60 protein-coding genes, 1 tRNA gene and 1 pseudogene (1 of these 62 cut by a window edge) are annotated in these 53,720 nt (G+C 66.0%); 28 read left to right on the top strand and 34 right to left on the bottom strand.

Going from position 1 to position 53,720, the window contains the following annotated elements; all coding sequences use genetic code 11:
- Window positions 1–9 precede the first annotated feature (9 nt).
- Entirely contained in the window at window positions 10–687 is a 678-nt protein-coding gene (locus CP557_RS18620) for a helix-turn-helix domain-containing protein (protein ID WP_097381281.1), read from the bottom strand.
- 172 nt (window positions 688–859) lie between these two features.
- Here CP557_RS18620 and CP557_RS18615 point away from each other — a divergent pair, with 172 nt between their 5' ends.
- The 4 genes from CP557_RS18615 (at window position 860) to CP557_RS18600 (ending at window position 3,850) form a co-directional block, all read left to right on the top strand.
- Window positions 860–1,267 (top strand): hypothetical protein, encoded by a 408-nt coding sequence (locus tag CP557_RS18615; RefSeq protein WP_097381280.1) that lies wholly within the window; start codon window positions 860–862, stop codon window positions 1,265–1,267.
- A 79-nt stretch (window positions 1,268–1,346) separates the two neighbouring features.
- Complete coding sequence (locus tag CP557_RS18610) at window positions 1,347–2,711, top strand: TIGR00341 family protein (protein ID WP_097381279.1); 1,365 nt, start codon at window positions 1,347–1,349, stop codon at window positions 2,709–2,711.
- Between the two features lie 13 nt (window positions 2,712–2,724).
- Window positions 2,725–2,997, top strand: coding sequence for a hypothetical protein (locus tag CP557_RS18605; protein WP_097381278.1), 273 nt, complete (start codon window positions 2,725–2,727; stop codon window positions 2,995–2,997).
- 175 nt (window positions 2,998–3,172) lie between these two features.
- Complete coding sequence (locus CP557_RS18600; protein ID WP_097381719.1) at window positions 3,173–3,850, top strand: IS6 family transposase; 678 nt, start codon at window positions 3,173–3,175, stop codon at window positions 3,848–3,850.
- 23 nt (window positions 3,851–3,873) lie between these two features.
- Here the strand turns inward: CP557_RS18600 and CP557_RS23140 are convergent.
- The 4 genes and pseudogenes from CP557_RS23140 to CP557_RS22275 form a co-directional block, all read right to left on the bottom strand.
- Window positions 3,874–4,014, bottom strand: a pseudogene (locus tag CP557_RS23140) (dodecin domain-containing protein); the annotation flags it as partial.
- A gap of 148 nt (window positions 4,015–4,162) precedes the next feature.
- Window positions 4,163–5,599, bottom strand: a complete 1,437-nt coding sequence (locus CP557_RS18590) for an MATE family efflux transporter (RefSeq protein ID WP_097381277.1) — start codon at window positions 5,597–5,599, stop codon at window positions 4,163–4,165.
- Between the two features lie 93 nt (window positions 5,600–5,692).
- Complete coding sequence (locus CP557_RS18585) at window positions 5,693–6,784, bottom strand: geranylgeranyl reductase family protein (protein WP_097381718.1); 1,092 nt, start codon at window positions 6,782–6,784, stop codon at window positions 5,693–5,695.
- Window positions 6,785–6,875: 91 nt separating this feature from the next.
- Complete coding sequence (locus tag CP557_RS22275; protein ID WP_143825096.1) at window positions 6,876–7,055, bottom strand: hypothetical protein; 180 nt, start codon at window positions 7,053–7,055, stop codon at window positions 6,876–6,878.
- 139 nt (window positions 7,056–7,194) lie between these two features.
- On the opposite strand from CP557_RS22275, the gene CP557_RS18580 reads away from it, so the two are divergent.
- The 5 genes from CP557_RS18580 (at window position 7,195) to CP557_RS18560 (ending at window position 11,452) form a co-directional block, all read left to right on the top strand.
- The gene (locus tag CP557_RS18580; RefSeq protein ID WP_097381276.1) at window positions 7,195–8,022 is read left to right on the top strand and encodes a cyclase family protein; all 828 of its coding nucleotides are present in this window, start codon (window positions 7,195–7,197) and stop codon (window positions 8,020–8,022) included.
- The gene (locus CP557_RS18575; protein WP_097381275.1) at window positions 8,019–9,014 is read left to right on the top strand and encodes a fumarylacetoacetate hydrolase family protein; all 996 of its coding nucleotides are present in this window, start codon (window positions 8,019–8,021) and stop codon (window positions 9,012–9,014) included. The genes CP557_RS18580 and CP557_RS18575 overlap by 4 nt, the downstream gene beginning before the upstream one ends.
- Before the next feature lie 274 nt (window positions 9,015–9,288).
- Window positions 9,289–10,191, top strand: a complete 903-nt coding sequence (locus CP557_RS18570) for a hypothetical protein (RefSeq protein WP_097381274.1) — start codon at window positions 9,289–9,291, stop codon at window positions 10,189–10,191.
- A 213-nt stretch (window positions 10,192–10,404) separates the two neighbouring features.
- Window positions 10,405–11,004, top strand: a complete 600-nt coding sequence (locus tag CP557_RS18565; RefSeq protein ID WP_143825095.1) for a hypothetical protein — start codon at window positions 10,405–10,407, stop codon at window positions 11,002–11,004.
- A gap of 7 nt (window positions 11,005–11,011) precedes the next feature.
- Window positions 11,012–11,452, top strand: a complete 441-nt coding sequence (locus CP557_RS18560) for a DUF6114 domain-containing protein (RefSeq protein ID WP_211290226.1) — start codon at window positions 11,012–11,014, stop codon at window positions 11,450–11,452.
- On the opposite strand, the gene CP557_RS18555 is transcribed toward CP557_RS18560, so the two are convergent.
- The 7 genes from CP557_RS18555 to CP557_RS18525 form a co-directional block, all read right to left on the bottom strand.
- Window positions 11,444–12,097, bottom strand: coding sequence for a helix-turn-helix domain-containing protein (locus CP557_RS18555; protein ID WP_097381272.1), 654 nt, complete (start codon window positions 12,095–12,097; stop codon window positions 11,444–11,446). The two genes, CP557_RS18560 and CP557_RS18555, sit on opposite strands and share 9 nt — an antisense overlap.
- A 491-nt stretch (window positions 12,098–12,588) precedes the next feature.
- Window positions 12,589–13,164: a GTP-dependent dephospho-CoA kinase family protein gene (locus CP557_RS18550; RefSeq protein WP_097381271.1), complete on the bottom strand. Its 576-nt coding sequence runs from the start codon at window positions 13,162–13,164 to the stop codon at window positions 12,589–12,591.
- Between the two features lie 5 nt (window positions 13,165–13,169).
- A complete protein-coding gene (gene spt4, locus CP557_RS18545) occupies window positions 13,170–13,367 on the bottom strand; it encodes a transcription elongation factor subunit Spt4 (protein ID WP_076143095.1) in 198 nt (65 codons plus the stop codon).
- A gap of 2 nt (window positions 13,368–13,369) precedes the next feature.
- Window positions 13,370–13,939, bottom strand: a complete 570-nt coding sequence (locus CP557_RS18540) for a DNA-directed RNA polymerase (protein ID WP_097381270.1) — start codon at window positions 13,937–13,939, stop codon at window positions 13,370–13,372.
- Window positions 13,940–14,332, bottom strand: coding sequence for a PIN domain-containing protein (locus CP557_RS18535; protein ID WP_097381269.1), 393 nt, complete (start codon window positions 14,330–14,332; stop codon window positions 13,940–13,942). It abuts the gene before it with no gap.
- 4 nt (window positions 14,333–14,336) lie between these two features.
- Window positions 14,337–15,569 carry a translation initiation factor IF-2 subunit gamma gene (locus CP557_RS18530; protein ID WP_097381268.1) on the bottom strand — a complete coding sequence of 411 codons (1,233 nt, stop codon included), beginning with the start codon at window positions 15,567–15,569 and terminating at the stop codon, window positions 14,337–14,339.
- 237 nt (window positions 15,570–15,806) lie between these two features.
- Window positions 15,807–16,718, bottom strand: coding sequence for a winged helix-turn-helix domain-containing protein (locus tag CP557_RS18525; protein WP_097381717.1), 912 nt, complete (start codon window positions 16,716–16,718; stop codon window positions 15,807–15,809).
- Between the two features lie 159 nt (window positions 16,719–16,877).
- Between CP557_RS18525 and CP557_RS18520 the strand changes: the two genes are divergently transcribed.
- A complete protein-coding gene (locus tag CP557_RS18520; RefSeq protein WP_097381716.1) occupies window positions 16,878–17,882 on the top strand; it encodes a DUF5787 family protein in 1,005 nt (334 codons plus the stop codon).
- Window positions 17,883–18,003: 121 nt separating this feature from the next.
- On the opposite strand, the gene CP557_RS18515 is transcribed toward CP557_RS18520, so the two are convergent.
- The 4 genes from CP557_RS18515 to CP557_RS18500 form a co-directional block, all read right to left on the bottom strand.
- Window positions 18,004–18,828 carry an MBL fold metallo-hydrolase gene (locus CP557_RS18515; protein WP_097381267.1) on the bottom strand — a complete coding sequence of 275 codons (825 nt, stop codon included), beginning with the start codon at window positions 18,826–18,828 and terminating at the stop codon, window positions 18,004–18,006.
- Between the two features lie 81 nt (window positions 18,829–18,909).
- Complete coding sequence (locus CP557_RS18510) at window positions 18,910–19,239, bottom strand: hypothetical protein (RefSeq protein WP_097381266.1); 330 nt, start codon at window positions 19,237–19,239, stop codon at window positions 18,910–18,912.
- A 56-nt stretch (window positions 19,240–19,295) separates the two neighbouring features.
- Window positions 19,296–19,691, bottom strand: coding sequence for a DUF2237 family protein (locus tag CP557_RS18505; protein WP_097381265.1), 396 nt, complete (start codon window positions 19,689–19,691; stop codon window positions 19,296–19,298).
- Window positions 19,692–19,845: 154 nt separating this feature from the next.
- The gene (locus tag CP557_RS18500) at window positions 19,846–21,276 is read right to left on the bottom strand and encodes an ATP-binding protein (RefSeq protein ID WP_097381264.1); all 1,431 of its coding nucleotides are present in this window, start codon (window positions 21,274–21,276) and stop codon (window positions 19,846–19,848) included.
- Between the two features lie 144 nt (window positions 21,277–21,420).
- Between CP557_RS18500 and CP557_RS18495 the strand changes: the two genes are divergently transcribed.
- Together CP557_RS18495 and CP557_RS18490 are read left to right on the top strand one after the other, a co-directional pair.
- Entirely contained in the window at window positions 21,421–21,792 is a 372-nt protein-coding gene (locus CP557_RS18495; RefSeq protein ID WP_097381263.1) for a universal stress protein, read from the top strand.
- A 2-nt stretch (window positions 21,793–21,794) separates the two neighbouring features.
- A complete protein-coding gene (locus tag CP557_RS18490; protein WP_097381262.1) occupies window positions 21,795–22,367 on the top strand; it encodes a GNAT family N-acetyltransferase in 573 nt (190 codons plus the stop codon).
- Between the two features lie 22 nt (window positions 22,368–22,389).
- Here CP557_RS18490 and CP557_RS18485 read toward each other — a convergent pair whose 3' ends face one another.
- Complete coding sequence (locus tag CP557_RS18485; protein WP_097381261.1) at window positions 22,390–22,848, bottom strand: universal stress protein; 459 nt, start codon at window positions 22,846–22,848, stop codon at window positions 22,390–22,392.
- Between the two features lie 114 nt (window positions 22,849–22,962).
- Here CP557_RS18485 and CP557_RS18480 point away from each other — a divergent pair, with 114 nt between their 5' ends.
- Window positions 22,963–23,424: a universal stress protein gene (locus CP557_RS18480; RefSeq protein WP_097381260.1), complete on the top strand. Its 462-nt coding sequence runs from the start codon at window positions 22,963–22,965 to the stop codon at window positions 23,422–23,424.
- 147 nt (window positions 23,425–23,571) lie between these two features.
- Complete coding sequence (locus CP557_RS18475; RefSeq protein ID WP_097381259.1) at window positions 23,572–24,765, top strand: DHH family phosphoesterase; 1,194 nt, start codon at window positions 23,572–23,574, stop codon at window positions 24,763–24,765.
- A gap of 460 nt (window positions 24,766–25,225) precedes the next feature.
- Here CP557_RS18475 and CP557_RS18470 read toward each other — a convergent pair whose 3' ends face one another.
- From CP557_RS18470 to CP557_RS18455, 4 genes are all read right to left on the bottom strand, one after another.
- Window positions 25,226–25,921, bottom strand: a complete 696-nt coding sequence (locus CP557_RS18470; RefSeq protein WP_097381258.1) for a hypothetical protein — start codon at window positions 25,919–25,921, stop codon at window positions 25,226–25,228.
- 120 nt (window positions 25,922–26,041) lie between these two features.
- Window positions 26,042–26,479: a DUF5807 family protein gene (locus CP557_RS18465; protein ID WP_097381257.1), complete on the bottom strand. Its 438-nt coding sequence runs from the start codon at window positions 26,477–26,479 to the stop codon at window positions 26,042–26,044.
- 143 nt (window positions 26,480–26,622) lie between these two features.
- Window positions 26,623–27,060: a DUF7112 family protein gene (locus CP557_RS18460; RefSeq protein ID WP_097381256.1), complete on the bottom strand. Its 438-nt coding sequence runs from the start codon at window positions 27,058–27,060 to the stop codon at window positions 26,623–26,625.
- Between the two features lie 31 nt (window positions 27,061–27,091).
- Window positions 27,092–27,487: a 30S ribosomal protein S6e gene (locus tag CP557_RS18455; RefSeq protein WP_097381255.1), complete on the bottom strand. Its 396-nt coding sequence runs from the start codon at window positions 27,485–27,487 to the stop codon at window positions 27,092–27,094.
- A 172-nt stretch (window positions 27,488–27,659) separates the two neighbouring features.
- Between CP557_RS18455 and CP557_RS18450 the strand changes: the two genes are divergently transcribed.
- Window positions 27,660–29,039: a glycerate kinase type-2 family protein gene (locus tag CP557_RS18450; RefSeq protein WP_097381254.1), complete on the top strand. Its 1,380-nt coding sequence runs from the start codon at window positions 27,660–27,662 to the stop codon at window positions 29,037–29,039.
- A gap of 99 nt (window positions 29,040–29,138) precedes the next feature.
- Here CP557_RS18450 and CP557_RS18445 read toward each other — a convergent pair whose 3' ends face one another.
- Window positions 29,139–29,966: an amidohydrolase family protein gene (locus tag CP557_RS18445; protein ID WP_097381715.1), complete on the bottom strand. Its 828-nt coding sequence runs from the start codon at window positions 29,964–29,966 to the stop codon at window positions 29,139–29,141.
- 187 nt (window positions 29,967–30,153) lie between these two features.
- Between CP557_RS18445 and thsA the strand changes: the two genes are divergently transcribed.
- Window positions 30,154–31,698, top strand: coding sequence for a thermosome subunit alpha (gene thsA / locus CP557_RS18440; RefSeq protein WP_097381253.1), 1,545 nt, complete (start codon window positions 30,154–30,156; stop codon window positions 31,696–31,698).
- Window positions 31,699–31,823: 125 nt separating this feature from the next.
- Window positions 31,824–32,195, top strand: a complete 372-nt coding sequence (locus CP557_RS18435) for a HalOD1 output domain-containing protein (protein WP_097381252.1) — start codon at window positions 31,824–31,826, stop codon at window positions 32,193–32,195.
- A gap of 19 nt (window positions 32,196–32,214) precedes the next feature.
- On the opposite strand, the gene CP557_RS18430 is transcribed toward CP557_RS18435, so the two are convergent.
- Window positions 32,215–33,054, bottom strand: coding sequence for an SAM hydrolase/SAM-dependent halogenase family protein (locus CP557_RS18430; protein ID WP_097381251.1), 840 nt, complete (start codon window positions 33,052–33,054; stop codon window positions 32,215–32,217).
- 61 nt (window positions 33,055–33,115) lie between these two features.
- Window positions 33,116–33,634, bottom strand: a complete 519-nt coding sequence (locus CP557_RS18425) for a nicotinamide-nucleotide adenylyltransferase (RefSeq protein WP_097381250.1) — start codon at window positions 33,632–33,634, stop codon at window positions 33,116–33,118.
- A 300-nt stretch (window positions 33,635–33,934) separates the two neighbouring features.
- Here CP557_RS18425 and lonB point away from each other — a divergent pair, with 300 nt between their 5' ends.
- Genes lonB through CP557_RS18410 form a run of 3 tightly spaced genes read left to right on the top strand, consistent with a single transcriptional unit; the run spans window position 33,935 to window position 37,559 of the window.
- Complete coding sequence (gene lonB / locus CP557_RS18420; RefSeq protein WP_097381249.1) at window positions 33,935–36,121, top strand: ATP-dependent protease LonB; 2,187 nt, start codon at window positions 33,935–33,937, stop codon at window positions 36,119–36,121.
- Window positions 36,122–37,189 carry a CPBP family glutamic-type intramembrane protease gene (locus CP557_RS18415; protein WP_097381248.1) on the top strand — a complete coding sequence of 356 codons (1,068 nt, stop codon included), beginning with the start codon at window positions 36,122–36,124 and terminating at the stop codon, window positions 37,187–37,189.
- 25 nt (window positions 37,190–37,214) lie between these two features.
- Complete coding sequence (locus CP557_RS18410; protein ID WP_097381247.1) at window positions 37,215–37,559, top strand: hypothetical protein; 345 nt, start codon at window positions 37,215–37,217, stop codon at window positions 37,557–37,559.
- A 25-nt stretch (window positions 37,560–37,584) separates the two neighbouring features.
- Here CP557_RS18410 and CP557_RS18405 read toward each other — a convergent pair whose 3' ends face one another.
- Together CP557_RS18405 and rnhB are read right to left on the bottom strand one after the other, a co-directional pair.
- The gene (locus CP557_RS18405; RefSeq protein ID WP_097381246.1) at window positions 37,585–38,238 is read right to left on the bottom strand and encodes a trimeric intracellular cation channel family protein; all 654 of its coding nucleotides are present in this window, start codon (window positions 38,236–38,238) and stop codon (window positions 37,585–37,587) included.
- 83 nt (window positions 38,239–38,321) lie between these two features.
- Entirely contained in the window at window positions 38,322–38,993 is a 672-nt protein-coding gene (rnhB, locus tag CP557_RS18400; protein WP_097381245.1) for a ribonuclease HII, read from the bottom strand.
- A 93-nt stretch (window positions 38,994–39,086) separates the two neighbouring features.
- On the opposite strand from rnhB, the gene CP557_RS18395 reads away from it, so the two are divergent.
- Window positions 39,087–39,386, top strand: a complete 300-nt coding sequence (locus tag CP557_RS18395) for a hypothetical protein (protein ID WP_097381714.1) — start codon at window positions 39,087–39,089, stop codon at window positions 39,384–39,386.
- 123 nt (window positions 39,387–39,509) lie between these two features.
- Here CP557_RS18395 and CP557_RS18390 read toward each other — a convergent pair whose 3' ends face one another.
- On the bottom strand, window positions 39,510–40,883 hold the full coding sequence (locus CP557_RS18390) for a tRNA pseudouridine(54/55) synthase Pus10 (RefSeq protein ID WP_097381244.1): 1,374 nt from the start codon (window positions 40,881–40,883) through the stop codon (window positions 39,510–39,512).
- A 224-nt stretch (window positions 40,884–41,107) separates the two neighbouring features.
- Between CP557_RS18390 and CP557_RS18385 the strand changes: the two genes are divergently transcribed.
- The 4 genes from CP557_RS18385 to CP557_RS22710 all read left to right on the top strand — a co-directional run bounded on the left by CP557_RS18385 (window position 41,108) and on the right by CP557_RS22710 (window position 43,080).
- Window positions 41,108–42,223 (top strand): S1C family serine protease, encoded by a 1,116-nt coding sequence (locus tag CP557_RS18385; RefSeq protein WP_097381243.1) that lies wholly within the window; start codon window positions 41,108–41,110, stop codon window positions 42,221–42,223.
- 232 nt (window positions 42,224–42,455) lie between these two features.
- Window positions 42,456–42,647: a DUF7511 domain-containing protein gene (locus tag CP557_RS18380; protein ID WP_097381242.1), complete on the top strand. Its 192-nt coding sequence runs from the start codon at window positions 42,456–42,458 to the stop codon at window positions 42,645–42,647.
- A gap of 8 nt (window positions 42,648–42,655) precedes the next feature.
- On the top strand, window positions 42,656–42,844 hold the full coding sequence (locus CP557_RS18375) for a hypothetical protein (protein WP_097381241.1): 189 nt from the start codon (window positions 42,656–42,658) through the stop codon (window positions 42,842–42,844).
- A 77-nt stretch (window positions 42,845–42,921) separates the two neighbouring features.
- Entirely contained in the window at window positions 42,922–43,080 is a 159-nt protein-coding gene (locus CP557_RS22710) for a hypothetical protein (protein WP_169924409.1), read from the top strand.
- Here the strand turns inward: CP557_RS22710 and CP557_RS18370 are convergent.
- A complete protein-coding gene (locus CP557_RS18370) occupies window positions 43,077–43,262 on the bottom strand; it encodes an HVO_A0556 family zinc finger protein (protein ID WP_097381240.1) in 186 nt (61 codons plus the stop codon). The genes CP557_RS22710 and CP557_RS18370 overlap by 4 nt on opposite strands.
- 108 nt (window positions 43,263–43,370) lie before the next feature.
- Here CP557_RS18370 and CP557_RS18365 point away from each other — a divergent pair, with 108 nt between their 5' ends.
- A complete protein-coding gene (locus tag CP557_RS18365; RefSeq protein ID WP_097381239.1) occupies window positions 43,371–43,922 on the top strand; it encodes a metal-dependent hydrolase in 552 nt (183 codons plus the stop codon).
- On the opposite strand, the gene CP557_RS18360 is transcribed toward CP557_RS18365, so the two are convergent.
- A complete protein-coding gene (locus CP557_RS18360; protein ID WP_143825094.1) occupies window positions 43,884–44,165 on the bottom strand; it encodes a HalOD1 output domain-containing protein in 282 nt (93 codons plus the stop codon). The genes CP557_RS18365 and CP557_RS18360 overlap by 39 nt on opposite strands.
- A 102-nt stretch (window positions 44,166–44,267) precedes the next feature.
- Between CP557_RS18360 and trmY the strand changes: the two genes are divergently transcribed.
- Window positions 44,268–44,870 (top strand): tRNA (pseudouridine(54)-N(1))-methyltransferase TrmY, encoded by a 603-nt coding sequence (gene trmY / locus CP557_RS18355; RefSeq protein ID WP_097381237.1) that lies wholly within the window; start codon window positions 44,268–44,270, stop codon window positions 44,868–44,870.
- Window positions 44,871–44,973: 103 nt separating this feature from the next.
- Window positions 44,974–45,046 (top strand) — tRNA-Pro (locus CP557_RS18350).
- Window positions 45,047–45,351: 305 nt separating this feature from the next.
- Here CP557_RS18350 and CP557_RS18345 read toward each other — a convergent pair.
- The 5 genes from CP557_RS18345 to CP557_RS18325 all read right to left on the bottom strand — a co-directional run.
- Window positions 45,352–45,570 (bottom strand): hypothetical protein, encoded by a 219-nt coding sequence (locus CP557_RS18345; RefSeq protein WP_097381236.1) that lies wholly within the window; start codon window positions 45,568–45,570, stop codon window positions 45,352–45,354.
- Window positions 45,571–45,712: 142 nt separating this feature from the next.
- The gene (locus CP557_RS18340) at window positions 45,713–47,833 is read right to left on the bottom strand and encodes a hypothetical protein (RefSeq protein WP_097381235.1); all 2,121 of its coding nucleotides are present in this window, start codon (window positions 47,831–47,833) and stop codon (window positions 45,713–45,715) included.
- A gap of 143 nt (window positions 47,834–47,976) precedes the next feature.
- Window positions 47,977–51,834 (bottom strand): Eco57I restriction-modification methylase domain-containing protein, encoded by a 3,858-nt coding sequence (locus tag CP557_RS18335; protein ID WP_097381234.1) that lies wholly within the window; start codon window positions 51,832–51,834, stop codon window positions 47,977–47,979.
- 183 nt (window positions 51,835–52,017) lie between these two features.
- Window positions 52,018–53,598: an acetolactate synthase large subunit gene (locus CP557_RS18330; RefSeq protein ID WP_097381713.1), complete on the bottom strand. Its 1,581-nt coding sequence runs from the start codon at window positions 53,596–53,598 to the stop codon at window positions 52,018–52,020.
- Window positions 53,599–53,694: 96 nt separating this feature from the next.
- A protein-coding gene (locus CP557_RS18325) for a PPOX class F420-dependent oxidoreductase (RefSeq protein ID WP_097381712.1) crosses the window boundary here: on the bottom strand, window positions 53,695–53,720 show its end. The gene runs 364 nt beyond the window's last position; 26 of the gene's 390 nt are visible here — the last part of the coding sequence; its start codon lies off the right edge, out of view; its stop codon occupies window positions 53,695–53,697.

Genomic DNA, 53,720 nt, shown 5'->3' with positions numbered 1-53,720 from the left:
TGTGGGTGATTACTGGCCGATGCGTCCGTCAGTCCGCTCCGTGTCCTCTCCCGTGGGCTGTAGCTCGGCGTCGACCAGCGTCTCGTAGGCCCGGCGGAACCGCTCGGAGAGCGCCTGGTGAGAGATCCCCAGCTCCTCGGCCAGTTCCTCCATCGAAATCCCGCGTGGGATCTCGAAGTAGCCGTACTCCAGCGCCGCTTCGAGGGCTTCCTGCTGTTCGGGCGTCAGGCGCGTCTCGTGGCCCTCGACGTCGGTCACGTCCGTCACGCGTCGGAGGTCGGCGTTGATCCCGCGATCGACCAGCCGATCGTAGGCGTCACAGAGCCGGTCGCGGTCGCGGTACCGAACCGTCATCTGCCACCAGCCGTCGCTCGCCCGTGCCTCGAGCAGCGAGCCGCCGTCCGCGAGCAGGTCGTCCCAGAGTCGGTTCGTTCCGGCACCCTCCGCGAAGGTCACGTCGTAGAGCAGCCGCGATCCCGTTTCGACGAGGAGTTCGGCCTCCTCGACCGAGGGATCGGCCTCGAACGCCGTCCCGGCCGTCTCGGGATCGACACCGGAAACCCACAGCGAGGGGCGCGTCTTCGACACCGAGGACTCGAGTTCGAACGTGGCCGCGGGTGCGCGTTCGAACGCCGTCGCCAGGGCGGTCTCGGCCGCCGGCAGCCGGAGGTCGGCTATCGTCGACATCGGGCTTCGTACACCGGCGGTGCGTAAAAACCGCTGTTACACCGGGACTGACTGTCGGATTCGCTGATACCGCCTGCGGGCTGCTCGAGGATCCGTGCTCGGGGCCGCGGTGTCCTCGAACGCCGGAACTGGCCGGCCACAGTGTCAAGACGAACGGCGGCCGAGACGGCGTATGCCACCGCGTCTCGACCCCGAAACCGACTTCGCGGAGCTGACCGCTCGCGTCCGCACGCAGTCACAGCAAGCGCCGGGTTCGGACACCGAACGGGTGACGATCCGCTCGCTCGAGCGCGTCTCCTCGAATGCCCTCGCGACCCTGCTCGAGACCGCCGAAAGCGAACACCTCGAGCCGGGCGCGCTCGTCTTCGTCCTCTCGCGGGCCAACGCCGAACTGCTCTGCGAACGGGAGTTCGACATCGACGACGTCGACGAACTCGAGGACGTCCTCGGCCGGCGGATCCGAGTCGAAGCCGAGATGCCCGACGACACGATCCTCCTGTTGCATCCCGACGCCGTCGACGGGGAGGAACTGGTCGAGCCCGAGGCGATCGCCTGCGGAATACTCGGCACCGACGGCTGACGGACGCTCGTCCACTGCTGCCCCGCCACCCGTCCACTGCTGCCCCGACTACTAACCCCGACTCGAATGTGGCCCCAGTATGCGCTACCTGGAGATTGCGGTACAGGAGGGGAAGCGACGAGCCGTTCTCGACATCCTCGAGTCGGAAGGGATCGAGTACGTCGTCAGCGACGAAACCAGCGGGAGGGGGTACGCCGCGGTCGTCCGGTTTCCGGTCCCGACACAGGCGGTCGAACCGCTCCTCGATCGGCTAAAGCGGGCCGGGATCGGGGAGGAGGCCAGCGTCGTCGTCATCAACGCCGAGACGGTCATTTCCGAGGGGTTCGCGACGCTCCGAGAGCGATACAGTCGCGGCGGGCAGACGGAGTCGCGCACCTCGAGACAGGTGTTGCGCACGAAGGCCGACGAACTCACGCCCCCGTTCGCAATCTATACCGTCATGTTGCTGATCAGCGCCGTCGTGGCCACCGCCGGACTGCTGGCCGATTCCCCCGCGGTGGTGATCGGGGCGATGGTCATCGCGCCGCTTTTGGGACCCGCACTCGCCGCCAACATCGGCATCGTGACCGGCGACGACCGACTCAAACGGACCGGCTTCACCTACCAGATCGCCGGCGTGGCGATGGTCGTCGTCGCCTCGATCGTCCTCGCGATGCTCGCGCGGCTGGCCGGCCTCGAGCCCGCCGGGGTCGACATCGTCGCCGCCACCGAACTCGAGGAACGGGTCGCGCCGAACCTGTTCTCGCTCGCGGTCGCGCTGGGGGCGGGGATCGCCGGTATCCTGAGTCTCACGCGGGGCTTTTCGGAGGCCATCGTCGGCGTGATGATCGCCGCGGCACTGATTCCGCCCTCAGCCGCGGTCGGCATCACGGTCGCGTGGGGGATGTCCGGTGCGGCGATCGGTGCCGGCGTCCTCGTGATCGTCAACCTCCTGTCGATCAACCTCGCCGCGCTGGCGACGCTGTGGATCGCCGGCTACCGCCCGCAGGGGCTGTTCGAGGTGTCGCCGACCCGGACGCCGACGTACACGTACGCGGCAATCTTCGGGATCGGTCTGCTGGTGCTTACCGCGCCGCTGGCCGGCGTGACCCTGCTTGACTTCCACACCACCGAACTCCGGTCGGCCGCCGAAGACGAGGTCGAGACGGTACTCGCGGAGCCACAGTACGACGGCCTCGAGAGCGACGAGGTCGCGGTCGAACTCGACGGCGACTACCCGATCCAGTCGGTCGACCGGGTCGTCGTAACGGTCTCCGGACGGAATCCCGGTACGGAGCCGGGGCTGGCCGACCGCCTCTACGCGGAGATCAGACCCCACAGCAGCGAATCGCTGGTCGTCGAAGTCCAGTACGTCGTCGCCGAAGAGAGCGGCGGCGACGCCGAACGGGAGGAGACGAGTCGGTCCACGAGTACAGTGCTGGGAAAGAGTTATACTGTTAGATGAGTGACTATTTCGTATGGTTTACGCTCGAAAACGGGATCGGTACGTCTCTCGGTCGACATGGTTCGCGCTGAGTCAGTCGACGCTACAGTTGGTGACGACCATCACGCTCCTCTCGCTCACCACATCGCTGCTGGCGGTATCGATGGGAGCGCCCGATGACGTCGCAGTGATCGCGCTCGCGGCCGTCGGTGCGATCGCCCTCGGTCTCGCCTTCGTTCGACTGTTCGGCTTCCTCGAAGCGAACGGGATCCCGCTGCTCGAATCGGAGCCCGCCTCGACCACGTGACCCCCGTTTTACCGACTCCATCCGCCGTTCGGTCCGCGACGAGGACGACCGGGGACCGGAGTGACTCGCGTTTCGAACCGCCTGTAGTGGAAGAACGGCGATACGATCCGTCTCGAGGCACTGTCTAGTTGCGTCAGTTTGAGAAATGAGCAGGTCGTTGAGTGAATTGGCTAAGATGCTCGCAGACCTGCTCAGCGAGAGCTATGCGACGGATTTAGAAGAATCTTGGGAGAACGAGCGGACGGCGACGCCCGTCAGGGCGTTCGCCGTCCGCCTCCACCAGACTGGTTGTTCGCTTCGGGAGACAACAACGATTCTCGCTGAATTAGGCGTTGAACGTTCTCACGGAGCGGTTTGGAACTGGGTTCATCGGCTGTCTGACAGTGGATGCGACCCGCCGACGGCGACGCCGTCGCGGGTCGCTGTCGACGAAACTGCTGTCAAGATCAACGGCGAGTGGTCTTGGTTGTATGCTGCAATAGACATCGAGACAAAAGTAATTCTCGACGTTGCGTTGTTTAGTCGACATGGCACCGATTCGGCGGCTGCGTTTCTGCAGAAACTCCGCGAGAAACATGATCTCTCCGAGGCTGAGTTTCTCGTCGATCAATTTGGCTATCGGACTGCCCTTTCCCGAGTCGGACTGAGCGGTCGGGTCAACTATACCGACCGAAACCTCATCGAAAAGTGGTTTCATACCCTCAAAATGCGCATCGACCGGTTCCATAATTCATGGGTGGGCAGTCGGTCAAGCGTCCGAGAGTGGCTTGAACAGTTCGTGCATTACTACAACCACCAAAGACCGCATCAAGCTCTCGATGGAAAAGCGCCAGTCGAGGTGATCCAGAACTAGACAGTGCCCGTCTCGAGGTCCCGTCAGCGCTGGAGTCCGAACGAGACGTGGATCGTCGTCGTGTACGCCTCGATCTGCCCGTCCTGAACGTCCGCCGTCTGGGACTCGATTTCGATTCCGGTGATCCCCTCGAGCGTCTCGTCGGCGTCGTCGAGCGCGCTCTGTGCGGCGTCTTCTCAGGATTCGGTCGAGTTGCCGACCAGTTTGATGACTTTAGCAGTTTCGCTCATAATGCGCGGAAACGGACACCGGCGGAGGGTATAGTCCTTGGCCGGGGGTATGCCGGCTCGGATCCGCCCGGCTCGGGTGGAGTTAGCCCGGCTCCGTGGACGGCCGATACCGCCGACTCACGGCCTTCCATCGGCCGTTTCGGAACAGCCAGTAATTGATGCCGCCCGGCACGGCCGTCTCGAGGAAGAGCGCCAGATAGAGGCCGCCGACCCCGAGCGGCGTGACCAGCCCGAGCGCGGCTGCCGGGAGGGCGAAGGCGTAGCGACCGAGCAGGGAGGCGACGAACGGCCAGCGCGTGTCACCCGCGCCCAACAGGGCTCCCGCGGCGGCCCCGTCGATTCCGTACCCGATCGAACTGACGGCACCCACGGCGACGAAGACGGCGGCCTGTACGATCTCCGCGGAGCCGGCGACGAACACCCCCGCGATCGGCCGCGCGAAGACGACGACCAGAACGGTCACGCCCGTGTAGAGGACGGCCGAGAGCCGGATGATCGCCGCGCCGTACGCGCCCGCCTCGTCCTCATCGCCCGCACCGAGGTGCTGCCCGACGAGCGAACTCGAGGCCAGCGACAGCCCCCAGTTGACGCTGTTGATCAGAGCCCGCACCCGTCGGCCGACCTCGAGTGCGGTGACGACGACGGGGCCGAAGGAGGCAGCGATCCACAGCAGCGGGAAGACGACCGCTCCCTGTGCGAGCCGGCGACCGATCTCCGGCAGCGAAATCTCGATCAACTGATACAACAGCGTCGGCTCGAGCCACGGCCCGTCTCGGGCGATCGGGACGGGGCTCGGCTCCATGCCGAGCCGTCCGTACGTCCGGCCGAGCATCCCCCACGCGAGGACGAGCGTCACGAACCCGCTCGCGAGGGTCGTCCCGATCGCCGCCCCGGCAGCGCCCAGCCCGAAGCCGAAGATAAGCGCACCGCTGAGGACGACGTTGAGAGCCGCGCCGCCGGCGCGGGCGACCATTTCGGTGAACGTGTCGCCGACGCCGGTGTAGGTGCGACTGGCGATGAGATTGAGGAGTTCGAAGACTACGGCCGGTGCGACGTAGACGAGGTACACGCTGCCGTGACGGAGCGCGTCCGGACCGGCACCGAGCAGCCCGATCAAGGGGTCGGGGACGGCGAGAAAGAGACCCATGATCGGGAGCGCGAGTGCGGTCGCGAGTACGACGCTCTGGGTCACGGCCAGCGACGCGCGATCGGTCGCCTCGCCGCCGTAGTTCTGCGAGACGAGCGTGACCGTCCCGCCTGCCACCCCGAGGCCGAGCAGCGTCACGATCTGCCAGTACCCGAGCGCGAAGGCCAGCCCCGCCGTGCCGGCCGTCCCGACGGCGGCCCCGACCATCGCGAGGTCGGCCGTCTGCTCGGACATGATCGCAAAGCCGGTGACGATCCGGGGCCAGGCCAGTTCCATCGTCGGGCGAAAGCGCTCCCCGTCGATGATACCGATCCGCTCGAGCGCCCCGGCGACGAACGCGAGCGCTGTCGCCCGCCACTGCTGGCCCGTCATCGCTCCCCCGTTGCGTGACCGACGCCTTCGGTCTGTCGGCTCCGGCACTCGAGATTGGCATTCCGACTCCCCAGTGTGGAGCCTTCGAGGACCCTACCCGCGCAGCCGCGAGACCATCGCTTTCAGGTGGGTCGGCGAGACCAGCGACGTCGGTCGGTCCATGTGGACGCCGATTTCCCCCGACAGCGCTCGCAGCCCGATCCGCTGGATCGGCTCGGGCAGCGAGTAGGCGCGTCGAATCCACTGGCCGAGTTCCTGCTCGCGCGTCAGGTCGTCCCGCCAGGCGCGTTCGTAGGCCGCGAGCGTGGTCGGACGGTCCGGATCGATCTCGCGGGCTGCGTGGTCGGCGCTGGTCATCCCGTAGAGAATGCCGCCGCCGGTGAAGGGCTTGGTCTGGGCGGCCGCGTCGCCGATGAGGAAGGCCCGACGGGTCGTCACCCGGTCCGGCGGGCCGATCGGGATCGCCCCCGAGCAGCGGTGGGAGACGTCGATCTCGTAGCCGTCGATCAGTTCTTCGAAGTGTTTGGTCACCTGTACGCCGGGGGGAGCCGCGAGCCCGTACTCGACGCCGGCCTCGCCGCGGGGGATCCGCCACGCGAAGAACGTCGGCGGCGTGAGGTGAACGTCGACGAAATCCTCGTGGTCGTCCTCCTCGGAAAAGGCGAGCACGCCGTGGAGCAGTTCCTCGGGCTGGGGAAGCTCGAGTTCGTCCCGAACTCTCGAGCGCGGCCCGTCACAGCCGGCGAGCATCTTCGCCTCGAACTCGACGGTGCCGTCGGGACCGCTGGCGACGACGTCGACGCGGTCGCGGTGTTCAGTGACACCCGTGACCGTATGTTCCTCCCGGACGTCCGCGCCGGCCTCGCGAGCCAGCGCCGCGAGGTGGCGGTCCAGTCCCACGCGATCGATGACGTTCGAGGCGACCTCGCGCTTGTAGAAGCGATAGGCGTCGCTGTCGGGGCCGCCGACGTGGAATCGCGCGCCGTAGATCTCGTTCTGAAAGAGTTCCTCCCGGGCACCCTCGCCGGTGAAGTTCCAGATGTCCGTACTCACGTGGCCCGAACAGGCCAGCGGGTCCCCGATCTGCCCCTTCTCGAGGGCGAGCACGTCGTAGCCCTCCTCGGCGGCCCGGCGGGCGAAGCGCGCCCCCGGTGGGCCGACGCCGACGACGACGAAATCGTACATGCTCGTCACGTTCACGGCGGACGATAAATAGGTTCTCGAGACGCGTTCGAGAACGGTGTCGGATGCGGCCCGCCGTCGGTGGCGTCGGGGTTCAGTTGGACGGGAAACTCGCGGCCGCTCGAACCGCTGCGAAGATCGAGAGGAGAAGTCCCAGTCCAAGGACGGCGTACTGGACGAACCACGCGACCGAGTCCATTGCCAGCGTGCCGACGACGGTAAGCGCCATTCCCGCAGTTAGCAACACGACCCACGAATCAACCGGTTCGCTCATAGTTCAGAACGTTGCCACGAATCGGATACCGATTGCGTTTCTCGGTACCGGTTCGATATGGCCGACCGCTCGAAACGGCGCGAAATCGCGGACGGCCGGTGCAGTCACGCTTACATGGCTCCCTCGAATCGTGGCCACTATGCGAGGCTTGGTGACAGCCGACGATGCCACGCTGATCGACCTGAGTATCGGACTCGAGGACGGCGTCGCGAGCGAGCCCACGCCGCCGAAGATCGACGCGTTCGACCACGAGGCGGGGGCCGCGCGGCTCGCCGAGACCCTTCAGGAACAGGGGTACGACGTCGAGCCCGAGGACTTCCCCGACCGAATGGGGCTCGCGTGGGAGGACCTCGAGGTGATCCCCCACGCGGGTACCCACATGGACGCGCCCTGGCACTACGGGCCCGAGGTCGACGGCGAGCCGGCGAAGACGATCGACGAGATTCCCCTCGAGTGGTGTCGCGGGAACGCGGTCGTGCTCGATTTCCGGTGGATGGATCCCGGCGAGGAGATCTCGGCTGCCGACCTCGAGGACGCTCTCGACGAACTGGCTCACGAACTCTCGCCGGGCGAGATCGTCCTGATTCAGACCGGGGCGGACGAGTTGTGGGGCCAGCCCGACTATCTCACGCAGTTCCCCGGCATGAGCGCCGAGGGGACGAAATTCCTCGTCGAGCGAGGGGTGAAGGTGATCGGCACGGACGCCTACGGCTTCGACAAGCCCTTCGCCACGATGGCCGAACGCTACCTCGAGTCGGGCGAGGAAGACGAGTTGTGGCCGGCCCACGTCGCGGGCCGGGAGGTCGAGTACTGCCAGATCGAGAAGATGGCGAACCTCGACGCGCTGCCCCGCGAGACCGACATCCCGCTGGTCGCGTTCCCGATTTCGATCGAAGACGGGAGCGCGGGATGGGTGCGGCCGGTTGCCTTTATTGCTGGCGACGAAACAGGTGGGAGTAGCACATGAAACTCGCCACCTTCGAAGTCGACACCCCGATCGGTCCCGTCGAACGGATCGGAGCCGTCGACGAGTCGACCGAATCCGACGACGCTGGCGCGGGCGACGCGACCCTCGTGGACCTCACCGCCGCCTACGGCGCGGCTCTCGAGGCCGAGGGCGAACCCGCGCCGGCCGACCTCGCCCGGGCCCACGTCCCGCCGGAGATGATCGCTTTCCTCGAGCGGGGCGACCGGGCGATCGCGGATGCACGCGAGGCCCTCGAGTACGCGGCCGAGACGGACGCCGAACGCGGGCCCGGCGGCGCGAAGCTTCGGTACGAACCCGGCGAGTACCGGCTGTGCGCGCCGCTGCCACGGCCCAACTCCATGCGGGACTGTATGGCCATCGAGGAACACGTTCAGAACAGTATGGACGGCGAGATCGCGGACGTCTGGTACGACCTGCCGGTCTACTACAAGGGCAACGCCGACAGCGTGGTCGCGCCCGGCGAGACGATCCAGTGGCCCGACTACTCGGAGATCATGGACTACGAACTCGAGATCGCGGCCGTCATCGGGAGGCGCGGCCGGGACATCCCCGCCGAGGAGGCCGCGGAACACATCGCCGGCTACACCGTCTTCAACGACTTCAGCGCCCGCGACATCCAGGGCGAGGAGATGGAGGGGCGGCTCGGTCCCGCGAAGGGCAAGGACTTCGCGAACGGGCTCGGACCCTACGTCGTCCCCCGCGAGGACATCGACGTCCTCGCCGCACCGATGACCGCCCGGATCGACGGCGAGGTCTGGTCGGAGGGTACCGTCGACGAGATGTACCACTCCTTCGCCGAGATCATCGAGCATATTTCCCAGTCCGAGACCCTCCACCCCGGCGACGTCATCGGCAGCGGTACCGTCGGCGAGGGCTGTGGATTGGAACTGGGCCAGTGGCTCGAGGCCGGCGACACCGTCGCACTCGAAATCGAGGGGATCGGGACGCTCGAGCACACGGTCGTCAACTGAGGACGCGGCGCGCGGCGTTGCGTGTGGATCGATCCGCAGCGACGACGGGCAACGGTGTCCTGCACCGGGCCGGTGTTCGAACTCACGTCCGGAGACGAATTCTGTCTCGGTATCGTCGGCCCCGACGCTTTTGCGGCGACATCGACCGAGGGACCGTCCTGGGTTCCGACTCGAATTCGGTGTCGAACGACTGTCTCGGATAAAATCCCGGACATACCCTCGGCAATAGATATTGACACGACTGACATTCTGTTAGCAAACACCATACTCGAACATGATCAGTCGATCCGCTCTCCTGACCCTCTGTCTCGGTATCGTCGTCGCTGCGAGCCTTCCTGCAGGGGTATACGCCAGTCCCTCGCAGTCGGGATCGATAGCGAACGCGTCCGTCGCGCAGGAGCAGGGACCCCCTGAACCGTTCTGTCTCGATTTTTCGACGGAGCTCGAGAACATCTCGATGAACGCCTACGAGCAGGACGCGACGAACCTCACCACGGAGTCGGCGGTCGTATCGTCGACCGGTAACGGCACCACCGCCGAGGCGGGCATGATAGAGATCGGCTCCGGGCAGATCCACTCGGCGAGAACGTGTTTCGACAGAGTGTCGATGGCGAACGAAACGATGACCATCACCCTCGACGACGTCGAGTTCGAAGAGACGACGCTTCGGGGCCCGTGGACCGATATCGAGTTCGGACACGGGACGGCCGACCGGATGATCATCACCCTGCCGTGGGACCAGCTCGTGTACCTGTTACGGCAGTCACCCGTCGGAGAGAGAATCATCCCCGAGCTCGAGGAACACTTCGGTCTCTCCGCGCCCGACGACGCCGAAACCGCTGCGGCGGAGAACGGAACCGAGGGGTCGGCGAACGAATCGAACGATCCGACTGCGAACGCGACCGATTCGAACGAGACAACTACGGCAACCGATCCCGACGAAACGACCGCGAACGGTACTGATTCCGGCGACGAAAATACGACGGATGCGATCGACGAGCCGCGAGCGAATTCGACCACCGACGGCGTCCGAAATTCGGACGGAACGGGGGAAACCGAGACCGAGACGAACACATCGGCTGCCGAACCGTCCGAGACGGAGCCTCGCGTCGGACCCCCAGTAACGGCCGCCGTCGCCACTGAGGTGGCAGTCGCCGGTCGACGACTCGAGCCGTGACGGGGACGATCGATACGCAACTCCGCCGACCGGATCGGTGGGGAATCGTTCGACCCCACAGCGGTGACACTGGCAGTATCGATCGGTGGGAACGTCACCGCCTGGCCGGCTCAACGCGTTGCTTCCTTCCATCCGGACGGCGGGGTCCGTTTATATGACCGTCTATACACGAACAAATTTATACTTATACATATGGGGAATGTCCCCGCAACCGTGCCAATCGATCGCAAGCGATTCGTCGTCGTATTCCTCGTCGCAAACGTGGTCCTGATCGGTTTCCTCGCCGGGGTAGCATCCGTCGGTGCCGGCGTCGCCGTCCCGGCGACGGGTGTCGGCGGATTCACGGTCGCGTTCGACGAACTCCGGGGCGACGGGTTCGAACAGTACTCGACGATGGAGAGCCACGAAGGCTGTGAGCGCTATCCCGTCAGCGAGACGCGCATCCAGAGCGGAACGATCGAGGGACTCCACCTGTTCAAAGACCTCGAGATGCCCGTCACGGACGATACGTTCAGAGTGTCGATAGAGGCCGAACACGTGGAGTTCGAGGGTCTCAATCAGCGGTTTACGCATCTCGAGGGCGATATCAGGTTCGAGGAAGACCAGGTCGTCGAATACGAGGAGGGAGAAGACCGGATGCGGATCTCATCGCCGGATATCGTGATCGAAGACGGGGCGATCCAGACGGAAAACCAGTATATTACCCAGCTCTCACTGGAGGAGCTCGACGTCGCGATGGTGGCAAATCCCGAGGAGACGGACACCACCCCACCAGTGATCGACTGTCAGGAAGAACACAACGCAACGGGGTAACCGACGAATGATCGACGACCGACGCAGTCGGTTTGCCGACTGGCGGCGCGAGCGACCGTTCTGGGGCGGGATCGTACTCACGCTAGCCGGCCTCGTCATCGCCGCTGTGCCGCTCGATCTCGTGATCCGATTCGCGATGGTGCGGAACTACGTCGTCTTCGTCGGGCTGGTTCTTGCTGTACCCGTTCTGGTCTCCGGTCTCCTCTCGCTTGCCTATCCGCAGTACGCGACGTATTTCGGCGCGGTCGGGATCGCGTTTGCGATCGTCTCGATCTTCGGCGCGCTCGGTGGGCTCGGAATCGGGACGTTCCTCGGGATGGTCGGCGGCTCGCTCTGTATCGCGTGGGTTCCCGCCGACGCCGCGACCGACGGTCCGTCGGGTTTCGCCGACGCCGTTCCGACGAGGATCCGCTCGTGGTGTCGTGGCGTCGTCGATTCCCTAGCCTAGCAACGACGAAAAGACCCCGGATTCCGCTTTCCGGAGGTGTTCGTCGACGGTGCTCGTCGCACAGCCGAGTTCGTTCGCGATGTCTTGATGTGTCGCCTGTTTTGGAACGTCGTAATACCCGATGTCGACTGCCGTTCGAAGCACCTCCTGCTGACGCGTCGTCAAATCGAGGATCGACCACTTGCACGTCGGGTCGTACTCGCCGGTCTTGATGATGACACAATCGAACTGCTCGGGAATCGACTGATACGCGTGCTGGATCATCTCCTCTTTTCCTGCGACGGTGAGGCGAAGCGAATCGGAACTGGTGAACTCGATCGGCGTCTCGACGATCAGCCCATCCTGACCGACGAGGGACATGAGCGTCGAGGCCGGTTCGCCGGAGTCGACGGACAGGTAACAGTAGACGTCTGCCCCTGTTCCCTCGAAGAGATCCCACTCGAGGACGAGCGGGTGCTCCCCGATGTGTGATCGGAGGTGCTCGGCGTCAGCGCGGAGTCGGTACAGGAGAATCCCGGTCCCATCCGGAAACGAATCGAGGTAAACCAGTTCGTCCCGCTCGAGATCCGATTCGGTCGCCAGCCCCCGACCAACCGGGTGGACGGCACCGGCCGGTGTCGATAGTTCGAGTCGAACGTATCTCATGGTTCGAATCGGGGACGGTCTCGGTCGCCCGTCCTTGGCGGGATAGCGACGATTGCCGTTCGGTCCAGTATCGTCAGTACTTTGTTCGTCCTCGCTCGACCGTCTCGAACCGTGTTGGAGTTCCGTTGCTGACTGCCAGGATCAGGTGTATTTGTGATGACCATAGTCCTCTGTTCCGTCTGCTGAGAGGGTGTTTCGCGCTTCGAGTTCGACACTCCGTTGTGCACCTCGTGACCGATCGATCCGAGCCGGGCCACTACGACGCGATTCGATCGTCCCGGCACGTTCTCATCCGTCGTGTTTCATTTGTCACAGGTACTGTCTATCCAACGTACTATATAAAGATTATTCCAACTATGCAACGGTGTTTAAATAATCTTGGCGCGATCCCGCCCGAGCGGCTCCCTATCGGTACCGGGCCGTGATCGACCGGGGGCGATCCCGCCGCCGTTCCGACGACCGTCGAAACGACAGTGACTCGTAAATTCGGGTTAGCCGTCCAGTAACGTCCAGAATCGCTCGGTGTCGCCCTCGAAACGCTCCAGGAGTTCGCGCATCGCCGTTCGGTCGTCGTCGGTGACGACGACGTGAACCATCCCCTCGTCGGGCTGGCCGTAGACGACGCTCGCACCCTCGGGTGCGGCGGCGATCGCCGGCAGGGCGACGAGATCTTCTTCCCCGTCGACCAGAACGGTGGTCGGTTCCGCAGTCGAGAGCGCCCGGCGAAGTGCCCGAACGACGGGCGCGGAGAGTTCCGCAGGCGGATTCCGAACTTCGATGCTCGCGCCGGACGTGACCGCCTCGCGGATCTCCTCGTCGACGGCGCTGCGTTTGGTCCGGCCGTCGACGAGTGCGACGTCGGGTCGACGGCCCGCCTGCAGGAGGTGATACGTGACGACGTCGCCGACAGCGATCAGGGGTCCATCGACGGCCTCGAGGAGCCGATCCGCGTCCGTCTCGATCGGGCCCATCGGCTCTTTGAGTTCGTCGCGGAGTTCGTCGGGCAAAACCAGTAGCTGATCGTCGCCGTCGGCGGACGCCGAACGCTGGTCGTCGTCGCGGGTCACGTGAATCAGCGAACTTTCAGGGCGTACGCGCCCGGTTCGGTGATCTGCATCTCCGTCGCGATCTCGCTTTCCTCGGGATGGGCGATGATGACGTAGCCCGCCCAGTCCTCGGTCAGCGAGGAGGAGTTGCAGGCGTCACAGGTTTCGTTATCGGGTTCGTTGACCCGGTGACACTCACGACAGACGAGACGGTCGGATGCCATGGTTATTCACCTGCGGTCGCTTCGCGTTTCTCTCGCTCTTCCTCGAGCCAGCCGTGTTTCCCGAGGCCGGGCTGTTTGGCGGTGAGCCCGATCTTCGAGTCACGGGGGTTGCGTTCGTCGATGCTCTTGGTGACGATGCGAGCCCGGACGGCGTCGTCGACGCCAAGTGAACGTGCGGACTCGTTCGAGGCGAGGCGCTGGTTCTCGCCGTCGAAGGCGAGGTATTCGTCGCTGATCTGCGAGACGTGCAAGAGGCCGTCGACGGGGCCGATCCCGACGAAGGCACCGAACTCGACGACCTCGACGACGGTGCCGTCGACGACTTCCTGCATCTGCGGATCGAACGTGACGGCGTCGAATTCGGCCTCGTAGTAGACGCCAGGCCGGTTCGGTAACACCGTCCCCTGGCCGATATCGTGCACCTCGGTGACGGAGACGACGCTGCCGACCTCTTCGTCCATCCGCCCCTCGAGTTTGTCCTGGAGCAGTCGCTTGACTCGATCCGGCGATACGTCGCCGAGTTCTTCCGGCGGTACTTCTACCGTGTCCTTCAGTCTAACCCGTTTGTACATCTATGGTTGAGTGATCGCTAACTTGTTTCTCCCGCGTAATGCAATTACCGGTCTGTTCGCTTCGAGCACCCGGTCGCGCAGCGGACGATCGTTCGTGACGACGTAGTCGACGGTCCCCTCGCGGGCGAGTTCGACCAGCGCGTCGTCGGCGTACGACGCCTCCGTATCGACGACGAGACAGCGTTCGGTCGCCAGATCGTGGCCGACGGTCGCGGCCGTTCCCTCCTGACCGCCCTTCTCCGAGAGCCGCCGGAGTTCCTCGAGAACGGCCTGGGGAATCGTCGGCTCGAACGAGTCCAGGAGCCGCTCGAGTTCTTCGAACAGCCGAACGTCGAGTTCGACCGGCATCATGAGCGCGCTCGTATCGAGTGCGACCTGCGTCCGCGTGCTCATCGCCTTAGTCCGTGAGCGTTCCCAGCCCGATCAGCCGCCAGCGCGCACCGATGCGGCGGTTGATCGCGATTTTCGTCCCCGGATCGGCGGCGACGGGGCGTTTGAGTCGGACCTCGCACTCGCCGCTTCGGGCGCTGGTAACCGAGCCGACGGTCGTCGCCGTCCCGACGGTCATCATCAGCGGCTCGCCGGTGCTGATCTCGTCGACCGTCTCGCCGCTTTCCGCGCCGACGACCCGCTCGAGCAGGTCGACGTCCATGGTGAACTCGTTCCACGTCGGCGGGAGCGTCCCCGGCGGGCCGGCCATCCGGCCTGCCAGCGCGTCCCCCTTTGTGAGCGAGGGGTCGAGTCCGGTCCCGACACCGAGCAGTCCGCCCGGCGTGACGGTATCGGCGGCTTCGCCGCCGGCCTGGAGCGAGCGAATGGTCGTTTCGATGGGGACGTACTCGGACTGTCCGCCCTCCTCGACCTCGCGACCGGGCCGGATCTCGATATCGTCGCCGACCTCGAGCTCGCCCTGTACGAGACTCCCGCCGAGGACGCCACCGGCGAGGTCTTTCGCGGTCGTCCCGGGTTTGTTGATGTCGAAACTGCGGGCGACGTGCATCCGGGGATCGGCGTCGGGATCCCGATCCGGGGTGGGGATCTCCTCCTCGATGGCCTGGATGAGCAAGTCGAGATTGACCTCCTGGCCCGCGGAGACGGGGACGATGGGGGCGTCCTCCGCGACCGTTCCCTCGACGAACTCCTTGATCTGCTCGTAGTTGTTCCGAGCCGTCTCGGGGTCGACGAGGTCGACCTTGTTCTGTGCGATGACGATGTTCTCGATGCCGATGATATCCAGCGCCATCAGATGCTCCTCGGTCTGGGGCTGTGGAACGGGTTCGTTGGCACTGACTACCAACACGGCACCGTCCATCAGGGACGCGCCCGAAAGCATCGTCGCCATCAGGGTCTCGTGCCCTGGGGCGTCGACGAACGAGACGGTCCGCAGCGGCTCGCTTTCCGACCCGTCCGGACACTCCTCCTCGACGGTGTAACACTCGGGTTCCTCGAGCCCCTCGCAGTGGCGGAACGTGGCGTCGGCGTAGCCGAGCCTGATCGAGATACCGCGTTTCATCTCCTCGCTGTGCTGGTCCGTCCACGAGCCGCTGAGGGCTTGCACCAGCGTCGTCTTGCCGTGGTCGACGTGACCGACGAGCCCGATGTTCACCTCCGGTTGTCGATTTCCTACCATAAGACGATGAGTAATCTTGGGTAGTGATTCCCCTGTGCGACTGATAAAGGTTGCGAGCTATCCCTTCGCTCGGCGAAACCGTATGGGAACTATCGGCACGTGACAGTGCGTCGGGCTCAGGGTCGCGCCTCGGGGAGGCTCACAGCCGAATCCGCGTTCGGATTCGTGAGCGGCTGAATCGACTCCGCCCGGCTCGGCCGTCGACGCCGGGTTCGAAACCCAGGTGCTGGATGATCGTCAGGACCGGCGATCGCGGACCGATTCGCGGCGCACGCGCTCGGTCCGCGTGACCGACAGGTCCGACGCGAGCTCGAGTCGAAGCTCGTCCCCCTCGAGGCGGTAGACGACCTCGTATTCGTCGGGCTCCGTCGCGGTACGCGTGCCCGACCACTGGCCCCCGGAGACGTAGCCAAGCAGTTCCCAGGGCGCGCTCGAGAGCACGTCGACGCCCCGCTCCCAGCAGAACGCGACCGATTCGGGGTGGTAGGCCGATCGGAGCGTCAACGGGGCGGAGTACGATCGGAGACACTCCTCACACCGATCGATCGCGTGGAACGGATCGGCGTCGGGTTCGCCGGCCTCGACCACCTCGAGAGACACGCGCCCGGCACACGACGGACAGACGCCGCCCCGAACCTGCCGGTAGTGGGCCCCCATTCGATGGGTGAGCGCGTCGATGACGGCCGAAGCGGACCGCTCGCGGACCTGTGCCGGCGTGACCTCGTAGCCCGCGATGTCGCGCCCGCAGTCGCGACAGCCGATCTTCAGGAACTGGTTGTCGAGGGACGCTTCGAGGGACGCCGCCCCACAGAGCAGACACGATCCCCGGACAGCCGTCCCGCCGACTCCCCCCGGCTCGCCGTAGTTTGCCGACAAGAGTAGCCGGACGATCCGTTCGCCGGCGTGTGTCAGCGAGTAGCCGTCGTCGCCCTTTCGCAGAAACAGCCCCTCGAGTTCGCCGAGGTGGTAGGAGAGCTTCGACGTGTTGTCGATGTCGACCCGCTCGTAGATCGTCGAGAAGGAGAGCTCCGCCGGGCCGGCGCTGTGTGGGCGCTCGGCCTGGGCGATGGCGATCTCCCGAAGCACGTCGATCCGCGTCTCGTCGGAGAGGAGCCCGAAGACCGCGGCCGCCGACCGTTCTCCGCTCATGGTCTCTCCCACTCCTGCCAGCGAATAGTGTTTTTCCCTCGAGCCGATCCCGGGCGGTCGCTCACGATCGGCGTTCACCCGCGATATCGCGCGTCCGCCGGTCGTCTCGAGGACGACCGGACCCGACGACTTATTTCGCCGCCGACCCTCATCACGACCGTGTCGGAGTTCGCGTTCGAACTCGAACTGTGCGCCCGCCTGGAGGAGCGCGAGGAGGGGATCGTCGCGCGCCAACTCGGCGGGAGCGTCGCCGATCCAGGGGGGCGGATCCTCGATGTCATCCGCGTCGAACCCGGCCCCGAATTCGCCGACCGCGTCGCGATCACGAGCGAGTCGATCCCCGACGCGGCCATCGATTCGGCCGTCGGCACCGGACGGGCCCGCTACTGGAAGGACGCCTTCGACTGCCACCCCGAGCGCGCCCGCAGCGCGACGGAGCGGGCCGTCGAGATCGGCTTCTTCGAACGCGACCACGGCGCGACCACGACCAGGAGCCGCGAGTACGTCCGACAGGTCGCCCGCTACCCCGACTGGTACGACCGACTCCTCGGGATCGAGAACAAACCCGACCTCGGCCGCCCGGGGGACCTCGAGGCCCAGTTGCGAACGGACGTCAGTCTCGGACTGGTCGACGAGGTCGTCCTCGCGACCGAGAGTTACGTGACGCGCGCCCACCTGAACCGGATCCCCGACGCAGTCGGCGTCTGGCGAGTTCACCGCGACGGGGCGGACGCGGGCGGCTCCCTCGAGATCGAGGTGCTCCGCGAGCCGACGCCGTTGGCCGTCGACGAGCCCGGCATCGAGCCACTCGAGTCCCACCCCGGCCGCACCGAAATCGAGGTCGTCTCCCCCGAGGCGAAGGCTCGCACCCGCCGACGGATCGCCGAACGGGCCTACGGCAAGGGGTGGCGAACGTACGACGTCCCCGCCTGTATGGCCTGCCGCCCGGACGACGCCAGCGGTGCGACGCTTCCCTACTGCGAGTGGAAGGCCCGAGTGGTCGACGCCGGCTCGGAGTGTGGGTCCTCGTGTCCGGGATACCAACCGACGTCGGCGTCCGAGTCTCGAGTCGACCTCGAGGCCGAGCGCGATCGCCGAACCGCGTGGGAGGCCGAGCCGAGCGGAAAGCGGCGACGACAGTCGGGACTCGATCGGTTCGGCTGAGACGGTTTGCCGTCCCGATTGCCCGGTGGGACCACAGTACGGTCCCGGTCCCACCGGCACTGACGGACAGTAGACCGTACGAGCGCCGCCAATCTCGACCGCTCGAACGGAAACCGTGAATCTATAGCACGTACTGCTCGCCGTCGATCGCCAGTGGCTCCTCGAACGCCTCGTCGGCAGGGTAAAAGTGTGCGAGATGAACCAGCCGCGTCTGCTCGGCGTTCAGTTCCGCTGCCAGCCCGAGCGCGCCCTCTCGAGTCATGTGTTTCGTACCGAACGTCCGGGGGACGCCGTCGGCGTCCTCGTGGCGGCCGCCGAGGGGGTGATACTCGCAGAGGCTCGCCGGGACGATTCCGTCCGCAAGCAGGAGATCCGCGTCGGCCAGCACCGCGCGGGACTCCTCGGGAACGTCGTAGCTCGTATCGCCCGTGAGCGACAGTTTCGCGCCCGTCACCGGATCCTCGACAGCGAGTCCGTAACAGACCAGCGGCGGGTGGTCGACGGGCACCAGCGTCACGTCGAGCCCGCAGATCCGGACCGTCTCCAGTGGCGTCGTCGGAACGACGGTGAGTGGGTCGAGATAGTGATAATCGTCACGGACCGTCCCCGCGACGCTCTTTCCCGTCTGAGGATCGGTCTCGTCGGCCGCGTAGACCTCGAGGGAATCGAGCACGCGAAAGACGTTGCCCAGGCCGTCGAGGTGATCGAAGTGGACGTGCGTGATGACGGCTGCGTCGGGCAACGGGACCTCGTCGCGGAGGAACTGGTACCGGAAATCGGGACTGAAGTCGATCAACAGCGACTCCTCGGTCCGCTCGTTCTCGACGTGGACCGAGAACCGCGTGCGCTCGACGCCGCGCTCGCGTGCGGCGGTACAGGTGTCACAGTCGCAGCCGACGGTCGGCGTCCCCGTCGTGTCGCCGGTCCCGAGTAGGCTCACCCGCATCCTTACGTCGCCCCTCCGAGAGCGGTCGGGGAGCGAAGAGCGAGCGATCGCCGGGACCCCGAACCGCCGACTCGTCGCCGCCTACACATACGAGTGCCCTTCCTCGAGTGCCGTTCGGATGAACGGGTGGTCCGATTGCGATTCGAACCGATCGGCGGGGAGGACGTGGACCGAGAAGACGACGCCGTGCTCGAGCCCGACGGTCTCGGCGAGTGCCTCGAGCCGTCGCTCGATCTCCTCGTCGTCCTCCTCGAGGACGAGCAATACCTCCATGGACGCGTGCACGCCGCGGTCGTCACCCCGAACGGCGTCGCCGAAGACGACGAGTTCCCGGATCGACTCGCCGTGTTCGGTCCGCGCCCGGCTGGCGAACGCATCCGCCGCGTTCCCCCCTGGTGTGCTTTCGCTCATACGGGGTGATTGACAGCCGTCGCATAAAGGGTATTCCCCGCGGACTGTGTCGGTCCCTATTCCGTCTCGGAATCCTCGGCGACGCGCCCGTCGTACTCGTGCTCCCGAAGGAGATCCGGCTCGACGTCGCGTAAGACCGCCTCGTGAGTCGCCTCGAGGACGACCGGCGGCGCGCAGTCGGCCTCCGCCGCTTCCACCCACCGAGGGAGACAGAGACACCACCGGTCGCCGGGCTCGAGACCCGGGAACTCGAACTCCGGTCTGGGTGTAGTGAGATCGTTGCCCTGCGCTCGGCTGAACCGCAAAAACTCCTCGGTCATCACGGCACAGAGTTCGTGTCGGCCCCGATCGGACTCGACCCGGCGACAGCAGCCGTCCCGCAGATAGCCCGTGGGTGGGTCGGTGCTGCAGGGCTCGAGTTCGGTGCCGTACACGTTCCGGTCGTCTGGCATACGTTCCGCAACGGGCGGCGGGTGGAAAAGGATGCTGTCGGACGGACGAGACGTGGTCCCTCGTCGAACGGTTCATACGGTTTGCTGTCCCGCTCTCCCGGTGGGACTGCAGGGCGGTCCCGGTCCCAGCGGCACTGACGGACAGGCGACCGTATCAGTGATCGTGGTCGTGGTCGTGGTCGTGGTCGTGATCGTGGGAGTGACCGCCGTCGCTGGCCTTGTCGAGGTCGCCGCCGGCGACGAGCGCGTCGTGGTCGCCCCCCATCATGTCCATGTTCTTCAGCGTATCCCGCTCCTCGAACTCCTCGACGGCATCGAGGAGGTCCTCCTGGGTGAGCGTCGTCCGATCCTCGGTTAAGGCCTCGAGCACTGCTTCCCGAAGCACCATCCGAAGGTCGCTGCCGGTCAGTCCCTCGGTGACCTCGGCGATGAGCTGTGGGTCGAACTCGTCGATATCCATCGTCCGCGTGATGAGCCCGAGGATGTCCGCCCGCATGCCGTGGTCGGGTTTGGGGAAGTTGATGATCTCGTCGAAGCGCCGCCAGGCAGCGTCGTCTAGCTGGTCGGGGTGGTTGGTCGCCCCGATGAGCAAGACGTCGTCCTCGATGAGCGAGATGTTGTCGATGCTCTTGAGGAGGGTATTGACCGCACGCTTGAGCGCGGCGTGTTCGTCGCTCCGACGGGTCTTGGCGACGAAGTCGAACTCGTCGATAAAGAGGATACAGGGCGACAGTCGCTTCGCGACTTCGAACGTCTTGTCGACGTTCTTCGCCGTTTCGCCCAGGTACTGGCTCGTGATCATCGAGAGTTTGACCTCGACGAAGGGGAGGTCCATGTCCTGTGCCAGCGCCTGTGCCGTGGACGTCTTCCCGGTTCCCGGCGGGCCGACGAACAGCAGTTTCCCGATCTCTCGCAGGCCGATATCGGCGAGATAATCCCGGTGTTCGATCGCCTTCGAGATCTTGTTGAGTTCGTTTTGCTGGTCCTCCGTGAGCACGAGGTCGTCGAGAGACATATCGACCTCCTCGGGCGCGCGGACTTCCACGAGGTCGAGCATCTCCTCGTCGTCCTCCTCGTCGAAGTACTCGTTGAGCAGGCCGTCGATCCAGACGCGGTCGGCCTGAATCGGCCGGTTGCGCTCGCGGGCCTCCTCGTGGGAGACGTCGAACTCGTAGGCCTCGTGGGTCGCGAAGTGTTTCGCCAGCGTCGGGTTCTCGAGCAGTCGGTCCTCGTCGACGCGCTCGGCGAACCACTCCTCGGCCATGTCTTGCTGGGCGAGGGTGATCGTGCCCGAGAACTCGTCGCGCTCGGTGAACATCAAATCGGCGACGGCCTCCCACGGGCGGTCGACGCCGGTTGCCTCCCGCGCGGTCGTGGTCGTGACCGACAGCGGGCGACTGATTCCGGCGGGTTTGCGGGAACTCCCGCCGCTCTCGTCATCGCCTCCGCTTTCGTCGTCGACGCCACCGGTCCAGTAGACCCGGCGGAACGCCGGCGGGAGATCGTTCTCGTCTAGCGTCCGGTCGTCCGAATACACGCTCGTCGTGAGCAGAAACTCCACGACATCGAGCGCCGCATCACTCATTCCGTGGACCTATTCACTACACGTTCTTAACAGCGTCGTCACGCGCAACGTATGCAATTGCGTTCCACCCGCGGGGACGGAAACGGGGGTTCGAACCCGGAAATCGGCACAACCGTTTTCGTGTATCGGCTCACAGTCACGGGTATGAACGTGTTGCTGGGTCTGGGCGGCAGCGACGAGTCGGTGAAGACGCTCCGACGGACCATCGAGCGGACGCGCGAGGTCGGTGACGAGCTTACCATCGTCGTCGTCGACAAGCCGGAGTCGAAGCGCTCACAGGAAGCGATGTATCAACAGGCCCTCGATCGGCTCGAGGAGGCAGACATTACCGACGTCGAGGTCGAGAAACTCGAGGGAGATCCCGGAAGCGCGCTGGTCAATTACGCCGAGCAAGGCGAGTTCGACCAGCTGGTGATCGGCGGCGGTACCCTGAGCCCGATGGGGAAGATTCAGCTCGGCCCGATCACCGAGTTCGTCCTGTTGAACGCACCGACGACGGTCAAGCTGGTGCGATAACGATGGCTGGATCGCGTCAGTATCCCGACGAACCGTCCGGTCCGTTCCCCGCACCGCCGACGACGATCGAGGATCGAGAGGGGCGATCGATCGAGATCCAAGCGCCGTCGGCGTTCACCGACGAGACGCTCGGAGACGTCGTCGAGATGTACACCGAGTTCGATCCGACCGACCGCGCACAGGGAATTCCGCCGACCGGCGAGGAGCGCATCCGCAACTGGCTCGAGACGATCGGCGACGACAGCATCAACGTCGTCGCCCGCCACGACGGCGACGTGGTCGCCCACGCGATGCTCGTTCCCGACACCGACGATCCGTCCGCGATCGGCCACGACGCGGACATCGAGTGGGAGCTCGCGATCTTCGTCCTCCAGGCCTACCAGCAGGCCGGTATCGGGACGACGCTGCTCGAGAACCTGCTGGGCCACGCTGCCGAGCTCGGGATCAGGCGGGTGTGGCTGACCGTCGAACGCTGGAACAACCCCGCGATCGCCCTCTACGAACGGGTCGGCTTCGAATCGACCGGGACCGAAAGCTTCGAACAGGAGATGGCGATTCGACTCGGGACGGGGTGAGACGGCGGGACTCGCTGAGCGATCAGACCGACAGCACGGGCTGACTCGCGTACGAGAGGACGTACTCGGCGGCCTTCTCGAGGACCTCCGCTTCGGCTCGAGTGACGGGTTCCCTGGGGAGGACGATGAAGTCGGCGTCGATCTCGTCGGCAGTGTCGAGGACGACGTTGCCGGGGTGGCGCGTCTTCCGCGTCTGCGAGAAGCCGTCGTCGACGGAAGTGGTGAGCGAGACGCCCGCATCGGCGGCGATCTTGCCGATGTCGTCGAAAAAGTCCTGTGTGTTCTCGGCGATGGCGGTTTCGTCGACCATGCCGGCGTCTAACCCGCGTACGACGCCACGCCCGAGAACGAAAAGCGCGTGCACGGAGGCGTCGTAGCGGTCGGCGACGGCGACGGCGTATTCGACGGCGGTGGCGGACTCGTCGCTTCCGTCGACCGGTGCGAGGACGGTGTCGACGGTAAACGGCTCGCTGGCGTCCATACGCGGCAGTGGGTGGCCCGTGACAAAAAAGCCCCCTTCCCGGCGCGAGTGGAGACCCGTTCGCTCCGCTTCCGAACAGAACAGTATAAGCGACCGCACGCGCAATCCACTGCCATGTTCGATACGGTCGTCGTTGCTACCGACGGGTCCGACAGCGTGAAACGGGCCGTCGACGTCGCGCTCGATCTCGCCGCCCGGTTCGACGCCGAGGTCCACGCGCTCTCGGTGATCGACGCCAGCGAGGTCGACGCCTCACCCCAGCAGCTCCGGGACGAACTCCGCACCGCCCTCGAGACGACCGCCGACGCCGCGCTGGCTACCGTCGCGGAACGGGCGGACGGGGACGTGACGACTGCGACCCGCGAAGGCCGACCCGCCGTCGAAATCTGTGAGTACGCCCGCGAGGTCGACGCCGATGTCGTCGCGACCGGGACCCGGGGCCGCCACGGCGAGAACCGGCTCCTGCTCGGCAGCGTCGCCGAACGGATCGTCCGCACGTCGCCCGTCCCCGTCCTGACGGTCCGGCAACTCGAGACTGCAGGCGACGGCGAGGACGCGGTCGCTGCCGACGCCTGAGACGGTCCCCTGTACCGACGTGTCGGCGCAACCACGGGGCGGTTCGTGGGGACGCCGTCGCTGACGGACAGGAGTCCGTACGACCGCCGGTCGCGATCGGCTCGCGATACCGGCGATTACTTCCCCGCCGGTCACCCAGCACGTACCATGTACGACGAACTCATCCGGAGCGACGAGCTGTCGCTCGCTCGGAAGTCAGTGCTGCCGGGGACCGGCTTCTTCCTTCCCGATACGCTCGAGGAGGACCTCGAGGACCAGCAGACCGAAGCCGCACTCGAGGGTGCCGAGGCCGCGGTCATCGCGGATCCCGACGCCGACGGCCTGGCCTGCGTCGCGCTGATTCGAGCGGCCTACGACGACGTCCAGAACGTCCCGGAGCCCAACGACGAGGAGCCAGCCGCCGGCCCGGACGAGGGCGACGAACCCCTCGAAGAGCCCGAGCCGACGCCACACAACGTCGCGCTCGTTCCCGCGAGTCCCCACGACGTTGAGGACGCGCTGGCCCGCGTCGCCGAGTACGGCGACGCGGGAATCGACGTCTTCGTCTGCGACCTCGCGCCGGACCGCTACGAGTACGTCGAGGACGAACTCGACGCGGCGCTCGCGACCGCCGACGGGATCGCCTGGTACGATCACCACCAGTGGGGCGACGACGTCGCGGCGGCGGTTCGCGACGCGGGCGTCGACCTCGTCGTCGGCGACTCCGAGGAGGAGTGCAGCGCCGACGTCGTCTACCGCTCGCTCGAGTACGAGTTTGGACCCATGTACGAGGAACTCGCGGCGGTGACGCGGGATCACGACCTCTGGCTCCGGGAGGATCCCCGCAGCGACGATCTAGCGGACTACGCCTACTGGACCGACCCCGCGGAGTACGTCGAGGTCGTCCGCGAGTACGGCGTCGACCTCCCCGAGTGGGTCACCGACTACATCGCCGAGCGCCGCGTCGAGAAGGAGGCGCTCATCGAGCAGGCGGTCGGCCGGGCGGAACTGCGCGAGATCGGCGGCTACACGGTCGGTATCACCTACGGTCGTTGTTCGCAAAACGAGGTCGCCGAAGCGATGCGCGAGCAAGGTGCCGACGCGTCGGTCATCGTCAAACCTGCCGGCTCGGCCTCGATTCGGGGCACCGACGCGTTCGAACGGTGCCACGAGGTCGCGGGGAAGGTCAACGGCGGCGGCCACCCGAAAGCCGCGGGTTGTAAACCCGACATCTACGACGACATGCTCGACTACGCGAACCACTGGACGACCCGCGGCGCGGTGACGAAGCAGGTCATCCTCGACGGGTTCCGCGAGGTCGTCGCGGACGAGGACGTCGAGGGCGACGAAAGCGAGGACTGACCGGTTCGAAAAGCGTCCGTACTGATTTTTCTCTGGCTAACGGGAGCGGTGCCACGGCGTATTACTCCGTGCTGACCGACCGGTATGCGGTGGCGCGCGCTGTCGGCGAGGCGCGACCGACGGGAACGCCTCGAGCACGAACGGTGAGCGAAGCGAGCCGTGAGCGGGCCGGCCGAACGATATGAGGACGGGAGACGACACTGTCCGGGGTCGTCGCGAGTAGTGCGTGACCAACGGTCCCGCATACCACGCGAACGGGTGCAAAGCACCCGTGAGCAGATGGAACGAGCGACTGCTCGGAAGACGCGACGCGTCTTCCGCTGGATGAGCGAGGGAAGGATGACCGAGCGAATCGGTTGGGGAGGGTTGTGGCCCCTCCGTGTTGCCACGATAGCAGGACACTCACGTCAACACGTCTGCTTGACACCACGATTCCGCTACTGCGGGTCCGAAACGTCGCTTACCCTCGAGACGCGAAGTACCGCATCACGAGCTGGAGGACGTGAACGAAGACGCCCGCGACGGCGATGTAGACGCCGATCGTCTGGAGCGCCACCGAGGCGCTGCGCTGGTCGCGGACCTTCCAGATCTCCCAGCCCAGCCGGAGCAGAAAGCCCAGAAAGACGAGGACGAAGCCGACGAGTAACACCGGGGCGACGAACGTCCCGATCGCGATGGCGATGATCCCACCGATGAACGCGTAGTTGGCGTAAGACCCCCAGTGCTCGAACGTCTTCGAACGGGCGTAGACGTACGCCGAGATCAGGGCTGTCATTGCGGCGACGACGACCGCCGTTACGGCGAGGATCGTCGGCTGGGACTCCCGCGGCACGAACCGCAACACGCCGGCTCCGAAGACCCCGAAGGCCAACTGCAAGAGTACCATCCCGACGAACGCGATCGCCATATCACCACGGTCGACGCCTCGCTCGGCGACCAGCTGGCCGGCCATGATCGCCGCGCCGTAGGCGATCACACCGACGATCGGAAACGCGAACAGATAGTCGTTGACCGACGCGAGCGGCGTCACCGCGACGGCGTACATCACCGCGACGTTGATCGCCATCAGGACGCTCGCGCCGCCGATCACGCGCGCTTCGCGACTCGAGAGACCGAACCCGCGCCCGGTCTCGTACGGGGTTTCGGTCGAACTCATTCCGTATGGGTACGCGAGTCTCGTCCAAAAGCGGACGGCCGACAGGTGACGGTATCAGCCGGGGGGAGAGTCATCGCTCGCGAAACGGCGGCGTTCTCGGTGCAGTGTTCGAACGGCTGCTTACTGTGTCGCCACTTCGGTGACGTTCCACCGGTCCGAGAACGCCGTCCCGCAGGTGCACTGGGCATACGCGTGAACGACGGCACCGTCGGCGTAGATCCCGCCGACCTCCTCGTTCCGTCCCTCGGCGAAGGCGAAGACGAACTGGGTCGTGTGGGGGCCCCCGTCGCCGGCAGCCGGACACTGCCCGCCCGTGAGATCCTCGGCGATCTCGCCTTCGTTGCTCATCGCGGACTTGGCGAACTCCATCGCACCGGTTCCGGTCGCCGCCTGGAAGGCGTTGCGCCCGCGCTCGCCGTCGACCACGATCAGCGTGCCGTCGTCGACGCGGTCGCCGAACTGCTCGAGTCGCTCGTCCGAGACGTAGGAATCGGCCAGAAACAACGCGACATCGTCGAGCCGCTCGCCCGCGAGAAACTCCGCACGTGGGTCACTCATGGAGTCGGATTCGCGCTCGAAGTGGAAAAAGGACAGTATTCGCGTCCCGTTCCGCGAGACGAACGCGATCGTGTCGCCGAATCCCGTACACGGGTGCGCCCGGCTATCACCACCGTCGCTGTCGGAACCAGGGGACGGCGAACTTACCGGTCCTCGAGGTCCTTCGCGATCTCACTCAGGCTCCCGCTTGGCGGTTCGTAGGCGTCGTAGTAGGTCGTCTCGCCGGGCGCGCGAACGCCGTAGAGAAACTCCGGTTCGACGACGTCGATCAGCACCGACCCGCCCGCCGGGACCTCCTGTGTCGCGGTCCACTCGGCGAGTCGATCGGTGCCGCCGCTGGGATCGCGGGCCAGATCCGGGGTGTCGTAGATCCCCGGAATCGCCAGGTCCTCGCCCGTCAGCGCTCGTTCGACCCGCGCGAACAGTTCCGTCCCCTCGAGGACGATCCGGACGACCTCGTCGGTCGGAAACGCCGAGCGATCGTCGGCCGGGACCTCGAGTTTGACGCCCGTGGCCGTCTCCGTACACGTCGATCGGACCGTTTCCACCGAGGGATGGTCACTCGCAATTCTGTCAGTCATTGAAAACGAATCGGAGGGATGTCGACGCGACTTACTCGTCGCCGTCGTCGCTGAGCAGTTCGTCGACGTCGGTGCTGCCGCGGTCGACGATCGAGGCGTTGATCTGCGCGACGGCAGCCGATACTTCACGGCCGCGGACGGTGATTCGACGGCGTTCGCCGTCTCGGGACGGCTTGTAGCCCGTTTGCTCTTCTTTCATCAGCACTTCCTTCAGGTTCGGCCCCGCGACCTCGTCGGTGAGCGGGCGACCCGCCTCGTCGGAGCCGCCGGTGATCTCGAGCGTATAGCCGTCGAGTCCGACGGCACCGCCGTCGACCTCCTCGCCGATCGACTTGCCGATAAAGCGGTTCGCGTCCTGTTCTTCCGCCTCGAGCTGATGGGCCAACCCCGAATCGGGGTCGCCGACAACGACAGTGAAACTTGCCATGCCCGACGGAAGACGGCCGTCGCTCAAAAGATCATCGATCCCACCGAACGGGCGTCGACGAGCGGATCGGCAGCCAAACCCGTGCAGAGAGCCGGTTGCTCGAAGAGCCCGTTCGTACCGAATCACGTCCCGAATCCGCGAGTTTTACTCGGTCCCGGTAGTCCACTCGAGTATGATCGAGGACCGGGATCGCCTCGCATCGAGCGAAGCCCGCGGACTCGCACTCGAATGCCTCGAAACCGGAATCGAGGCGGGCCATCCGCGAACGGTCGTTCGCGAAGCCGTGGCGCTCGAGGGCGACACCCTCCGCGTCGGCGACGTAGCGTACGACCGCCGCGAGTACGAGGAGATCGTCGTCCTCGGCGGCGGCAACGCGGGGGCACACGTCGCCGTCGCGCTCGAGGGAATCCTGGGCGACCGGATCGATCGAGGCGTCGTCGTCACGGACGACCCCGTCGAGACCGATCACGTGACCGTTCGGGAGGGCGACCACCCGGTGCCGAGCGAACGGGGTGTCGACGCCGCGCGCGAACTGCTCGAGACGGCCGATGCCGTCGACGAGGACACGCTCGTCCTCGCGGTGATCACCGGCGGCGGCAGCGCACTCATGCCCGCGCCCGCGAGTGGAGTGTCGCTCGCGGACCTCCAGTCGACCACGGACGGCTTGCTCGCCAGCGGGGCCGACATCCACGAGATCAACGCGGTCCGCAAGCACCTCTCCGCGCTGAAGGGGGGCCAACTGGCGCGCCGACTCGCCCCCGGGACGGTCGCCTCGGTGATCCTGAGCGACGTTGTCGGGAACGACCTGAGCGTGATCGCCAGCGGACCCGTCGCGCCCGACGAATCGACGTTCGAGGACGCCCTCGTGGTCCTCGAGCGGTACGGGATCGACGCGCCCGACGCCGTCGTCGACCGCCTCGAGCGCGGCACGGCCGGCGAGATCGCCGAGACGCCAAGCCCCGGCGATCCCGCGTTCGACACCGTCTCGAACCACGTCGTCGCCGATGGCATGACCGTCCTCGAGGCGGCACGCGAAACGGCAGCCGGCCGGGGCTACGAGACGCTCGTGCTCTCCTCGCGCGTTCGGGGTGAGGCCCGCGAGGCGGCCACGACACACGTCGCCGTCGCCGAGGAGGCGCTGGCGACGGGCACGCCGATCTCGCCGCCGGCCGTGATCCTCTCGGGGGGCGAGACGACGGTGACGGTCCGGGGCGACGGGGCGGGCGGTCCCAACCAGGAGTTCGCGACGAGCGCGGCGCTCGCACTCGAGAACGAGGGCAGTGAGAACAACGGGACCGGGGACACTAACCGAGGCAAACCCGAGAACGGGGGCGAGATCACTGTCGCCGCGGTCGACACCGACGGGATCGACGGCACGACCGACGCGGCCGGCGCGCTCGTCGACGGGACGACCGTCGCGGACCCCGACGACGCTCGCGTGGCCCTCGCGGAAAACGACGTTTATCCGTATCTCGCGTCCCGAGATGCCCTCCTACTCACGGGGCCGACCGGGACGAACCTGAACGATCTGCGGGTGCTGGTCGTCCGGTAGTATCCGAATCGATTCCGAACGGAGACGCGATACCGGTGTCGCGGACGCGTTCGACATCCGAATCGAACGCCTCGAGACCCCGTCCCGATCGACGGAGCCCTACGGCCCCGAATCGGGGGTGAGCACGTCGATCACGCGACAGGCGTTCTTGGAGAAGGCGCGGCGGAGCAGATCCCCCGAGACGTCGAGCGTGAGGATCTCCATGACTGCGACGTTGGGATGGCAGGCGGGCGCGCCGCTCCCGAAAAAGACGCGATCGGGGTGTTCGAAGAGCGCCCGCTCGAGTTGCTCGCGGTAACGGACGAAACTCGTCTCGAGGTAGCAGTCGTCGTACTCCCCGAGGAGGTCGATCATCTCGTTCATCAGCGGCTGGCTCAGCGGATGGCCGCCGAAGCGGCCGACGACGACGGGGAACGAGCGGCCGAGCAACAGCGACGCGAGCGTTTCGGGTGGCGCGTCGACGCCGCCGCGGACGATCACCGGCAGGTCGACGTCCTCGAGGGCGGCGAGGACGTCGTCGTCGGGATAGCCGTCGACGGTGGGGTCGAGGACGAATCCGTGAAACCGATCGTCGTAGGCGTACTTTTCGATGTCGCTGGGAGAGGTGTGGTGGTCCGTTCGCTGGCGAACGGCGTTCCGGAGGCGTCCGGTCGCGTTCCGGCCTGGCGTCTGGGTACCGTTGATCCGTGCGAAGGCGACGAACGGACGGTCGACGCTGCGTCTGGCGACGCCGTTGTTCGGCGCGACGTAACTCGTCCCCGCTCGTGACGGCGGAAAGACGATGGATCTGGTGATGCCCGCCTGATGCATCTCCCGCTCGAGGCGGTCCGGCGTGATCGTCAGTCCGCGGGAGGTGTCGCTGTCGTCGACCGGCGACAACCGCACCGAGACGTCGACGACGCGAAATCGGTGTTCCAGTTCCAGCATCCACTGGGTCATTTCGCGTCAACCCATATTTCCCTACTGGCCCCGTCGACCACCAGCCTGGTGATAGTTCACACGGACAATCGCAAGACGGAGCGGCGGTAGGAGGGAAAGAATTATATAGAAGTGCTGACGACATGGTTAGTGAGGATCAACGATGGCACAACAGCGACGCATGGGTGGGCAGCCCATGTTCATTATGAGCGAGGACAGTCAACGAACGCAGGGTCGGGACGCGCAGTCGTCCAACATCATGGCCGGCAAGGCAGTCGCCGAGTCGGTACGGACGACACTCGGCCCCCGCGGCATGGACAAGATGCTCGTCGACTCCGGCGGGGACGTCGTCATCACGAACGACGGGGCGACCATCCTCAACGAGATGGACATCGAGCATCCCGCCGCCCAGATGATCGTCGAGGTCGCCGACACCCAGGAGGAGGAGGTCGGCGACGGAACGACGACCGCAGCGGTGCTCGCCGGCAACCTGCTCGGCGAGGCCGAGGACCTCATCGAGCAGGACGTCCACGCGACGACGATCGTCGAGGGCTACCACGAAGCCAGCGAGATCGCCCTCGAGGCGATCGCCGAGCAGGTCGACGAGGCCGACGTCGACGACGAAATTCTCCGCCAGGTCGCCGAGTCGAGCATGACCGGCAAGGGCACCGGCGGACTCACGGCCGAGACGCTGGCCGAGACGGTCGTCGACGCGATCCAGCACGTCGACACTGACGAGGGCGTCGCACGCGACAACGTCACCGTCCACACGGAGGTCGGCGCCTCCTCGAACGCGACCGAACTCGTCCCCGGCATCATCGTCGACGAAGAGCCCGCCCACGACGGCATGCCAAGCGAGGTCGAAGACGCGTCGATCGCCATCCTGGACGTCGAACTCGACATCCAGACGGGCGACGTCGACGCCGAGTACGCCATCGACTCGATCGACCAGCTCAACGCCGCGATCGACGCCGAGGAGGGCGAACTACAGGGCTACGCCGAGACCGTCGCCGACAGCGGGGCCGACGTCGTCTTCACGACCGAAGACGTCGCCGACCGCGTCGCCAACGCCCTCGCCAACGAGGGGATCCTCGTCTTCGAGGGACTGGGCGACAGCGACGCCCGACAGGTCGCCGCCGCGACCGGCGCACGCCGCGTCGGTGACCTCGACGATCTCGAGGAATCCGACTTCGGCTCGGCCGACCGGATCCACACCGAATCCTTCGGCGGCGACGATCTCGCGTTCGTCGAAGGCGGTGCGGCCGCCGAGACGGTCACCGTCTTCGTCCGCGGGGGCACCGAACACGTCGTCGACGAACTCGAGCGCGCTATCGGTGACGCACTCGACGTCGTCGCGACCGCACTCGAGTCCGGCGAGGTCGTTCCCGGTGCCGGCGCGACCGAGATCGCGATCGCCGACAAGATCCGCGAGGAGGCCGCCGGTATCGAGGGTCGCAAACAGCTCGCCGTGACGGCCTTCGCCGACGCGGTCGACATCGTCCCACGGACGCTCGCGGCCAACACCGGCCGCGATCCCATCGACGTGCTCGTGGACCTTCGTGCCGCCCACGAGTCCGAGGGCCGGGCCGGCCTGATCACCAAGGGCGACGAGGTCACGATCGACGATCCCTTCGAGTACGGCGTCGTCGATCCTGCCGACGTCAAACGCGAAGCCATCGAGAGCGCGACCGAAGCCGCCACGATGATCGCCCGCATCGACGACGTCATCGCCGCCGAATAACGTCGCTGTTCGCGGCATCGATCCCGAATACCGCCTTTTTGTCGACGGGAACCCAAATCCCCCAGCAGCGGCCATATCGACTAGCCATCACTGTTAAGTGTTAACACATTGTAGTCAGATGTATTATGTCCGGAACCGCTCCGCGAGAGACACTGACGCCGATCGCCGACACCAACGGTCGCACGGTCTACTACGACGACGACCGTGGTACCTACCACACGTGGTGTGACGACGGCGCCTACGAACCGGTGAGCACGGCACTCCTCATGACCGTCTCGTCGGTACTGGGGGTCGAACCCGACGACCTCGAGGCGCTCTCGGAATGCGTCGAACCGGACGCGCTGAACGCGCTCTTCGTTCACTGGCGCGGTGACGAGTCCCGCGTCGGTGACGGGTCGATCTCCTTTCGGTTCTCACAGTGTGCCGTGACGGTGCGTGCGGACGGCGAAATCGAGATCGATCCGACGCGGCGATCCGTCGTCCCGGCCGAGAGGTGACGGACCCGACCGGCCCGAGTCAGTTGGGGGACGGGCTGGCGGGCTCGAGGACGACCCGATCGCCGGGCGCGAGGCCGAAGGCCTCGTCGCCACGCCCCTGATTGACGTCGAGTTCGACGGAGCCGTGGCTCCCGACGGTCGCGAGTCGGTCTCCGACGGGGACGGCTGCGAACGTCTCGCCCACCGGAACGATGGCCCCGTTCGCGACGACCCGTTCTCGTCCGTCGAGATACGAACCCGGAACGTTCGTGACGACGTTGCCGAAGCCGTCGACCACCACCACCTCGCCCGTCACTCGCTCGTTCTCGATGACGGCTCGGGGAAGCTCGAGATCGACGCCCACTGATCCCGACTCGAGCCACTCGAGGGACTCGAGTGCGTCGATATCGGCCTCGTGAACGCCGGCGGCGGCGGGTGCGAAGACGTCCCGTCCGTGGAACGTGTTACTCGCCGGTGGCCGATCCGTCGCCGACTCGCGGACGGATTCCACGGCCGTCGTCGGTTCGACGGGGCCGAGCGTCCGCTCGTCGATCACGAACGTGTCGAGTCGATCCGCCCCGCCCGCGAGCCGCCGAGCCGCAGGGAGCAAAACGCCGTTGTCCGGGCCCACGAGCAGGTGCCCACCGGCACGGAGAACGATGCCCTTCCGGTCGGTTCCGACGCCGGGATCGACGACGACGAGATGGGTCGCAGGCGGGAAGTACGGCAAAACCTCTCGAAGCCAGAACGCGGCCGTCCGGACGTCTTGCCGGGGGAAATCGTGTGCGACGTCGACCAATCTGGCGTCCGTTCGCTGCAACAAGACGCCCTTCATCGCCGCCGGATACGGCGTGCCGAAATCGGACGCGAGGGTGATCATGATCGCCCTACGAGACGATCGGTGAAAATCGATACGCCTCGGCGTCGCCGAGGATGGACCGCTACTCCCCGTTCGAGTCCGAGTCGCTGACCATCTGGATGCGCTCGAGGCCGTCGATCTCGTCGACGACCTCGACGACGGCATCGGGGACGAGCGACTCCCAGTCGCCATCGTTGATCATCCGCTCGCGGACCTCCGACCCCTCGAGGACCTCGCGGTTGAACATCGGCGACTGGCGGATGTCGATATCGGCCTCACGAAAGAGTTGGATCACCAGCGGGTTGTTCGAGTAGGCGACGTCGAAGTCGGGACTCATGCTCTGGACGTGGCTCACCCACACCGAGTTTCGCTCGAGGTCCTCGATCGGGACCGCGTACGTGACGAGATCGTAATCGACGAGCGATTTCGTGATCATCATGATCCGTTCGCCCGCGGTAAACGGGTTCCGAACGGTATGCGAGTCGTCGGCGCTGCCGATTCCGAGGACGAGTTCGTCGACGTCCGCGGCGATCTGTTCGACCATGCTCCGGTGGCCATTGTGAAAGGGCTGAAACCGACCGATATAGAACCCCCGAGTCATGCCGGACACTGTACGGGCACAGCGCTTAAGCGTGGCGAGTTTCCGAGGAGTCGCGGTGTCGACGCATCGTTCGTGTCTGGACATAATCAGTTACCACCCCTCACCGACAGTGTTCGATCGAGACTGATCACTCAACAGAATATTCCAATTATAGTAACATCGTATTAAAGAGATCGGTGTTGTGCGCTGATTCCCATCCACGGCCGCTGTTCCCCCCGGTATCCGCAACTGACACCATCCTCCGCATGGAGAAAGTATATCAGTCCCAATCCCTTCGAATCAGGTACTGAACAGAGTTCTATGAGTAACGATACGAACGTTGACGACCCTCCCGAAGACGCTTCGGACGCTCGCCCCGACGAGAACGAGCCCGAGCGTCAGGGAGACCGGTCGCCGCTCGAGGAGGACGGTGACCGCCACAACGACGTCGACGACCCGATCGAGGACTTCGATCCGGCCTCCGACGAGGACGACCCGATCGACGAATTCGAGACGCCGTCCGACGACGAGGACGACGACATCGAGACCGTCGAGGACCTCGGGAGCACGGTCGAGGTCGATCCCGGCGTCGAGGTCGACGAGGAGATCGCCGAGGACGACCTTCTGGGCGGTCTGAAGATCGATTCGACCGAGGACATCGAGGTCCCCGATCGGCTCGTCGATCAGGTCATCGGCCAGGACGAGGCACGAGATATCATCATTAAAGCAGCCAAGCAGCGCCGACACGTCATGATGATCGGCTCGCCGGGGACCGGCAAGTCGATGCTGGCGAAGGCGATGAGTCAGCTGCTTCCCAAGGAGGATCTCCAGGACGTTTTAGTCTACCACAACCCCGACGACGGCAACGAGCCGAAGGTTCGCACCGTTCCCGCCGGGAAAGGCGAACAGATCATCGACGCCCACAAGGAGGAGGCCCGCAAGCGCAACCAGATGCGCTCGATCCTGATGTGGATCATCATCGCGGTCGTCATCGGCTACGCGATCCTCAGCCCCGCCAGCATTCTGCTCGGCGTCCTCGCGGCAGGGATCATCTGGCTGATCTTCCGCTACACCAGTCGTGGCTCGGACGCGATGGTGCCCAACATGATCGTCAACAACGGCGATCAGCGCGTCGCGCCCTTCGAGGACGCGACCGGTGCCCACGCCGGTGCACTGCTGGGCGACGTCCGTCACGACCCCTTCCAGTCCGGCGGCATGGAGACCCCGAGTCACGACCGCGTCGAGCCGGGGTCGATCCACAAGTCCAACAAGGGCGTGCTGTTCGTCGACGAGATCAACACGCTCGACATCCGCACCCAGCAGAAGCTGATGACGGCCATCCAGGAAGGCGAGTTCGCCATCACGGGCCAGTCCGAGCGCTCCTCGGGCGCGATGGTCCAGACCGAACCCGTCCCCTGTGACTTCATCATGGTCGCTGCCGGGAACCTCGACGCCATGGAGAACATGCACCCCGCGCTCCGCAACCGGATCAAAGGGTACGGCTACGAGGTCTACATGGACGACACCATCGAGGACACCCCCGAGATGCGGCGCAAGTACGCCCGCTTCATCGCCCAGGAGGTCGAACGCGACGGCCGCCTGCCACACTTCACCGACGACGCCGTCGAGGAAGTCATCCTCGAGGCCAAGCGCCGTTCGGGCCGGAAGAACCACCTCACGCTGTTGTTCCGCAGCCTCGGTGGGCTGGTCCGCGTCGCCGGCGACATCGCCCGCGCCGAGGACAAGGAGTACACCACCCGGGACGACGTCTTGCAGGCCAAGCGACGCTCGCGCTCGATCGAACAGCAACTCGCCGACGACTACATCGAGCGCCGCAAGGACTACGAACTGCAGGTCAACGAAGGCGGCGTCGAGGGCCGCGTCAACGGCCTCGCGGTCATGGGCGAGGACTCGGGTATCATGCTCCCGGTCATGGCCGAAATCGCCCCCGCACAGGGTGGCGGTCAAGTGATCGCGACCGGCAAACTCCAGGAGATGGCCGAGGAATCGGTCCAGAACGTCTCCGCGATCATCAAGAAGTTCTCCGACGTCGATCTCTCGGAGAAGGACATCCACATCCAGTTCGTCCAGGCCGGGCAACAGGGCGTCGACGGCGACTCCGCCTCCATCACGGTGGCGACCGCCGTCATCAGTGCCCTCGAGAACATCCCGGTCGACCAGTCGGTCGCCATGACCGGCTCGCTGTCGGTTCGGGGCGACGTGTTGCCGGTCGGCGGGGTCACCCACAAGATCGAAGCCGCCGCCAAGGCCGGCTGTACCAAGGTCATCATCCCTGAAGCGAACAAGCAGGACGTGATGATCGAAGAGGAGTACGAGGAGATGATCGAGATCATCCCCTGTGCGAACATCAGCGAAGTCCTCGACGTCGCCCTGATGGGCGAACCCAAGAAGGACTCGCTGGTCGATCGGCTCAAGTCGATCACCGGGACGGCGTTCGACCAGGGCACCGTCGGCTCCGCCGGCGGCTCGAACCCCAGCCCACAGTAAATGCCCCAGTGGGCGACGTTCGTCGGGATTACGGGCGTCGTCCTCGTAGTGCTGCTCGTTTTATCGCATCTGACCCAATCGGCGTTTAGCGACGGCCCCGCGGCCCCCAGCGACGAGCCCGAGGCCCGGGCTGACGCGTCGTTCGAGACCGATTCCGACGCCACACCCACCGACTCGAGCCCCCGACCTCACGAACCACCAGCCGATGCCGACGGGGACGGATCCGTCCCTGAAAACCGGGAGTCCGACCGAGCCGTCCGGCCAGCGGAGCAGTCGTCGACCCTCGACCCAGCGCACCGCACGAACGGTACCGGTGATGAGCGCACGAACAGCACTAACACCCCCGATGACGAGAGCAACCGCAACCCCGCGACTGCCTCCGACGGCTCGAGGGAGGGCCCCACCGCCGCTCTCGGTGACGATCGACGGGGACGGCTCGATCGGGACGTCGATCCGGACTCGCTGTCGACCGGGATGGTCCTGGCGAACGTGGCCTTCTCGCAGGGCCTGTTCGCGCTCGTGTTACTCGGCGCGGCGGTCTACACGGCGATTCCGCCGTCGGCGCTGGGGATCGACGCCTCCGTATCGGCCCTCGAGACGGGACTGCGCTGGGGGATCGCGGTCGGCGTCGTCGTCTACGTCGGGAACGAACTCGCCGCGGCGGCGGCGACCCACCTCGGCTTCGATCACGACGAGGACCTGCGGGAGCTCTTAGCGCCCGATTCGACCGGCGACTGGCTGCTCCTGTTGGGCGGCGTCCTCCCGATCATCGCCGTCTTCGAGGAGTTTCTCTTTCGGGCGGCGCTGATCGGCGTCCCCGCCGCCGGCTTCGGCCTCTCGCCGTGGCTGCTCGCGGTCGGCTCGTCGATCGCGTTCGCGCTCGGCCACGGCATGCAGGGCTCGATCGGGATCGTCGTCACCGGCCTCCTCGGGTTCGTCCTCGCGGTCGTCTTCATCGTCACCGGGAGCCTGCTGGTCGTCGTCGTCGCTCACTACCTCGTCAACGCCCTCGAGTTCGTCGTCCACGAAGGGATCGGTCTCGAGTGGGCCGAAACCCTCGAAGGCTAAAGCATGGGAGCCGATTGATCGAGTCATGGACGTGACTGCCGGATCGACGGCGCGCTCTCGAGCGATCACTGCCCTGATCGTCGGCTACTTCGTCGTGATAGCCTACGCCACGATCACGAACGATCCGCTGGCGGCGACCGTTGCGGAACTGGGCTTCGGCGTCATCGCGATCGCCGTGGGAGCGATGCTGTACGGTCAGCGTCGCGAACCGCGATCGGTGCTGGCCGTGGCTGCGGGCTGTCTCGTCGCCGGCGGCGTGTTCACCTTCGGTGCCGTCGTCACGCGGTCGGCAGCCCTCAACGCGCTCTCGTCGCTGCTGGTCTTTCTCGGGGTCGGCTGCTACGTCTACGCGCTCTGGCGTGCGAACTGAAACGGGAACCGCTCTCGGTCGTCGATCACGCGCTCGTCCGAAGCACCTGTGCCGTCGGAAGCCGCCAGCCGTAGGTGACGGCGGCGATGCGCGTTCCGACCGTCACCGCTGCACAGATCGCCGCGGCGACGCTCCCGGAGGCTCCCAGGAGGACGACCACCCAGTAGGTCCCACCGCCGAGTACTGCACAACTCGCATAGAAGTCCTCGAGCAGAATGAACGGCGATCGGTCCAGCAGGATGTCCGCGAACGCACCGCCGCCGACGGCGTTGATCGTTGCGATCGTGACGACGCCAAACCCCGAGACGCCGACGTCGGTCGCGACGATAGCACCGGCCGTGGCGAACGCGGCGAGTCCGACGGCGTCGGAGAGCAGCGTAATCGGATGATCGTCAGCCGAATCGACGGCGACGCTCACGCCGATCGCCAGCGCCACGCCGGCCAATCCGAGGGCGATCTCGACCGGCGACTGCAGCGCTAGTGGCACCCGATTGACGAGGATGTCTCGCGTCGCGCCGCCGGCGAACGCCGTGACGAGTCCGACGACGGTGACGCCGAACAGGTCGAACTCCTCGCGGATCGCCTTGGTCGCCCCGACCAGCGCGAACGCGACGAGTCCGATCGCGTTCATCGCGGCGAACGGATCGACGAACAGCGCTGCAGCCACCTCTCGTACCACTGGTTTCGTCAAGGCCAGCGAGCGTCTTGAGCGCTACGCATCGTCAGCGCGCTCCATCGGGGACGCGACGGGGACGACAGACGCTAAAACTGCTCGAGGCCGGTCTGTTCGGCCGCGGCGAGCGCGTCTTCGCAGGTCGACCACGATTCGCGTGCGAACGGTGGGAGTTCGCGGTGTTCGTCGACGTACGCCGCGAGGAACTCGCGGGTGGTCGAATCGCCCGGATAGCCGCTGCCGATCTCCCCGTACTCGTCGGCGAGGGCGGCGACGTGTGCGTCGCGTTCGACCTTGGCGACGATACTCGCCGCGCCGACCAGCGGCGACTCGTCGTCGGCACCGTGACGCGCGTCGACGGCGATCGACTCGAGCGAGCAGGCCGCCGCGACCCGGCGTGCGAACCGGTCGGCGTCGGTGTCGCAGGCGTCACAGAGTCCCGTTATCGGATCGTTCGTGGCGACGTCCCGTTCGAACTCCGCGAGGGCGTCCTCGATCGCCTCCCCGTGGGCTGCGACCGCAAGCGAGTTCATGTCCGTCTCGGGGTCGTCGATCCGCGCCGGCGTGACTTCGGCGACGCCGACCGCGATCCCATCGTCGTCCCGCAGGATCGCCGCCAGTTCGTCGCGTCGATCGGGCGTGAGTCGTTTCGAATCCCTGATTCCGTCGGGGAGGTCGGCCGGGTCCTCGAGGAAGACGGCCGCGGCGAACATCGATCCCAGGGCTGGGCCCTTGCCGGCTTCGTCGACGCCGAATGGCATACTCCGTGGATCCGTCGCCGCGTGCTAAACCGTTGCGTTGTCGGTCCCGGACGTGTCACACGATATTTATCCGTGGGCGCGAAACGGCGTGTCGTGAATTCGGAGACGGAAGCAATCGAACTCGATGTCCCGACTCGACTCCTCGAGCCGGCGGGCGTTCTCTCGACTGCGCTCGGAGCGAGCCGGTCCGGGCTCCTCGTCGCTGCGCTCGAAGACTACCTCGAACGCGTCCGTGACGGCGCGCTCGAGCAGGAGGTCGCTGCCGCATACTACGACGACGAAATCACGTTCGAGGAACTGACTGCGGTGGTGGGTCGGAAGCGAGCGGCGGATTTCCGCGTTCTCAAACGCCACCTCGAGGACTCGGTCGTCGACGAACTCGCCGAACCGTAGGCGCGAGACGGCGCAGGCCGCGTGGCCGAACCGGGGGGTTTCAGACGGACTCCTGTCGGTCAGTGCCGGCTCAGCCGCGACCCGCGGTGGGGTAGGCCGGGAACCAGTGACAGCGAAACCGTCTCAGGCGTCTCCCGATGCCGTCTCGCCGTCGTCGCGTGGCTCGTCCAGGAAGTACTCCTCGCGTTCGAACGGCTCGTCTTCGCCTTCGACGGCGGTCACGTCCAGTGCCGTCACTTCGGCCTCGGTCTCGAGGACGCCCGCCAGGCTCGGCTCGGTCCGGCCGTCGTCGCTGCTGACGAGTTCCTTCACGTAGAGGCCGCCTTCACCGTGGATCCGGACTTCGGCCTCGGTCGGCGAGCGGAGATCGGCGCCGATCCCGTACACCGTCCGCTCGCGGGTCAGTCCGGCTCGCCGGTGGTCGACTCGTTCGGGGGTGTACTGATCGACGGTCGTCCCCTCGAGTTCGGCGAGCGCCGTCTCGAGGGCGTCTTCGTCGACCGGCGCCGCGAACTCGACGTCGGCCCGGTACTGTTTGCTCGCGTCGTGTTCCTTGACGCGCTCGACCATCTCGTAGGTCGCCAGCCGGAGCCCCGAGACCTCGACTGCCCCGTCGGCGGCCTCGTTGATCTCGCGCTCGAGCGTTTCGGGATCGGGATCGCGCGTCTTCGGTCGTTTCACCTCGAGGACGAACGGCCGGCCGCCCTCGAGCATGCGGGCGTCGACGTCCTCCCGTCCCGCGCCGTGGAAGGTGCCCTCGTCGCCGTTCATGGCCGCGACGACGTGGGGGCGAACGACCTGTTCGACGCTCGTGTCGTACAGATACCCGGAGCCGCCGCAGTACTCGCAGGGCTCCTCGCCGCCGTCGCCCAGTTGGATCCCGCTGCCGCCACACTCCCGACAGGGCCACTCCGTCTGTGGGATGTCGCGCTCGAGTTTGCGATACCGGCCGTAGACGAACGCGGGGTTGATCTGGACGTCGACCGCGTGGCTCGTGACGGTTCCCGACTCGAGGGTTTCGCGCGGATCGAACCCCTCGAGATCGACGACGGCGAGGACGTCGGGCCGATCGAAGTCGACCTCGGTGTCCGTTTTCGCACCGACGCGTCGTCCCACTTCGCGGTTCATTTCGCGCTTGATCGACTCGCCGACATCGGGCTCGAGGCCGGCGTCCTCCCGGAAGAGTCGCTCGTTCTCCTCGACCAGCGGCGGCACCCGTGTGCCGACCTGATAGGTGGCGAAGTCGACGCCCTCGAGGGCCTCGACGATCGTCTCGGCGATGGCGTCGAACGTGCCACAATACCCCTCACAGACCCAGCAATCCGCGGGATCGGTGGGCTCGAAGTCCTCGTCGTCGGCCAGCGCGACCGTCGTCCGTAGCGCCCGACCGCGTTCGGCGTTGGTCAGCCCGAAACTCCGCTCGGCGAAGGGCCGCCCGAGACAGGAGTCACAGACGGCTCCGGTCGCCAGCAACGCGCGGGCGTCTTCCGTGATCATGTCTCGAGAGTGGGGGAGCCGCGGGTAACACGTTTTCCCTTCGCCGGGGCGGCCGTCGCTGTCCGGACCCGCCGACCGGGATACCTCGGACGCGGGCGAGCGTAGCCACGGCGACCGCTGTGAGATCGGGGAGAGAACGCCCTCCCGCCGAGCAGTCGCCTGCACGGTCACGGACTCGTCTCCGAGTCCGGAGATTCAAATGGATTCGATCCTATCCCCCGACCATGCACGATTCCCGACTGGGTCGGCGCTCGTTTCTCGCGGCCGCGAGCGCCGGGCTCGCCGGTGCAGTCGCCGGCTGTGCCGAGCCCCGAGTCGACAGTTCGATCGAGGGTGACTCGTCCTATACGATCGACCGAGAGAACCTCGCGGCGGGATCCGCCTTTACGGACCTCTACAACGCGATTATCGAAACGGTCACCCAGGTCCGCGTGTTCGGTATCGAGGACCCTGCTACCGGCGCGGAGGGGCGTGGGCAGGGGTCGGGATTTCTCTACGACGAGCGTCACGTCGTCACCAACGACCACGTCATCGCCGACGGCGAGGTGGCCGACCTCCAGTACATCACCGGCGACTGGACGAGCACCACGCTCGCCGGTCGCGACTATCACAGCGATCTGGCCGTCCTCGAGGTCGACCACGTTCCCGACGGGGTGACGCCGCTCTCCCTGACCGACCGACGGCCCGTCGTCGGGCAGCAGGTCGCCGCCGTCGGCAACCCCTACGGGCTCGAGGGGACGATGTCGACCGGAATCGTCAGTGGCGTCGACCGGACGCTGGACTTCCCCGAGCGGCAGTTCGCCTACCCGAACGTCGTCCAGACCGACGCCGCCGTCAATCCCGGCAACAGCGGCGGTCCGCTCGTCGACCTCGAGGGCGACGTCGTCGGGGTGATCAACTCCGGCGGCGGCGACAACATCGGCTTCGCGATCTCGGCGGCGCTCGCCGAACGCGTGATCCCGGCGCTCGTCGAGACCGGCTCGTACGACCACTCCGATATGGGGATCGAACACAGACCCGTCGACCGCCTCGTCGCCGAAGCAAACGACCTCGAGGCGGCGACAGGGGTCATCGTCACGGACGTCGTCGACGGCTCCGGTGCGGACGGTGTCTTGCAGCCGTCCACAGGAACCGTCCAGCGACGCGGCGAATCGCTCCCCGTCGGCGGCGACGTCGTCCTCGCGATGGACGGGCACCCGATCCCCGACCATCACGCACTCGCGACGTATCTCGCACTCGAGACCAGTCCCGGAGACACGGTCACGATTCGTCTGCGACGGGACGGGGAGACGATCACACGCGAACTGACGCTTGATTCCAGGCCGGCAATATCGAGATAATCGGTCGAAACGTGTCGTTACGCCGTCTCGTTCGGAGCGATTTCCGCCCGGTTCGGTTCGTAGCACGCTCGTACACGTCAGTTCTCGTCACGGTCTCGCTCGTGCGGTTGACCGACTGCAATCGGCACGGAACCGGGGCCTATCGCCCCGGATCGTTGGATTAGCATCTCGATAACAATGGTATCGGCTCCGGTAGCAGTGTCCGGCGCGAGTATCCGTCGCCTGATACCCCATGACCGATGCCGACGTTCACCTGCCAGATAGCGAGGAACCGACTGTCCAGCTCGATCACGTGACGATCGAAAACGACAACGCTCCCGACGAGTGTGCGATTTTCCCGCATGGGGCTAGCGAGGACGAACTGATGACCAACTGGATCACGGCCCACGACGACTCGTTCGTCGACCTCCAGTCAATGCGATAGGTCCGACGATGCGTCTGCACTACTCCGTCACCGCCGCCGGATTCTGGATCGGAACCCTGTTGCCGGTCGTCTATCTCCCCGTGATTCTCACCGGAATCGACTCGATCAGTCGCCTGTCGCTGTTCGTCGGTCTGCTGGCGCTTCACGCGCTCGCTCTCGTCGTCGGCCACGACTACTCGGGATCGCGATCACGGTGAGCCGGTTCCGGTCCACTCCGGAACTGGTCAGTTGTGCGCAGAAAAGCACTACGTACAGTCCCGTGGTATCGACCCACATGAAAACGCGCTGTCCGCTCTGTCACCGATCCGTTCCCGGCGACGCACAACACTGGTGTCGCTGTGGCAAGTCAATGGATTCGCGCTGTTACGACGCCCACAGCGACTGGTGTGCCGTTCGCAGTAGTGAGGGCTGGATCGATGCGTTCGAGCGCTAATCGAGCGGGACCGACCAGAGCTGTACCCGTGGCGTCCCACAGCTGTCACAGATGACCGCCCTGTTGTCCTTGTAGCTTGCCCGCTCGAGTTCGCCCTCCGAACAGTGGTGACAGGACCGCCCCTCGAGCATCGCGAGCAACCGTCGGTCGCCGCCCGACTGCGAGGGCTCTGATTTTGCCATGTAGTCACTGCATACGGGAGACGGGGGAAACGGTTGGCCATGCCTATGCAGTGGCCACCGACGTTCGAGTCGAAGCGCCTATGTCCGTCTCCGCTGTACGCCCGCAGGATGTGGCCCTGGGGACACCTCGCCGTCGCCTATCTCCTGTACACGGCTGTGACCCATCGCCGATTCGATAGCCCCCCGCGTGCCATCCCGACGATCGCGCTCGCGATCGGCTCACAGACGCCCGACCTGATCGACAAACCCCTCGCGTGGAATTTCGGGCTCTTGCCCGGCGGTCGAACCCTCTCACACTCGCTTCTCGTCGTCGCCGTCCTCGTTCCGCTCGTCCGCGCCATCGCGGGTCGACTCGAGCGCCGTGCGGTTGGCATGGCATTTCTCGCCGGCTACTGCTCGCATCTCTGCGCGGACGTGCCACCCGGCGTCCTCTCGGGGGAGTTCGCGAGCGCGTCGTATCTCCTGTGGCCGATCCTCGAACAGCCACCCGAAGACCCCGTGGCCGGCATTTTCGATGCGATCCTCCACTACTACGCGATGGGTACCTACGAGTGGGTCCAGTTCGGTCTCTTTGCCGTCGCCGTCGTGAGCTGGTACCGCGACGGTGCGCCCGGACTCGGGCTAGCCCGGGTCGTCCTCGAGCGCCGACCGAACGTTTGACCTCGATCGCTCACTCGACCGGAGTTCGGTGCCGGACGAGCCATCGGGGACAGGGACGGTCCCCTCACTCGTGACGACGACCGTATAGTCGTCGACCGTGAACTCGAAATCGATGTCTCGATCGTTCGCGACAGCGTGTTCGAACAGGTCGATCATCGCGTCCGTCTCGACCTGCTCGTAGGGCCGTCCCCGGTCGCTCCTCGAGCACCCATCGACGGCCGCGACGCCCTGCACTTTAAGCACAGATAGTATTTACAGTTCCACCCAATATAGCGTGGACTATACGCGTCGAAGCCGCTCGAGACGAATCGTGGGAGCTATTCCGACCGTCGCCGTTGCGTCCCTATGCGCCAGTTCGTACTCATCGGTCACGACGTGCCCACCGACGGGAACTTCTCGCTCGACGACCTCGCAGGCGGTGCCGGCCGTCTCGACGCCCTCTGCCGGTCGATCACCGCGTCGTTCGTCACCTCTCATGGGATCCGCGAGGCCGTTCGCGTCCACCTGATCGTCCAGGACGAGTTCACGATCACCTTCGACGGGAGCGACCTCCGGCGACTCAATCCCGACGAGCGAAGCACCGCCGCGCTCGTTCGCACGGCCCTCGAGCACCGCGACGACGCGATCGGTGCACTGCCCGCCGAACCCAGCCCCGGGATCGAACTCTACCGTCGCGGGTTCGAGGCCACACTCGAGGCAATCGCCGACGACGGGCCGATCGTCCAGCTCCACGAGGACGGCGAGGCGGTCGTCGACGTGGGGAAAGACGCACTCGCAGATCCGATCTTCGTGTTGTCGGATCACCGTGACTTCAGCGACGACGAAACGACGGTCCTCGAGGCGTTCGCCGACCGGCGGCTTCGACTCGGACCCGAATTACTGCACGCGGATCAGGCGATCACGGTCGTCCACCACTATCTCGATACGGACGGCTACGAGCGGTTTTGAGGGTGTTTCCGGGGGATTGGGCTCGAGGGATCGGCGTCCCCTCGGGCGGTCCGACGGTGGGTTTCGGAAGCGTTAAACGACCGGACGCGTACACTCGACATGCGGGCCGGTGGGGTAGCTTGGTATCCTTCGGCCTTCGGGTGGCCGTAACCGCAGTTCGAATCTGCGCCGGCCCACTTTCTCCCGCATTTTACGACGACGAACGGAGCGACGAGTCTGCGGTGCGTGGAAACTGTAGCCACAAAGAGTCGCACACGCGAGTCGCAGCGCGCGAACGTGGTGAGCGCGACCGTCTCACATCTGTTCGCCATCTGCGCCGGCCCGCTGTTCCCACGTCGTAACACGAGAACTCGGGAGTACAGTCTCGATCAGCCGATCGCCCGTCACGGACAGGCATTCCCACTGAGAGTGTCCAATTAGCTGCCGGGATTCTGGGCCGAGCCAGTCCGGTTCCCGACTCGGATCGAACGAGACGACTGGATCAAGTGCCGGAATCCCTCCTCTCCTCCCCTCCGGAGACCTCGTCGTCGAAGATTTCGTTCTCGTCGACGACCCGTGGAGACGGGGCCTCACACGAACAGGCGTTGTGGGGGCTCACCGGTCGGATACTCCCGTCCTGCTGGGCCCACACCGTGAAGAGTTCACCGCAGTTGTTACAAATACCGGCCGCCTTCTCTCTATCGTCGTTCGATCGTGTCACTGAAATTGATCCACTCGATGTACTGTGTCAACGACACCCATGGGGAAAGTACCCAGGGTTACGCGTAGCCAACGATCGAGTTCTCGTAGACGGCGGTCTGCGGATCGTCGGTCTCGAGGACTGCGCTCGCCAGTGAGACTCGTTAGAGTTTCGTGGCTTCCTTCGCCTGTTCGGAACGGCGTGTCGCTTGCTCGAGTCGGTTCTCTGATGCGTTCGAGAGCGACTCGGGCACCTCGTCACGGGCCTCGGCGAGTCGCTCCGACACGCGCTCGAGTCGCTCGAGTACGGTCTCGAGTTGTCTGTCGGCGTTGCCTCGGTCCCCATCGCGTGCGCGTTCGGCGGCTCGCCGTGCAGCGTCGACCACGGCCGCGAGAGCGCGCTCGAGTCCGGTGACGGCGTTCGAGGAGCCACGGCTTTCGTCGGTGGCATCGTCCGCTGTGTCGTCATCGTCGGTCGGACCACTGCCACCCGCTTCGTCGTCGCCGAGGGCCGCGACCGCCGCCCTGGTCTCCTCGGCGACGTCCACCACGAACTCGGCGAGCGAGGCTTTCCCGGTCTCCGGCCGCTCGATGCGAACCGCCCCTTTGGCCCCGGGATCCGGGTTGACCCGATAGGCCCCGATGGCGTCGTCGCCGTCCCGAACCTCGGTCGTGTAGGCTCCGCCGTCGTGAACGTAAACGGCGTCGCTCCCGTCGACCGACGACTCGTACAGTCGCCCGGCGAAATCGTCTTCGACGGCCACCGCCGCGAGATCGGTCGCCGCCGTCTCGTCGCCGACCTCGAGTTTCGTCGCCCGGTCGCGAGCGACCAGCGGGATCTCGCCGTCGACGCCGGCAACCGTCGTGGTTCCGGCCGCCGAAACGGAGACTCGCTCGCTGTGTGGCGCGCGACCGGCACTGTTGACCGTCAGTCGATGGTCACCGGCCGGAACACCCTGTACGACGGCGACGCCGCCGAACGTCGGGACCGCCTCGGGATCGCTTTCGAGCAGGGCGACCGCCTCGAGGCTCGTGTCGGTCGTGGTCAGGCCTTCGTCGGCTGGTGCGTCCTCGGCCGTGATCGTTTCCGTAACGCGGCTGACGACGGTGTTGATCGGTGCGGCCTCGCCGATGGCATCGTACCGATCGGCCAGGGCCGTTCGATGGGTCGGGACGGAGATGTCCGCCGCCGGGTTCTCGTAGCGAGGCTGGCTCCACGGCGTCCCCGTCGTCGTGAGATGGCCAGCGAGGGCGTCTTCGACCTGATCCGGAACCGAGAACTCGAAGCTCAACTGTGGCCCGGTAAACGCCGTGATATGCTCGAGATCGGCGCTCGGAACCAGCTCGTACTCGATGTCGGCCTCGCCCGTCCGATCACGGTGCTGGAAGACGAGTCCAGTTTCCCGCGCCGGGAGATCAGTCGGCGGTGACGTCAGTGCGTCGAACGAACGGACGGTTAGCTCGTCGGTGATCAGCGACTCGCGGGTGACGGACGGCAACTTCTCGTGATCGTATATCGGTTGGCCCTCGTACTCCGGGACGAGATAGGGAAGCGTCGATCCCTCGTCGCGTGGCAGCCCGTAGGCCAGCGGGATATCGGCGAGGTCCTCGATCCCCTCGAGAGCCGTGTTCGTGATGTCTGCGAGCAGGTCCTCGACGGCGACCCGCTGGAAGCGGTCGGCTACGTCGTTGACCGAAAGCGCACTCGAGTGCGAGCCCAGTTCCGAGAGGATTCGGGGCGTCATGTCGGGCTCGGGATCCAGAAACTCGTTGTTGGGAACGGTTCGGGAGTGGGAGCTGGCGACGTACAGTTGGGGCCCCTCGGTCTCCGTATCGACGAAGACGTGAAGTACCTCCCAGTCGTGCCAGTGGAAATTGGTCGTGAACTGATCGAACGCCGAGTAACACCAGAACTGGACGACTGCCAGCGGCGACTCCTCGTACTCGACGGCGTGATAGAACACCGTCGGGTTCGGCGGCTCGCCATCACTGTACCGTTCGTGGTAGCCGTCGAAGGCGTCGAATCCAGTGACCACCGTCTCGCCGTCGCGTTCGCTGCTATACGGTCGTGGATCCGTCGGAAACCACGGCTCGTGGGTATCGAAATAGAACGACGGGGCGAACCGCGTCGCTAACGCTCGAGCCCTGTCCGCGTCGACCTGGGTCGTCTGCCCGTCGGTCTCCCGCTCGAACGCCGAACAGCCGGCAACGGCGACCCCACCGAGTCCGGCGACCGCACTGAGGACCGTTCGTCGATCCAGCTCCGCCACCGCATCGTCGGTCACGGGGTATCACGATCCGTTTGCGAACTCGCCGGTGCTGTGGCCACGACCGATCCTGTTTCGGGCATACCCCCTGTATAAGTGTACCCGGTGAAGAATCCTTCCGTCCGTGCCGGTCGACGACCGTGACCCAGCCCGTTCCGGAGTCAGCGACCCCCGAATTCGCGGCGAATCCGTTCCCGGCTCTCGGGGGCGATCCCGTAGAGATCGAACACCCGATCGGCGATCCGACGATCGAGTTCCGCGATCCGCTCGTCCAGTCGTCGGGCGCGGGCGCGGCGCCCTCCGAACGCGCGTAGCCCGTCCACGACGTCCTCGAGGCGAGGGAGTCTCACCGCCTCGAGGCGCTCGAGTGGCGAGATCGTTTTGGTCGCGGGTTTTCTGAACCCGGCGAACCCACGAGCCCTGTCGACGGCAGCGGGGAGGAAGCTCTCGACGAGCAATCGCCGTTCGGCGTCGTTGCCACCGAGTTCGAGCGCCGGAATCGGCTCGGTCTCCGTGTACCCCCACTGATCGGTATCGAGACCGCGTTCGTCGGGTTTGTATCGAACGCTCGCCGACAGCGCGATCGACCGACCCTCCGCTGTCACGTCGATCGTTCCGAGTCGAAGATCGGCCCACTCCGTGGTCGTGGCGGCGAGTTTGGTCGCCCCGACGCCCGCGACGGGGCGACAACCCGAGAGGGACCCCAGTGACGCGCCATCTTCGTACTGTCCCAGATAGTCGAGGACGTTCCGCGAGATCGCCGATCGCTCGGCCGTCCGCTCGAGTCGGTCGTCGACTGCCTCGACGAGTGCCGGATCCGGCCCCTCCTCGATCGCGATGGGAAACGCTTCGAACGTCGACTGGTTGATCTGGGGGAAGACGGATCGGTACGCGGCGTGCGTGTAGTGGTGATAGAAGTTCAACAGCGGCGAGTTCAGCACGCCGAGCACGTGTTTGAGTTCGTCGCTCGAGCCCGATCCGGTGTGGATGGTGTACGCCGACTTGATCGTGACCAGGTCGGTCGCGTCGTAGGTCCCGACGAGCGAATCGCTGGTCTGTCTGAAGACGAGTTTCGGACCGCGATACTGCCCCTCGTCTTTCGCGACGTCGGCCGCTCGGATATAGCGGAGGTCGTCCGCGTCGATCCCGTAGCGACACACCGCGCTCCCGGGTGCGATCGGCCGACTGTCCCCCGATCGCTGCTGACTCGAGGACAGATGTGGGGCCCGCTTGCTACTCTCTTCGCCCCGCGAAACCGTCGCGAACGCCGCGAGCGGCGGTCGTCGGTCGACCGTTTCCAGGATCGATCGCGCCTCCTCGTCGAGGGAGAGCAGAAACCGGGTCGAACCACGCTGTTCGAAAACCCGCTCGGGAATCACGGTGTACGAAAGCGACGCCAGCATCGTCCGATCGCTCGCATCCGCACAGCGGACCCCGCCGTCGTCGTCGCCGCTGATGCAGACGACCGCCCCCGTTTCGGCGTCCGGGAACGCGGTCCCGATCCGGACGATTCGCGACAGCGACGCGTTCTCGAGGACGAACTCCCGAATCGGTTCGTTCCCCTCGCGGGTGAGGATCGAATCGGGGACGACGATGCCGACGCGGCCGTCGTGGGACTGCCGGATCGCCTGCTCGTAGAACGCGACGGCGAGGTCGAACTGGTTCTCGGTGGCCTCGAACGTACTGGCGAGATAGGATCGAAGCTCCGTCCCCATGCTCGCGCTCGTGTCGCTCCGACCCGCCGTGGCGACCCACGGCGGATTCCCGACGATCGCGTCGAACCCGCTTCCGCCGATTTCGGCCCCGCCGCCGTCATCACACACCTCCGGGAACGCCAGCGGCCAGTGAAAACACCGTTCGATGTCGGCCCACGACTGCGCCGTTTGGAACCACCCCGTGCCAGCGAGCCGGGTCCACGCCTCGTCGTCGTCGACCGCGGACGCTACCCGTTCGACGGCGTCGTCCGGAACGCCGTCCAGCCCGAACTCGCGTGCCGTCCGGACGTTCGCCGTCGCCTCGAGCCGGTCTCGACGCCGGTTCCACGCGTCGCCCGCCGGCGAATCCCCCGCCATCGCCGTGCTGTCGCAGCCGTCCGGCCGCTCGCGATCGGGACGCGGGATCTCGCGATCGGGGCTGGTTCCCACGAGCGCGTTCCCGGTCTGCAAGTGGCGCTGGAGTGACTCGAGGGAGCCACCAGCGCCACGCGTCCGCAGCCACAGCGACGTCCGCGCCAGTTCGACCGCCAGCGGATCACAGTCGACGCCGTAGACACACCGCGAGGCGACCGCTCGGCGCGCCCAGTGAACGTCGCGTTCGTCGGCGACGGCCTCACGATCCGCCCGCGTCGCGTGTGCGGCGACGAGCTCCCGAGCGAGGAACTCGACGGCGTGTGTCAGGAAGTGGCCCGTCCCCATCGTCGGATCGAGCACGGTTACCTCGAGGAGCCGGTCGGTAAACGCCGCGGCGAACCCGGGCTCGCCCGGAGCGTCCCGTGCCCGCGTCTCCTCGCGGACGTCGTCGACGAGGGGCTCGAGCGTCCGCTCGACGACGTAGGAGACGACGTGCTCGGGCGTGTAGTACGACCCCGTCGCCTTCCGGTCGCCGCTGCCAGTCGTCACGTACACCTCGCCCGCTTCGACGCTCGCGGCGACCCCGGTGGCTCCGTACTCCGCTGCCTCGAGCGTCAGCGACTCCCCGGCGAGGGCGAGTTCGTACTCGAGCAACCGCTCGTAGAGGCTCCCGAGGTGGCGTCCATCGAGCGAGGCGTAGTCGATGGTCGTCGTTCCCTCGCCGGCCGGAGCCGGCCGTCGGGTGAGCAACTCGACGACCCGCTCGAGGGCGGCATCACCGATCGAATGGGTCGCGAGGAATCGCAGTTCCTGTCTGTCATCCGCGCTGGGAGCAGTGCGGAACAGCCAGCCCGGATATGCCGGCGGGGAGAGTGCCGTCTCGGACCCCTCACGCGATCGGGCCCCCGAACCGATAGTTCGAAACAGGTCGTCCAGACGCGACTGGAGCGCGCGCTGGCAGTCACCGTCAGTCGAGGTGCCGTCGTCACGGTCCGTGGCGATCACCTGCTCGAGCGCGCTGTGGCGTCCCGATCGCTCACCACTCGCGTCGGTCGCTTCGAACGGTTCGTGGCCGGTCGCCTCGGCGTACTGGACGATCAACAGACGATACAGGTAGACGAGCGCCCCCTCGAAAAGCGATTCGAGGTCGCTCTCGCCGAGATCGTTGTCGGGGTGCCGGCGGAACCCCTCGGCGAGCACCGCGAGCGCCTCGGCGGCGTTTTCCTCGAGAGCCGCGACGAGCTCGCGTGCGAACGCGTCGCTCTCGCGGACCGCCGCGTCGAGAAACGACTCGCCGTCGGGAGCCTCGAGAAACGCCTCGTGGCGAAAGAAACAGTAGAAATACCTGAACGCCTCGAGATCGCCCGTTTCCAGGAGCGTCGGAAGGTCGATCTCGTAGTAGGCATCCAACCGGCTGCCCGTCGACGCGTGATAGAGCCGCCACCGTTTCCCGTTGGTGAGCAGGGCCCACTCGGTGGCCGTCTCCCGGAACGACGCGGAGAGCCGATGGCTGGGATCGAACGCGCGCGTCCACTCGCCGCTCGCGTGTCCACCGAGCGGGCGTCCCCATCGCGTCGAGTGAGCGACGGCAACCGCATCCGCATACAACTCGCCGCCGGACTGCCGTCGACCGGACGCGGCGCGGGCCGCCGACGCGGAGCGGAAGAAACCGTAGTCGGGCCGCGGATCGGTTCGATCGGAGCCCTCGTCGACTGCAAACGGGATTTCGAGGGTCCGAAACACCGATCGGACGAACCGCTCGGTTCGCGCGGCGTCGCTTCGAGCCGACGCCCCCTCCGTCTCCGCCAATCGAGTTCTGAGGTCGTCGTAGGCCGCCCGAAGCTCGCCCTCGTCGACCGCGTCCCAGGCGTTCGTCTCGGGCAGCCGTTCCTCGAGGTAGCGCGTCGAGAACAGGCCGCGGTTGGTGCGGTACGTCGGTGAGCGCTGCATCTATCCGTCGAACCCGCGATCGGAGCGTCGATGTCGCTGCCGTCGACGCCGTTCTATACCTCTGCATCGGCCAGGACTGTAACGTTCGTGCCCAGGCTATCGGGTTCGGAACGCGAGTCGCTTCGCCCTCGGGCGCCGATGGGGCCGGCTTCGGTTCGGGATCCCGAACGGTCGAGCGATCGATCACTCGAGTCGGACGTGGATCACCGCCAACTCGTCGGAGGGCACGGCCTCGGCGAACGCCGCCTCGATCTCGGCCCACGTGTCGGGGCGATAGGCCTCGATGCCGAAGCTCTCGGCGAACGTCACCAGATCGGGCGTCGTCAACGCCGTGCCGACGTGCTCGCCGCGATGCTCGCGTTGCTTCTCGGAGATCAGTCCGTAATCCTCGTCGTCGAAGACGACGGTCGTGAAGCCACACGACAGCCGCGTCGCGGTCTCGAGTTCCGCCGCGTTCATCATGAAACCGCCGTCGCCGGTCCCAGCGACCACGTTCGAATCGACCGCCAGATCGGCCGCGAGCGCGCCCGGAACGGCGATTCCCATGCTCGCCAGGCCGTTCGAGATCACGCACGTATTCGGCTCGTAGGTCGGAAACGACTGGGCGATCGCCATCTTGTGACTGCCTACGTCCGAAACGAGGACGTCCGAGTCGGCCATCGTCTCGCGCAACAGCGGCAACGCGTTTCTCACCGTCACCGGATCGTCCGCCGCCGGGGCCTCGGTCACTGCCTCGAGCAGCCGGTCGTGGAGGTCGCCACACCACAGCGAACACGCCTCGTCGGGCAGGCGCTCGTCGATGGCGGAAAGCGCCGCGCCCACGTCGGCGACGATCTCCACGTCCGGGTTGTAGTGTCGATACACCTCTGCGGGTTCGTAATCGACGTGGACGATCGTCTTCTCGAGGTCGGGGTTCCAGCCCGCGGGATCGTGTTCGGCGATATCGTAGCCGACGGCGACGACGCAGTCGGCCCGTTCGATCGCCAGTTCGGCCTCGCCTTCGGGCCCCGAATCGAGCGTCATCAGCGAGGCCGGCTCGCGGTCGGAGATCGAGCCCTTTCCCATGTACGTCTCGACGACCGGAATCCCGACGCGATCGACGATGGCGCGGATGTGCTCCGACGTGCGAGTCCGTACCGCGCCGTTGCCCGCGAGGACGATCGGGCGGTCGGCGGCCTCGATCAGCCGCGCCGCCCGGCGGGCCGACTCCGCGTCCGGATCCGGTCGCCGAACCGGATCGCGAGTCGGGATCGGGTCGGCGTCGACGGCCTCGCTCGCGACGTCTTCGGGGAACTCGAGGTGAGTCGCGCCCGGTTTCTCGTATTCGGCGGTCTTGAACGCTTTTCGCACCGATTCGGGCGTGATCTCGGGCTCGGCGATCTGGGAGTTCCACGCGACGAGCGGCTCGAAGACGTCGACGATATCCAGGGCCTGGTGGCTCTCCTTGTGCAGTCGCTCCCGACTCCCCTGGCCGGTGATCGCGACGACCGGACTCTTGTCGAGTTGGGCGTCGGCGACGCCAGTTATGAGGTTCGTCGCGCCGGGACCGAGCGTCGAGCAGCAGACGCCCGCCTCCCCAGTGAGGCGGCCGTGAACGTCGGCCATGAACGCGGCTCCCTGTTCGTGGCGCGTCGGAACGAACCGAATCGAGGAGTCGCGCAACGAGAACAGCAGGTCCTCGATCTCCTCGCCCGGAACCCCGAAGACGCGGTCGACGCCTTCGGCCTCGAGACAGCTAACGAGCAGGTCGGATGCCGTCTGCATGGGCGTCCCGACCACACCGCTGTCCATTAATCGTCCCCCTCCAAGAAATCCGATAGGAACGGCGCTCGAGCCGTTTCGCCGGGTGGACGCTCCGCGTCACAATACGCGGTCCGGCCGAATTC

The sequence above is a fragment of the Natrinema ejinorense genome (assembly GCF_002494345.1).
Classification (GTDB): Archaea; Halobacteriota; Halobacteria; order Halobacteriales; family Natrialbaceae; genus Natrinema; species Natrinema longum.
The sequence above is the reverse complement of the archived record's forward strand: the minus strand, read 5'-3'. Positions and strand labels throughout refer to the sequence as shown.

Excerpts from the sequence above, each read along its gene's own strand:
- CP557_RS18620 (WP_097381281.1), bottom strand. The coding sequence starts at position 687 with ATGTCGACGATAGCCGACCTCCGGCTGCCGGCGGCCGAGACCGCCCTG.
- CP557_RS18615 (WP_097381280.1), top strand. The coding sequence starts at position 860 with ATGCCACCGCGTCTCGACCCCGAAACCGACTTCGCGGAGCTGACCGCT.
- CP557_RS18610 (WP_097381279.1), top strand. The coding sequence starts at position 1,347 with ATGCGCTACCTGGAGATTGCGGTACAGGAGGGGAAGCGACGAGCCGTT.
- CP557_RS18605 (WP_097381278.1), top strand. The coding sequence starts at position 2,725 with ATGGTTTACGCTCGAAAACGGGATCGGTACGTCTCTCGGTCGACATGG.
- CP557_RS18600 (WP_097381719.1), top strand. The coding sequence starts at position 3,173 with ATGCTCGCAGACCTGCTCAGCGAGAGCTATGCGACGGATTTAGAAGAA.
- CP557_RS18590 (WP_097381277.1), bottom strand. The coding sequence starts at position 5,599 with ATGACGGGCCAGCAGTGGCGGGCGACAGCGCTCGCGTTCGTCGCCGGG.
- CP557_RS18585 (WP_097381718.1), bottom strand. The coding sequence starts at position 6,784 with ATGTACGATTTCGTCGTCGTCGGCGTCGGCCCACCGGGGGCGCGCTTC.
- CP557_RS22275 (WP_143825096.1), bottom strand. The coding sequence starts at position 7,055 with ATGAGCGAACCGGTTGATTCGTGGGTCGTGTTGCTAACTGCGGGAATG.
- CP557_RS18580 (WP_097381276.1), top strand. The coding sequence starts at position 7,195 with ATGCGAGGCTTGGTGACAGCCGACGATGCCACGCTGATCGACCTGAGT.
- CP557_RS18575 (WP_097381275.1), top strand. The coding sequence starts at position 8,019 with ATGAAACTCGCCACCTTCGAAGTCGACACCCCGATCGGTCCCGTCGAA.
- CP557_RS18570 (WP_097381274.1), top strand. The coding sequence starts at position 9,289 with ATGATCAGTCGATCCGCTCTCCTGACCCTCTGTCTCGGTATCGTCGTC.
- CP557_RS18560 (WP_211290226.1), top strand. The coding sequence starts at position 11,012 with ATGATCGACGACCGACGCAGTCGGTTTGCCGACTGGCGGCGCGAGCGA.
- CP557_RS18555 (WP_097381272.1), bottom strand. The coding sequence starts at position 12,097 with ATGAGATACGTTCGACTCGAACTATCGACACCGGCCGGTGCCGTCCAC.
- spt4 (WP_076143095.1), bottom strand. The coding sequence starts at position 13,367 with ATGGCATCCGACCGTCTCGTCTGTCGTGAGTGTCACCGGGTCAACGAA.
- CP557_RS18540 (WP_097381270.1), bottom strand. The coding sequence starts at position 13,939 with ATGTACAAACGGGTTAGACTGAAGGACACGGTAGAAGTACCGCCGGAA.
- CP557_RS18535 (WP_097381269.1), bottom strand. The coding sequence starts at position 14,332 with ATGAGCACGCGGACGCAGGTCGCACTCGATACGAGCGCGCTCATGATG.
- CP557_RS18530 (WP_097381268.1), bottom strand. The coding sequence starts at position 15,569 with ATGGTAGGAAATCGACAACCGGAGGTGAACATCGGGCTCGTCGGTCAC.
- CP557_RS18525 (WP_097381717.1), bottom strand. The coding sequence starts at position 16,718 with ATGAGCGGAGAACGGTCGGCGGCCGCGGTCTTCGGGCTCCTCTCCGAC.
- CP557_RS18515 (WP_097381267.1), bottom strand. The coding sequence starts at position 18,828 with ATGCGGGTGAGCCTACTCGGGACCGGCGACACGACGGGGACGCCGACC.
- CP557_RS18510 (WP_097381266.1), bottom strand. The coding sequence starts at position 19,239 with ATGAGCGAAAGCACACCAGGGGGGAACGCGGCGGATGCGTTCGCCAGC.
- CP557_RS18505 (WP_097381265.1), bottom strand. The coding sequence starts at position 19,691 with ATGCCAGACGACCGGAACGTGTACGGCACCGAACTCGAGCCCTGCAGC.
- CP557_RS18500 (WP_097381264.1), bottom strand. The coding sequence starts at position 21,276 with ATGAGTGATGCGGCGCTCGATGTCGTGGAGTTTCTGCTCACGACGAGC.
- CP557_RS18495 (WP_097381263.1), top strand. The coding sequence starts at position 21,421 with ATGAACGTGTTGCTGGGTCTGGGCGGCAGCGACGAGTCGGTGAAGACG.
- CP557_RS18490 (WP_097381262.1), top strand. The coding sequence starts at position 21,795 with ATGGCTGGATCGCGTCAGTATCCCGACGAACCGTCCGGTCCGTTCCCC.
- CP557_RS18485 (WP_097381261.1), bottom strand. The coding sequence starts at position 22,848 with ATGGACGCCAGCGAGCCGTTTACCGTCGACACCGTCCTCGCACCGGTC.
- CP557_RS18480 (WP_097381260.1), top strand. The coding sequence starts at position 22,963 with ATGTTCGATACGGTCGTCGTTGCTACCGACGGGTCCGACAGCGTGAAA.
- CP557_RS18475 (WP_097381259.1), top strand. The coding sequence starts at position 23,572 with ATGTACGACGAACTCATCCGGAGCGACGAGCTGTCGCTCGCTCGGAAG.
- CP557_RS18470 (WP_097381258.1), bottom strand. The coding sequence starts at position 25,921 with ATGAGTTCGACCGAAACCCCGTACGAGACCGGGCGCGGGTTCGGTCTC.
- CP557_RS18465 (WP_097381257.1), bottom strand. The coding sequence starts at position 26,479 with ATGAGTGACCCACGTGCGGAGTTTCTCGCGGGCGAGCGGCTCGACGAT.
- CP557_RS18460 (WP_097381256.1), bottom strand. The coding sequence starts at position 27,060 with ATGACTGACAGAATTGCGAGTGACCATCCCTCGGTGGAAACGGTCCGA.
- CP557_RS18455 (WP_097381255.1), bottom strand. The coding sequence starts at position 27,487 with ATGGCAAGTTTCACTGTCGTTGTCGGCGACCCCGATTCGGGGTTGGCC.
- CP557_RS18450 (WP_097381254.1), top strand. The coding sequence starts at position 27,660 with ATGATCGAGGACCGGGATCGCCTCGCATCGAGCGAAGCCCGCGGACTC.
- CP557_RS18445 (WP_097381715.1), bottom strand. The coding sequence starts at position 29,966 with ATGCTGGAACTGGAACACCGATTTCGCGTCGTCGACGTCTCGGTGCGG.
- thsA (WP_097381253.1), top strand. The coding sequence starts at position 30,154 with ATGTTCATTATGAGCGAGGACAGTCAACGAACGCAGGGTCGGGACGCG.
- CP557_RS18435 (WP_097381252.1), top strand. The coding sequence starts at position 31,824 with ATGTCCGGAACCGCTCCGCGAGAGACACTGACGCCGATCGCCGACACC.
- CP557_RS18430 (WP_097381251.1), bottom strand. The coding sequence starts at position 33,054 with ATGATCACCCTCGCGTCCGATTTCGGCACGCCGTATCCGGCGGCGATG.
- CP557_RS18425 (WP_097381250.1), bottom strand. The coding sequence starts at position 33,634 with ATGACTCGGGGGTTCTATATCGGTCGGTTTCAGCCCTTTCACAATGGC.
- lonB (WP_097381249.1), top strand. The coding sequence starts at position 33,935 with ATGAGTAACGATACGAACGTTGACGACCCTCCCGAAGACGCTTCGGAC.
- CP557_RS18415 (WP_097381248.1), top strand. The coding sequence starts at position 36,122 with ATGCCCCAGTGGGCGACGTTCGTCGGGATTACGGGCGTCGTCCTCGTA.
- CP557_RS18410 (WP_097381247.1), top strand. The coding sequence starts at position 37,215 with ATGGACGTGACTGCCGGATCGACGGCGCGCTCTCGAGCGATCACTGCC.
- rnhB (WP_097381245.1), bottom strand. The coding sequence starts at position 38,993 with ATGCCATTCGGCGTCGACGAAGCCGGCAAGGGCCCAGCCCTGGGATCG.
- CP557_RS18390 (WP_097381244.1), bottom strand. The coding sequence starts at position 40,883 with ATGATCACGGAAGACGCCCGCGCGTTGCTGGCGACCGGAGCCGTCTGT.
- CP557_RS18385 (WP_097381243.1), top strand. The coding sequence starts at position 41,108 with ATGCACGATTCCCGACTGGGTCGGCGCTCGTTTCTCGCGGCCGCGAGC.
- CP557_RS18380 (WP_097381242.1), top strand. The coding sequence starts at position 42,456 with ATGACCGATGCCGACGTTCACCTGCCAGATAGCGAGGAACCGACTGTC.
- CP557_RS18375 (WP_097381241.1), top strand. The coding sequence starts at position 42,656 with ATGCGTCTGCACTACTCCGTCACCGCCGCCGGATTCTGGATCGGAACC.
- CP557_RS22710 (WP_169924409.1), top strand. The coding sequence starts at position 42,922 with ATGAAAACGCGCTGTCCGCTCTGTCACCGATCCGTTCCCGGCGACGCA.
- CP557_RS18370 (WP_097381240.1), bottom strand. The coding sequence starts at position 43,262 with ATGGCAAAATCAGAGCCCTCGCAGTCGGGCGGCGACCGACGGTTGCTC.
- CP557_RS18365 (WP_097381239.1), top strand. The coding sequence starts at position 43,371 with ATGTGGCCCTGGGGACACCTCGCCGTCGCCTATCTCCTGTACACGGCT.
- trmY (WP_097381237.1), top strand. The coding sequence starts at position 44,268 with ATGCGCCAGTTCGTACTCATCGGTCACGACGTGCCCACCGACGGGAAC.
- CP557_RS18335 (WP_097381234.1), bottom strand. The coding sequence starts at position 51,834 with ATGCAGCGCTCACCGACGTACCGCACCAACCGCGGCCTGTTCTCGACG.
- CP557_RS18330 (WP_097381713.1), bottom strand. The coding sequence starts at position 53,598 with ATGCAGACGGCATCCGACCTGCTCGTTAGCTGTCTCGAGGCCGAAGGC.